Source organism: Bradyrhizobium sp. AUGA SZCCT0222 (assembly GCF_018130205.1).
GTDB lineage: Bacteria > Pseudomonadota > Alphaproteobacteria > Rhizobiales > Xanthobacteraceae > Bradyrhizobium.
In genome coordinates, this window is record NZ_JAFCLX010000001.1 from 224,848 (window position 1) to 282,518 (window position 57,671).

Below are 57,671 nucleotides of genomic sequence, written 5' to 3' on the forward strand. Positions count from 1 at the left end.
TATCCCACCAATGCGGTGGCCGGCGACAGCGGCTACTATGTCAACGCCGAACTGCACTACAACTGGTCGGCCATTCTCAAGGGCCTGGACACGTATGTGTTCACCGATTGGGGCGCAGTGTTCTCCACGTTCCCCGGCATCGTGGAATTGAGTTCGATCGGGGTGGGTTTCTCGTGGACGATGGCGCCGTCGCTGACCTTCGAGGGCAGTTATGCAACGCCGCTGAAACTGGCGATTTCCACCCAGCGGCACTACGAATACTATGGCCGGTTCATCTTCCGGCCCTTGCTGATGTTCCCAAAGCAAAATACGCCCGGATAGACCGGCGATCGGGATTCCAGCCGCGCCGCTCCGGGCCAGTGTTCCATCATCTGAGGTGACCGCGTTGCCATTCTCGACGCGCGTCCCGGAAATGCTATGCAGGGCACGTGAGCAATTTCTGCGGAGTTCGTAAGATGCCCAACCCATCACGGCGCGTCGCCGTCGTCGGCCTTGGTCCGATCGGGCGGAAGGTCGTGGAAGCCCTGGATCAAGGCATCGACGGCCTGGTCCTCGCGGCGGTATCGGTACAGGACCCGGCCAAGCATGGCGATTTTCTCGCCAAATTGAAGCGTTCGCCCGCCGTCCTGCCAATCGACGATCTCTGCGCGGCGGCCGATATCGTGATCGAGTGCGCACCCAGCAAGCTCGTTCGATCGATTGTCATCCCGTTCGTGAGCCGCGGTAAAACTGCGATCGTCCTGAGCGTGGGCGCGCTTCTCGAGAACGAGGATCTCATTGCGCTGGCCAGGCAAAACGGCGGCCAGATCGTCGTGCCGACCGGTGCGCTGATAGGTCTCGACGCGGTCACCGCCGCGGCGGAAGGCAATATCCAGTCGGTCAGAATGGTAACGCGAAAGCCGCTCAATGGCCTCGCCGGGGCTCCCTATCTGGTCGAAAACAACATCGACATTGCCGGCATCACCGAGCCCTTGAAGATTTTCGAGGGCACCGCCCGTGATGCAGCCAAGGGCTTTCCGGCGAATCTCAATGTGGCCGTGGCGCTTTCGCTGGCGGGCCTTGGGCCCGACCGGACCACGCTGCAGATCTGGGCCGATCCAACGGTGACCCGCAACGTGCACCGCGTCGAAGTGGAATCGGATTCCGCGCGCTTTTCGATGACGATAGAGAACATTCCCTCGGAAAACCCCAAGACCGGCCGCATCACGGCACTTTCGGTCATTGCATACTTGCGCAAGCAAGGTTCAGCCTTGCGCGTCGGAACCTGAGGATCAGGCGGTGAGGGGAGGCCTCACTTCATCAACGACATCCAGCGCTCCGTGGCGCCGATCGCCGCCGACCAAAGCTGGTCCGCAGGCTGACCGCGGTGCAGCGCTTTGCCGACCTCGCAGATCGCCATAAATGCACTGGAGCGCGCCTCTTCGACCTCCAGCGGCTGCTCGCCGCTTCCCTGAACCAGGCCGACCAGTCCGTTCAGTATCGGCAAGGCTAACTGCGCCGGCTGATCTTCGGCGGCTTTCAAGGCGTCCAGCACGCGCGTCGCTTTCTCGAAATCACGCATCGCGACCACTTGCCAAAGCCCGAGGGATGAAAAGCCCAGGATAACAGGGTGGGCTGGATAATCGCCTAATTTTGGCGGAAGGGGTGTCCTGTCAACCGCCTTGAAATTGCTTATCTTTTTCTGGTCGTCCGATCAAGACCCACGGTCTAGATTACGGACGGAGGAGGCAGGGGCTCAGGTCAACTTCGATCGCCACTTCTCGCGGCGGCCCTTTTATATTGCGCGACGTTCGTCGCATTGTTCAGCATGAGCTTCATCTTTGCAGGGTCGTTGACATCACCCGAGGGCGTGTTTCTCAAAACCCTAAGAATCATCCTGTCACTGACGCAGGGCATTGAATCGATCCTTGGCCTCCTGAATGCCACCGGCGCGCGCCTTCGCATAAAATTCGCGAGCCTTCGTCACTTCGCCGCGCGTTCCGTACGTCCCCCATCCGGATAGGATGGCGGGATCATATGTCTCCGCGAGCATGAAGCTTGCCTGCGCGCTCCCTGTTTCGGCAGCGCGCTCTAGCACAACACGGGCAGCACCGATGTCGCCCTGACCGAGCAACGCCTTGGCGAGCGCGATCAACCTGATCGGATCCGGACTACCTTGCGCTTGCGTCTCTACGGCCGCCGGCCGTGCTATCGAAGCCGTTTCCTCCGCTTGCGCGGCCTCGGGCGTCTGGCTGATCGCCGCAGGCTCAGGCTTAACGCGCACGTTGCTCGTACGCCGCGCGGACTCCAGATCCCGTGCCATTGCCGCCGCTCTTTCGCGTTCTTGCTGCAGAGATTGTCGCAGTTCCGCCATTGCGTGTTCCGCCGTCCGTTTGACCTGCGCCGCTTCGTCGCCCGCTTTACGCAATTGCGCCGCCTGGGTCTCAATTTCCCGCTGCGCCGTCGCTAGTTCGCTCGCGAGTGCGGCACCGCGCGCGCGTTCTTCATCGAGCGTTTGACGATATTGCACCGAGCTTGCGGTTAGCTCCCGTCGCACGGTGTCGACCTGCTGCGCGAGGGCGGCCGCTTTCCCACGCTCCTCTCCGAGCGCTTGAGCGGAATTCGCGATCTCCGCCCGCAACTGCAGAGTGAGCCGGTCGACAGTGCGGCGGGTCTCGGCAAGCTCATTCGTCAAGCTGTCAGTAGGTTGTTCCTGCTCCAGAGATTGTCTCGCTTCCGGCGCGAACGCCTTCCCAGCCTGCTTGACCTGCGCGCCGGCAGAGGCTCTGGCCTGATCGGCTTCGGCCTGTTCCTGAACCGCCAGTAAATCGGCCGGCGACTTGGTGTCTCGCTCGACCTGCAGGCGATTGATGCCGAAGACACCCTGGCGACCGGCGTCTTGGGTAACATAACCCGCGACTTCGGAGCGGAAATAAACGCCGACAATCGCCATCGCGATGAGAGACGCTATGATCGACCCAGCTACAAACCGCCTCGGCGATCTGTCATCCTCTCGCAGCAGATATTTGTCGCGCGGTCTTGGATACCAATGTGTCGGTGTAATCTTGCTCGGCTCGCCGTTTTCAGCCACCCATTGATACGTCTTGCGCGACCAGTGAGCAGTGTCATAGCTGCCGCTCGCGTCATCCTCGAGAATGACGACTTTCCCGTCTCTTGGCGCGGTCTCGATAGCTTGGCGCATGCAAAGAGACTTCCTCTGCGCTATCGAGCTCCGTGCTCAAAGTTATTGGTAACACAATGTGATGCCAAAATATGCCTCACGCTGGATCGAACCTACTTAACGCTGTCATTTGACGGTTTTCTGAAGGGCGTCCGTAAGAGTACAAGGTCCTGAAATGGATGCGACCAAGGTCCCGAAACTCGCCAAGCCGCGCGATGTCCGTTGATCGGCTACTCCATGGCCGCCGTCGGCCCTACCAACCGGCATGGTGCGTGCGAGAGTAGGTAGGAGGTGTTGTGAGGAATGGCATTCACCTGCGCCCCTCAACGGCTCTCCAGGTTTTCGTGCCGTTATCCGTAAGTTTACGGAGACGCCTTGTGTTCAATATTGTACATTGAGACTGGAACGAATGTCCGGTTTCTTTAGCAGGTCACCGGTAATTTGTGAGGGCGACCATCGTGCTCGGCAGAGATTATTTCACGCGTCAGGCGGAGACGCTTCTTCAACTCGCCAAGTCAACAACCGATCCCCAGGCTGCGGCCTCCCTGATCGAGAGGGCCGCCGAGCTTCACACCCTCGTTGAAGAGTTGGGTTCGGCCCCAGACCCAAGCCCTCCAGAGTTGAATCGCCCGTAAGGTCACCTCACGAGGCGTAAAGCGGCGCCAGGGCGGTTTCCCCTCAAGAGAGCTGACGCGTTTGCGAACTTGCATTTCCGAATGAGCCGTCCACCTCACGATCGCTCAGCGCTTGTGCAGCAATGACAACTTCGAGGCGGTTACGGGCGTTGAGTTTTTGCATCAGGATCGTCATGTAATTTTTGACGGTCTTCTCGCTGATTTTTAGCGAGGTGGCGATCGCTTTGTTGGTAAAGCCCCGCAACAATAGTCGAACGATCTGGTCCTCGCGAATGCTGAATCTGACGGCTTCGGCCGCCACTCGTCGCAGCGATGCGTTTCGCAATCCTGCGATGACCTGGCTTGCAAAGCTTTGTGTAATGTACGTTTCGCCATGCCGAACCGCTTCAACAGCCTGAATGAGCTCCTTCGCGCTGCTGCCTTTCAGAACATATCCGTTTGCACCAGCATCCAGTGCGCGTATCGCGGAGTCGACGCCGGTCGCAGCAGTGAACGCGACTATCTTTGTGTTTGGAGAGACCTTGATGGACGTCGCGATTGCCTCGTAGACGTCGCCCGCCATGCTTAAATCGACGATGATGACGTCTGGATGGAACCGCAAGGAAATGTCGATGATGTCTCTTGCCGTCGAACCCGTCGACAAAATTTCGAGACCCTGAGCCCGCGACAACAGCGCAACGATGCCTTCAATCATCAATGGGTGGTCGTCTACCAAACCAATGGAAACCGTACTCATAATGTCCCCTGCAATTCGACGCGTTGAAAATATAACGCAATCAAGATGTTCATACATCATTTACTTAAGGACTACCTCGAATGATCCTGTATCCTCACAGTTGTGCGTTAGAGGGAACTGATGTGAATGGAGATCGCGCGCCGATCATCGCAATTCTAATTTTCTGTTCGCGCGACGGGCAGCTTTGCTCGAATTTGCGTCCCGATGCCGCGCTGCGATATCACCTCAAACGTGCCCTTAAGGGCCTCGACACGGTTACGCAAACCCGCAATGCCAAGGCCAATCCTGCTGCGCCGGTTCGCATGATTGTTGTCGACCAGCCCCGGGCCACTATCGCTCACCGCAACGACGATCGATTGCGCATCCGCCCAAACCTCGACGCGCTGTTCCATTGCTTTCCCGTGATGAAAGGCGTTGTTCAATCCTTCCTGCACGATCCTGTACAGGCATATTGTCACCGGTAGCGTGAGATCTGCGGGCAAGTCACCAATCTGACGGCCGACCTTCGTTCCTGTCGCATCCTCGTGGTTCTGTACAGCAAGCCGGAGTATTTCATTAGGCGTCAGCCCCTCCAATTGGGGGAGCACAAGTCCGGTCGAGATATCGCGGAGTTCCCTGAGTATCCGCGCCGTCAGGGCTTCGGTGCCGGCATTGTCGGGACCGCCACAGCCGACCTCGGCTCTATTCGTGCCACTCGGTTCGGTCAGCTTGAGCATTAAAAGGCTCACGAGTTGGATCGGCCCGTCATGCAGATCCTGTCCAATCCGCGCAAGGAGATTTTCGTTGGAGTTCGCGGCCTCCAGACGCGCATTATCTGCCGCTCGACGCAACTTGTGATTCTGCGCGGCGAGCTTCTTAGCCTCCACCACATTCTTCATGAGAGTTGACTGGTAGTCGGTGACCAGGTTTGCAGCGCGGCGAACCATCAGGAACAGAATCAACATCATCGGAGCGGTGGCCGCACCAACGATCCCCATTGATATGAGACGGATCGAAACAAGATCGTCCGCAAGTCGTCTGCCATCAGCATAGACCTCGCCGATGGCGATGATCGTCTTTGTCCCTTTGCGGAATAGCGGGGCATAGATTTCGACGAGCGGAACATGCAGGCTTCTCCCGGTGGCATTCTCCACGGCGTCCAGATAATCGAACTCGCTGTTTACCTTGCCTGCGGCGGCTGCGGTGATGTGATGCGAAGGAAATTTCTCCCCGACTGATTCCTTATTGGTCGAGTACACCAGCGTCGCATCCGGCAACCAGATCTTGATCAGTTTTACGCGCTCGCCCAGTTTTCCATCAAGCAAGTCATCGAGCTTTTTCACACTTTCTGGAGACAGGTTGCGGGAAGTGGCGAGGTCTTGCGCTAATGGACCGAGGAAAAGTTCGGTGAAGAGGGCGCCTTCTTCGGCGGCCGTTTGCATCATGCTTGCTTCAATGCGGTGCGAGATGACGAACGCGAGCAGTGCCATCGAGACCGCGATCGTTATGGCGGCAGCTATGACAAACTGATGAGCAAATCCGAGTGAAGGAGTCTTGAAGCCGGTCTTAACAGACGACCGAGTCATCGCCGTGGGTCCTTGCCTAAAGCGAGGAGCAGCTTTTTAAATTTCCGCGCCGCGTGACAAGCGCTCCTCGTCTAAATTCATCGTCCGGCAATCGTAGCACATCCAGGGGCATGAAATACATCCGACTGATCTATAGAGCCGTTAACGCTAATGAGGCCGATCATAATCGGTCAAAGGAAGCACCTCAGCCGGACGATGTCTCGGGACTTTAGTCCCCGGCTTTTGTGGGACCTTGTTCCCCGTTCAACAGGGGACCTTGTGCCTCGTACGTCTCGGGACCTTGTCCCCTTATCCGCGCGCTTCGAAAAATCTCAGAATGGCATCGTCGAGGTCTGAGCCAGTGTTGGCATCACATCATGAGCGACATTGGTTTCAACGACCCGGCCGCGGCTGCGGTCTGTTCCAACAACAGGTGAGGGTGTCATGGTTGCCTATATCAAAAGCGATCTGGAATTCATTCTCGAGCAGATCAAGATTGCTGAGGCCCATGCGGCCGGTCAGCCCCTGTATGGGGTCGGCGGCCTGATTCCGGCCTACAATCTCTCGATGGGCCTGCGCACCGTCGACGGCAGCTACAACCACTTGCTGCCGGGACAGGAGCAGTGGGGCGCGGCCGGCAACCAGTTTCCGACCCTGCTGGATCCGACCTACAGGCCCTCGACCGGCCAGGTCGACATGGATGGCCCCGGCCCGGCGCCCGCGATGGGGCAGTTGAACTACAACCCCTCGAACAATCCCGGCTCGCTCGTCTTCGATTCGAGCCTGCGCACCATTTCCAACCTGCTGGTCGACCAGACCCTGGCCAATCCCGCCGCGATCCTGACCGCGCTGCAGCGCGCCGGTTCCGCCGATGCGATGGCCGATCTTCCGGCGGTGACCGCGATCTACCAGACCTTCAAGCCGGCCTTCGACGCCGAGTACCAGGCGCGGGTGGTGATGCAGAACGCGAAGGCCGCTGCGGAGGCGCTCGGCGATGGCGATCCATTGACGATTCCAGAAGCGGCTGAGCAAACCGCAATCGACGCATGGACCGCGGCGACCGCGACCCACGCGGCCACCGTGGTGGACCTGGAAGCGGCGCGCGTCGTGCGCGACGTGGCCCTTGAGCCCTACGGCATCGAAATGCAGGGCGACAACGTCTACCTGCCCGCAGTAGCGCCGGACGAAGGCCTATCGGCGCCGTTCAATTCCATGTTCACCCTGTTCGGCCAGTTCTTCGATCACGGTCTCGACCTCGTCAACAAGGGCGGCAGCGGCACCGTGTTCGTCCCGCTGGCGACGGACGATCCGCTCTACGTCCCCGGCAGCCACACCAACTTCATGGTCCTGACGCGCGCCACGGTATTGCCGGGTCAGGACGGCCTCATGAACACCGCCGACGACATCAGGCCGGTGAACACCACGACCGCCTACGTCGACCAGAACCAGACCTACACCTCGCATTCCTCGCATCAGGTGTTCCTGCGCGAATACGAGCTCAACGGTGGTGTTCCGGCCGCCACCGGCAAGCTGATCGAAGGCGCCAATGGCGGCATGGCGACCTGGGGCGAGGTCAAGGAGCAGGCCAGGACCATTCTCGGCATCAACCTGACCGACTTCGACGTCGGCAGCGTTCCGCTGCTGCGCACCGACGCCTACGGCAACTTCATTCCGGGAGCGAACGGCTTCCCGCAGCTGATCACCGGCGTCGGCCTTGACGGCATTCCCAACACCTCCGACGACGTCGTCGTACAGGGCAATCCTGCCGCCCTGGATCCCATCACGGGCCTCCCGGCAGGCATCTCGACGGCCGGTGCGCTACGCACCCAAAGCGCCTTCCTCGCCGACATCGCGCACGACGCCGTGCCGGTCGGCAAGATCGCCGACGGCGACATCACGATCGGCCTGGCGAATCCCGGCAACGGCGACACCGAATACGACAACGAACTGCTCGACGCGCACTTCATCGCCGGCGACGGCCGCGTCAACGAGAACATCGGACTCACCGCGGTCCATCACGTGTTCCATGCCGAGCACAACCGGCTCGTCGGGCACACGAAGGAGCAGGTGCTCGCGACCAACGACCTGGCCTTCATCAACCAGTGGCTCGAGACCGACATTGCCGCCCTGCCTGCGACCCCCGCGGAGGTGGCCGCCCTGGTGTGGGACGGCGAACGCCTGTTCCAGGCCGCCAAGTTCGGCACCGAGATGCAGTATCAGCATCTGGTCTTCGAGGAATTCGCCCGCAAGGTCCAGCCCAACATCAACGTCTTCCTGGTGCCGGACGGCTTCGACACCTCGATCAATCCCTCGATCGTCGCGGAATTCGCCCATGTGGTGTACCGCTTCGGCCACTCGATGCTGACCGAGTCCATTGACCGCTTCGACAGTTCCTTCGCCGCGAACCACATCGGGCTGATCGAGGGCTTCCTCAACCCGCTCTCCTACGATGGCGGCGGCACCAGCACCGCCCACACCCTGACCGACGAGATCGCGGCGGGCGACATCATCCGCGGCATGACCCGCCAAGTCGGCAACGAGATCGACGAATTCGTCACCACTGCGCTGCGCAACAACCTGCTCGGCCTGCCGCTCGATCTCGCGACCATCAACCTGGCGCGCGGACGCGACACCGGCGTGCCGTCCCTGAATGCCGCCCGTCGTGATTTCTACGAGGCGACCAACCAGGAGGAACTCCTCAAGCCGTACGACAGCTGGACCGATTTCGCCGGCCATCTCAAGCACGAGGCGTCGATCATCAACTTCGTCGCCGCCTACGGCACCCATACGCTGATCACCGGCCAGACCACCCTGCAGGGCAAGCGCGACGCCGCGCTCACCATCATCACCGGGGTCTCGGTCGGCGGCATGGAGGTTCCGGCCGACCGCCTGGACTTCCTGAACGGCCTCAACGCCTATTCCGGCGGCGATCTCGGCGGCCTCGAGAACGTCGACCTCTGGATCGGCGGTCTCGCCGAGGAGATCATGCCGTTCGGCGGCATGCTCGGCTCGACCTTCAACTTCGTGTTCGAAGTGCAGATGGAGCAGCTGCAGAGCGGCGACCGCTTCTACTACCTGCAGCGGCTCGACGGCCTGCATCTGTTCAGCGAGATGGAGAACAACTCCTTCGCCGCCATGATCATGCGCAACACCAACACGACGCATCTGCCGTCGGACGTGTTCTCGACCCCGGGCCTGATCCTCGAGGTCGACCGCGTGACCAGGCAGTTCAACGACCTGGACGGCGACGGAACCCTCGAGAACGACGATCCGACGGGCACGAGCCTCCTCACCCCGCTCGTTCTGCGCGACAATCCGGCCACTCCGGGCGCGGAGGCCAACTACCTGCGCTACACTGGCGACGAACACGTCGTCCTCGGCGGCACCGACCAGGCCGATACTTTGATCGCCAGCATCGGCGACGACACCCTGTTCGGCGACGCCGGAAACGACCGGCTCGAAGGCGGCTTCGGCAACGACATCATCAACGCCGGCGACGGCGACGACATCATCAAGGATATCGGCGGCGACGACAACATCAAGGCCGGCGCCGGACATGACGTGGTGCACGCCGGCCCGGGCCTCGACCTGGTCATGGGCAATTCCGGCCAGGACTTCATCTTCCTCGGCACGGACATGGGCTCGGAGGTCTTCGCCGGCGAGGGCAACGACTTCATCTACGGCAACAGGAACGCCGAACGGATCCTCGGTAACGAAGGAAACGACTGGATCGAAACCGGCACTTTCGACGGCGCTCCGGGCGACAACTTTGACGAAATTTTCGCGCGCGACTCGATCGACGGCCACGACGTGTTCCTCGGCGACGGCGGCTTCGACGAGTTCATCGCCGAGGGCGGCGACGACATCATGGTCGGCAGCCTAGGCCGCGGCAAGATGGCCGGTATGTCCGGCTTCGACTGGGCGACCTACAAAGACAGCAACATGAAGGTGGACGCGGACTTCACCCGCGGCATCGTGTTCGACGAGAACCCGAACCCCCCAGGGTTCGGGACGCTCGATGCCTACGAGTCGGTGGAAGGCCTCTCGGGTTCCAAGTTCGACGACGTGCTGACCGGCGCCGACACTCTTGCGGAGGAACGCGGGCCCGCTTCTGCCGGTGGCTCGGAAGGATTCCGCGGCAGTGCCCTGACCAAGGAAGGCATCGAGCGCATCGCCGGGCTGCAGGCCGTCCTCGGCCTCACCAACGCCCAGATGGCGGCCCTGACGACCAACGCCATCGCCTACAATGCCGGCGAGATCATCCTCGGCGGCGCCGGCAGCGACACCATCATGGGCCGCGCCGGCGACGACATCATCGACGGCGACAGCTGGCTCAACGTCCGGATCGCCGTTCATGCGGAGGCTGGTCCCGACGGCGGCATCGGCCCGATCCTGACCTACCACAGCAGCATGACCACGCTGGCCGCCAGCATGTTCTCCGGCGCGATCAATCCGGGTCAGCTCGCGATCGTCCGCGAGATCACCACCGACGGCGTGAATGCGGCGGACGTCGATACCGCCAGGTATCAGGGCAACCGTTCGGAATACGCCTTCTCGGCTACGGCGGCCGGCGAACTCATCGTGTCGCATGCTGTCGAGGACTCGCTCGACGGCACCGATCGGCTGCGCAACATCGAAAGGCTGCAGTTCGCCGACGGCAACCCGCTCAACATCATTGTCGGGACGGCGGGCAACGATACGCTCACCGGCACCGCGCTGGACGACCTGATGCTTGGCCTGGCCGGCAATGACGTGCTCAACGGCGGCGCGGGCAACGACATCCTCGTCGGCGGCCCGGGTGGCACGACGACGACGACGACGTCGGCGACGTATGCCGACAACTTCAACACCAACAACTTTGGCAATTCCACCGGCTCAGCCACGTGGGGGCCGGATTGGGCGGAGACGGGCGACAACAACAGCCCAAGCAATGGTCAGATCCAGATCGACGACGACGTCGCCAATGTCCTTGCCTTCGTCACTGGCGACGGTGCGCAAATCCAACGCACCGTCAATCTCGCGGGGGCGGCGACCGCCAGCCTGAGCTATTCGATTGTCGAAAACGGCCTGGATGCGAGCGACGACTCGATCGCGGTGTCCTTCTCGCGTGATGGGGTGAACTTCGTTCAGGTCGATCTGATCGACTCTGCGACGAACAACGTCCCCACCCGGACGATCGACCTGTCCCTGTTCGGTACCGGTCCGTTCACGGCAAACGCGGCCATTCGCTTCGTGGCTTCCAGCTTTGAAGCTGGGGACAGTGTCAACATCGACAATCTTGTCGTCAACTTCACCTCCGTCAGCGTCGCCACCGGCGTGGATACCCTCAACGGCGGACTCGGCGACGACACCTACTCGTTCAGCCTCGGCGACGGCAACGACGTCATCAACGAAGGCGTCTCCGCCACCAGCGGCGGAGCCGCCGATCGGATCTCGATCCTCGCACCGAGCACCGGCATCGACCCGGTGACCGGCCTGCCGATCCTGACGATCACCTCGCTCAATGCCAGCGACAACAACGGCGGCACCCAGACCGGCGACCTGGTGATCGACTACACCCTGCCCACCGGCACCCAGCAGACCATCACGGTGGCCGGGCACTTCACGGGCGGCAATGCCCAGACTGGCGTCGAGCGCATCAACTTCAACGGCGCCAATTTCGCCGGCTACGCGCTCGGAGCCGACGACTACCTCGTCAGCCGCTCCGATCCGGGCAACCGCGACAGTGGCGGCGTCAATCTAGCGGCCTCGACCGCCAACAACTTCATCGTCGGTGAGACCGGAACCTCCGACGAAATCGTCGGCGGCAGCGGCAACGACCTGATCTTCGGAGGCGCCGGTGCGGGCTCCAACGACCTGGTCGGCGGGCTCGGTGACGACCTCCTGGTCGGCGGCACGGGCAACGACGATCTCGACGCCCGGGACAATGACGATGACGACAATCTGGATCTGGTAGGAGCACTCGGCGCCGACACGATGGTCGGCGGCGCGGGCAACGACACCTACGGCGTTGATGACCTGCTGGACGTCGTGGTGGAAGCCGCGAACGAGGGAACAGACACGGTCGAGACCTTCATGGCCGAACTCTCCATCGCGAACATGGCCAACGTCGAGAACCTGGTCTACAGGGGCGCCGATGCCGACCCGTTCGTCGGCACGGGTAACGACGGAAACAACATCATTTCCGGCGGCGACCTCGCTGACACCCTCAACGGCGGACTCGGCGACGACACCCTGAACGGCGGACTCGGCAACGATACGCTGATCGGCGGCGACGGCATCGATACGCTCAACGGCGGCGACGACGTTGACACGCTGAACGGCGGTATCGGCAACGACAACCTGAACGGCGGCGCCGGAGCCGACGTCATGGCGGGCGGCGCCGACAACGACACCTACGTCGTCGACGACGCCGGAGACGTGGTGACCGAACTTGCTGCCGGCGGCACGGACACGGTCCAGTCCTCGATCTCCTACACCCTCGGTGCGGAGCTCGAGAACCTGACGCTGACCGGCGGCGACGACATCAACGGCACAGGCAACGCGCTCGCCAACACCATCAACGGCAATGGCGACAACAACCAGATCTTCGGCGGTGGCGGCAACGACATCATCGATGCCGGCAACGGCACCGACCTGGTCGACGGCGGCACCGGCGACGACACGCTGAGCGGCGGCACAGGAAACGACACCGACACCATCATCGGCGGAGCCGGCAACGACACCATCAACCTGCTTCCGACCGACGGGGGCAACGACGTCCTCATCTACAACAGCGCCGGCTTCGGCAACGACATCGTCAACAACTTCGATGCGAACGCAACTGGCGGCCAGGACCTGATCAACCTCAGCGCCCTGGGCATCACCGCCGCCAACCTGGCCACCCGGGTCATCGCCACTCAGGTGGGCGCCAACGTGGTGCTCAACGTCCGGGACGCGTCCCTGGCGACGATCGGCACCATCCAGGTCAACAACACGACGGTCGCCGCCATCGACGCGACCGACTACATCCTGTCGGCGGCGCCGACGGGCACGACGATCAACGGCAACGACACCGGTCAGACCCACACCGGGACCGCAAATGGCGAGACGATCAACGCCGCGGGCGGCAACGACATCGTCAACGCCTTGGGCGGAAACGACGTGGTCAACGGCGGCGAGGGCGCGGACACCCTCAACGGCGGCGACGGCAACGACACGCTGAGCGGCGGTACCGGCAGCAACAGCGGAACCTACGTCGATGCCTTCGGAACGGCGTCGTATTCGAACAGCAACGGCACGGTCGCCCTGGCTACGTCCTGGATCGAGGGCGGCGGCGAGACCACCAGCCCGACGGCAGGCGACATCACCATCTCCGGCGGACGCCTTCAGTTCAACCAGAACGTCGATGGCGGCGAGACGATCGAACGTGCCGTCAACCTGACGGGAGCGACGGCGGCGTCGGTGACGTTCGCCTACGAGGACGACAATCTCGGAGCGGGCCAAAGCGTCATCGTGCAGGCCCGGAACGTCAACACCAATGCCTGGGAGACGCTGACGGGTGGTACGCTCGGAAGCACCACGGGCAACGGCAACGGCACTTTCAATGCGACTTTGACTGCCAATCAGATCGGCTCCAACTCGGCCATCCGCTTCCTGACCGCCGGAGACGGCAACAACTGGGACAATAGCGACAACTTCTACATCGACAACTTCACGGTCAACCTGACCGCGCCAGGCCTCAACGCCGGGGCGGACACGGCCAGCGGCGGAACCGGCGACGACACCATCGTCTGGAACGCCAATGCGGTGGCTCCGACCGATGGCCGCGACATCGTCGACGGCGGCACCGAGGGCGCCGCAGGTGACACCTTCGTCATCAACGGCAACACCTCCAGCGAGGTCTTCAACATCTACACGCTGGCCGCCTGGGATGCCGTGGTCGGCAACGACCTCGCCAGCTTCGCCGGACGGACTCCCGAGATCGTCATCACCCGCAACGGCACGGGCTTCGCCAATGTCATCGCGGAACTGAGCGAAATCGAGGAAATCCGCATCAACAGCGTCGAGCCGACCGGAACGAACGGCGGCGCGGGAGCCGGCGATACGTTCAACGTCATCGGCGACTTCGCTCCGACCAGCCTGCGCCTCAACACCATCACGATCGATGGCGACGACGGCGACGACATGATCGACATCTCGGCCCTGACTTCGGCTCATCGCATCGTGTTCAAGTCCAACGGCGGCAACGACACCATCATCGGCGCCCTGCAGGCCGAGGATGTGATCGAGCTTCCGGCGGATGCGGATCCCGCGACCTACCACCTGGTCGAAAACCAGGACGGCACCAAGACCGTCTCGAACGGGACCCATTCGGTCACCTTCAGTGGCGTCGTGCCCTCCCAGTTCCAGACCGACGAACCGGACGAGGACGAAGACGAGAACGAGACGCCGCATGACGACGACGAGGAAACGCCGACCGCAGGCGGCGACGACGAGGAAACCACGGCAACTGGCGTGGTCCGGACCGGAACCGCGCAGACCGACACGCTGGTCGGCACTGCGGGCGACGACCACATCGTCGCCTTCGCCGGAGACGACATCGCTATCGGCGATGCCGGGGAAGACGCGATCGTGGCCGGCGAGGGTGCCGACTTCGTCAGCGGCGGCAGCGGCCGGGACGTGATCTCCGCAGGAGCCGGCGATGACCACGTGTTCGCCGGGGCCGACGCCGACATGGTCTACGGCGATGCGGGAGCGGATCGCATCTTCGGCGAGCAGGGCAACGACCTGATCAATGCCGGGGCCGGCGACGACACGGTGTTCGGCGGTGCCGGCAACGACCTGATCGTGGCCGAGGCCGGCGACGGCAACGACGCCTACTTCGGCGACGAAGGTACCGGAGGTTCCGGCATCGATACGCTCGACATGTCGGCCACGGGTGCGGCCGCCACCGTCAACCTGGGCTCCGGCCCGCTGATGAACGGTAGCGCGTCGAGTTCCCTGACCGGCAACGACACCCTCTGGGGCATCGAGAACGTCAACACAGGCTCCGGCAACGACGTCATCGTCGCCGGCACCGCGGCCAACGTGATGAATGGAGGGCTCGGCGGCGACACCTTCGTGTTCAGCTCGGTGGAGGCGGCGAAGGGCGACACGATCGTCGGCTTCGAGCCCGGCGACCGGATCGACCTCAGCGGCATCGACGCCAACTACGCCACCGACGGCAACCAGAGCTTCACGCTGGTTTCCGACGCGGCCTTCACCGCCGCGGGCCAGCTTGCGGTGACCTATGAGACCCGCAACGGCGAGGACTTCACCGTCGTCCAGGGCAACGTCGATGGCAACGCCGCCGCCGACTTCAAGATCGAGATCGCGGGCCACCAGAACCTCGGCTCCAACGTCACGCTTTAAATCGCGACCTCAGCCGGAACGGGAGAACTCCTCCCGTTCCGGTGCCTTCCGTTTTCCTCGCACCAGACGGCACCCTGAAAAATGGCCAAACCGAAAGAACTCACCCCCGCGAAGCGCCAGCGCCTCGCCGAACTGACCCAGGGCTTCCGCGGCATCGTCGTGTTTCTCTTCGTGATCTCCGGCATGATCAACGTGCTGGCGCTCACCGGCTCCGTCTACATGATGCAGATCTACGACCGCGCCTTGACCAGCGGCAGCATCCCGACGCTGGTGGTGCTGTCGGCGCTCGCGATCGGGCTCTATCTGTTCCAGGGCGCCTTCGACGTCGTCCGCTCCCAGGTGCTGGTGCGGGTCGGCGCCCGCATCGACCGCAAGATCGCTCCCCTGGCGCATCGCGTCGCCATCGACATGCCCCGCTTCGGTTTCTCCACCTCCGAGGCGCTTGAGCGCGGTCGCGACGTCGACACGGTACGCGGCTTCCTCGGAAGCCAGGGCCCTTCGGCGCTGTTCGACCTGCCCTGGATGCCGATCTATCTTGCTTTCATTTACTTCCTCCACCCGATGCTCGGCGCGCTGACCTTCGCCGGCGCCCTGGTCCTCGTCGTGCTCACCGTCGTCAGCGAGTTCATGACCCGGCGCCTGACCGTCTCCACGCGCAAGGCCGCGATGGAACGCAACGGCATCGCCGACTGCAACGCCCGCAACGCCGAGGTCCTCAAGGCGATGGGCTTCGCCGGCCGCGCCGTCGGCCGCTTCAACGAGGCCAATGCCGAACATCTCGACCTGCAGACCAGGGCCAACGACATCACCGGAAGCTTCGCCGCGGTCTCGCGCGTGCTCCGCATGGTGCTGCAATCGGCCCTGCTGGGACTTGGCGCCTACCTCGCCATCAAGGGCGAGCTTTCGGCCGGCGCCATCATCGCGGTCTCGGTCGCCTCGGCGCGGGCGCTGGCTCCCGTCGATCTCGCGATCGGCAACTGGAAGGCCTTTATCGCCGCACGCATGGCCTACCAGCGGCTACGCGACACCGTGATAGCGCTCGCCGGCGCGGACGAGCCGATGCGGCTGCCGGATCCGGTAGCGCGCCTTTCGGTGGAGAAGATCACCATCGCGGTGCCGGGATCCGGCCAGGTGGTGCTGAGCGAAGTCGCCTTCGAGCTCGAGGCCGGCCAGGCGCTCGGCATCATCGGTCCCTCCGCCGGCGGCAAGACCACGCTGGTGCGGGCGCTGACCGGCATCTGGCCGGCGTTGCGCGGCAGCGTCCGGCTCGACGACGCCGACCTGACGCAATGGCGCGAGGAGGACCTCGGCAGGCACATCGGCTATCTCCCCCAGGAGGTCGCGCTGATGGACGCCACCATCGAGGACAACATCTGCCGCCTCGAGCCCGAGCCCGACTACCGCAAGGTGATCGGGGCCGCCAAGGCCGCCGGCGTCCACGAGATGATCGTCAAGTTGCCGGACGGCTACCGGACCAGGCTGGGCCCGCAGGGCTGCGCGCTCTCCGCCGGGCAGCGGCAGCGCATCGCGCTGGCGCGTGCGCTCTACGGCAACCCGTTCGTGGTGGTGATGGATGAGCCGAACTCCAACCTCGACGGCGAGGGCGAGGCGGCGCTCACTGCGGCCATCGAGGGCATCCGCGCCCGCGGCGGCATCGCCATCGTGATCGCGCATCGGCCGAGCGCGCTGGTGGCGGTCGATCTCGTCGCCATCGTCCAGGCCGGCCGCATGGTCGCCTTCGGCAAGAAGCAGGACATCATGACTCCGGTCCGGCAGCCTGCCGCGGCCGCACCGGCCGACACCATTGTCGAGACCCAGCTGCGGAGGCCCGCATGACGATCAATGTCCAGGCCACCCGCCAGTCTACCGCCGAGACCGCTCCGGGCCGCAAGGACTACGAGGAGAAGGACGATCGTCGCCGCCGCATCGTGCCGCTGTTCTTCCTGCTCTTCGTGGGATCGTGCTCGGCCTATCTCAAGAGCTTCCTGCCCGTGAAGCTGGAGGCCAGCGAGGACCGCGGCCAGGCCCGTACCTCGGGCAACGAGGAGGAGACCGTCAAGGAGGACGCGCTCGCTGCGGCCGACGAAACTGACCCCGAGGAGCCGGCGGCAAAATCGTCCGGCCGGACCGAGGAAGTCAGGATTTCGGCGCATCGCGACGAAGAGCGCGCTCCGGGCGGATCGACGGATTTCAGCGCCCGGGCGCGCACCGACAAGCCCAAGGTGGACACCGGATCGGGCGAAAGCCCGAAGGTCGCCAACGACAACCGTCCGTCGCCGCGCCATGAGGCCCCCGGTGGTGGCGGAGGGGGAGGAGGAGGCGGCGGCGGCGGTGGCGACGACAGGCTCCCCACACCGCGCGATCCGCGCGACCCCCCGGCACCCGATCACCGCAACCGCGCCCCCCGCGTCTCGGGGGCCGTGCATCTTCCCGACGTCGTCGCCTGCCACGGGCTGGCGATATCGATGGCGGCGCTGCTGGCCGGCGCCACCGATCCCGACGGCGACCGCCTGACCGTGGTCGGCATCTACTCGTCCTCGGGCACGCTGACCCGGACCGCGGACGGCGGCTGGGAGTTCGACCGCGCCCCGGACATGCTCGGCGAGGTCAAGCTGACCTACGCGATCAGCGACGGCCGCCACATCGTGATGCAGACGGCCTACTTCAATGTGGTCGAGGCGCCGCCAATCATCGGAACCGAAGGCGACGACACCCTGCTCGGCACCCAATGCGCCGAGACCATCGTGGGGCTCGGCGGCGACGACAACATCGACGCCCGCAGCGGCGACGACCGGATCTCGGGCGGCGAAGGCAACGACCACATCCTGGCGGGCGCGGGCAACGACGTGGTCTATGCGGGCGCCGGCAATGACATCGTGTTCGCGGGCGCGGGCAACGACGTGGTGTTCGGCGGAGCCGGCGACGACCGCCTGTTCGGCGAGGACGGCGACGATACGCTGCAGGGCGAGGACGGCAACGACCGTCTCGACGGCGGTGCGGGCCGCGACGTCCTGCTGGCGGGCGCGGGCGACGACACTGTCGACGGCGGTACCGGCAACGACACGCTCGACGGCGGCGACGGTGCGGACCGGATGGCCGGCGGTGACGGCAACGACATCCTTTCGGACGGCGGCGGATCCGACGTCGTGACCGGCGGCACGGGCAACGACCATCTGGTGGTGGCCGCCGATGCCGCCGACGACAGCTTCGCGGGCGGCGCCGGCAACGACACGCTGGACTACTCCTCGGCGGCGCGTGCCGTCGACGTGAATCTGGCCACGGGCCAGGCTTCCGGCACCGACATCGGCAATGACGCCATCGCCGGGATCGAGACTGTGATCGGCGGCGCGGGCGACGACACCCTGGCGGCTGGTCCGACTCCAGCCTCGATCGACGGCGGCGCCGGCCACGACGCCGTGACCGGCGGCGCGGGTGACGATGTCCTGGCGGGCAATTCCGGCAACGACACCCTTGCCGACGGCGGCGGATCCGACGTCGTGACCGGCGGCACGGGCAACGACCTTGTCATGGCTTCGGCCGATGCCGCGGCCGACAGCTTCAACGGCGGCGCCGGAACGGACACCATCGACTACTCCTCGGCCGACCAGAACCTCGCCATCGATTTCGCAACTGGCCATGCCTCCGGCGTGGACATCGGTAACGATGCAATTGCGGAGTTCGAGAATGTCATCGGCGGCGCGGGCGACGACACGATCGCCGCCGGCGCATCCTCGGCCTCGATCGCGGGCGGCTGCGGCGACGACGCCTTGACGGGCGGAGCCGGCGACGACGTGCTGGCGGGCGACGCCGGCAACGACACCATCGCCGACGGCGGCGGATCGGACACGGTCGACGGCGGCTGCGGCGACGACGTCGTGCTGGCGGCGGCCGACGGGACCAACGACAACTATGATGGCAATTCGGGCCACGACACGCTGGACTATTCGGCGACCACCATCACCGTCACTATCGACCTGCGCAACGGCACCGCCCGCGGCGTCGAGATCGGTGAGGACCTGATCGAGGACTTCGAGGAGATCATCGCGGGCTCGGGCGACGACGTGATCCGCGTCGACGGCGGATCGGTGGTACTGACCGGCGGCGCCGGCAACGACACCTTCGAGTTCCAGCCGCCGTGCGACGACGGCGGCGGTTCGGAGCAGGACACCGTGAAGAAGATCACCGACTTCACGGTCGGCGACCGGATCGTGGCCGCTACCTACCAGATCACCATCAAGGACGGCGAGGACGCCGTGGAACAGGTCGCCGACCTGTTCCAGCAGCTCTATCTCGACGAGGACGGCGACCATGGCCGGCCCGTTCGCTTCCGCTTCGAGGAACTTGCCGACGGCAAGTACACCGCAATCGACGTTTCCCACGGCTCCCATGCCGAGGACGTCATGACGATCGAGGTCGCCGGCCACCATTATCTGCAATTCGCCGCGATCCACTCCTGAGGGGAGAGAAGCCATGAAGCATGTCGACGCATCCGAATTCGTACCGCAGCCGGTACGGGCCCGGGGCGCGCCCCGCGAACGGGCGCTGCGCCTGTGGCCCCGCATCCTGGCCGGCCTGGTGCTGAGCGCGCTGCTGGTGGCCGGGTGCGGCGGCTGGGCGGCCTGGGCGATGCTGGAGGGCGCGGTGGTCGCAGCCGGCACGGTCAAGGTCGACCAGAACCTCAAGGAGGTGCAGCACCGCGACGGCGGCATCGTCAAGACGCTGGCGGTGCGCCAAGGCGACCAGGTCAAGGAAGGCCAGGTGCTGGCGACGCTCGACGACGTCCAGATCAAGGCCGAGCATCTGATCGTACGCGCCCAGATGGTCGAGGCGCTCGGGCGTCGCGCCCGCTTGTTGGCCGAACGCGACAATCTGCCGTCCGCCGATTTTCCCGCCGAGATGCACACGCTGTTTCCCTCGACCGCCGGCGCCGTGATCCACGGCGAGAGCCGGCTGTTCACGGGCAACAAGACCGCGCGGGACAGCCAGAAGGAGCAGCTCGAGCTCAGCATCGGCCAGACCGGCGAGGAGATCAGGGGCATGGAGGCCCGCCTTGCCGCTAAGGTGGAGGAGATCGGGCTCGTCGGCGCCGAACGCGAAAAGCTGCAGTCGCTATTCGACCGCAAGATCGTCGAGTACCAGCGCGTTTACTCCGCCCAGCGCGACTACGCGCGCATCATGGGCGAACGGGGCGAGATCCAGGCGAGCATCGCCCGCGCCAAGGTGAGGACCAGCGAGATCCGCGTTCAGATCATCGCCGTGGACCAGAACGCCTCGACCGAGGCTCAGAAGGAGCTGCGCACGGTGGAGGCGCGCATCGCCGAACTCCAGGAACGCAAGCTGGCCGTCGAGGATCGGCTGTCGCGCACCGAGATCCGCTCCCCGGCCTCAGGCTACATCAACGAACTGTTCGCCTACACGGTGGGCGGGGTCATCACTCCTGCGGCCAAGATCGCCACCGTGGTGCCGCAGAACGCTGACCTCAAGTTCGAGATCCGGATTTCGCCGGCCGACATCGACCAGGTGAGGGTCGGACAGCCAGCGCGCATCCGCCTCACCGCCTTCAACCGCACCACCACGCCGGAGCTGAAGGGCCAGGTCGCGATGGTGTCGCCAGCCTCGGCCCGCGACCCCTCCAACGGGCAGGAGCATTACATCGCCTACGTGCACCTGCTGCCGGCTGAGGAGGAGTTCGTCCAGCAGAAGGGGCTGAGGCTCGTTCCTGGCATGCCCGCGGAGGTCTTCGTCTCGACCCAGGAGCGCACCGCAGCGTCCTATCTGGCCAAGCCTTTCACCGATCAGATGAATCGTGCATTCCGCGAACGCTGAGGCCGTTCTGGCCGCGGCCAGAGGAGCGAGATTGTGTCATGTCTAACGGAGGAGCAGCTCCAACGAATAGTGCGAATGCATGTTATGTCCAGCTTAGGGTGTCCGATCTCGACTTGGGTGACGACTGGGACAAGATGCTCCAGTTCTATCTGGAACGTGACGAGGCATTGCTCGTCGGGTGTTCAGAAGCGCAAGCCGATCACGGGGGTTGGATGATTTTCAACTTCCACAACCTGAAGAATGCGGAAGACTTCGCCAAACGATTTGGTGGAGAAGTGATTGAATTTTAGAGGTGCAGGTCTTGAACCCGAACAAAAAGAATCGCCGTGTTGGAAAGACTGACAGCGTTGGCCAGCGGTAGTTTGACGTACCGCCGTGTAGCCCACTTCCTGTATCGTCTCGCTTTCACGATTGGCGTCTCTATCATTGGTTATGGATCGCTCCCATCGGTCGCCGTGTCGGAGGAGCAGGTGCGGTTGGGCCTGCCGGTTAACTGCAAAATGGGCCTAGACTGTTTTGTCCAGCAAATGCCAGACATTGATCCTGGCCAAGCTACGCTCGATCCCTTGTGCGGTCAGGCGACTTACCAGGGACATACCGGGTGGGATATCCGGTTGCGGGCGCTAAGCGATATAGCCCGGGATATTCCAGTAATTTCCGTCGCCGACGGAACCGTATCCCGAGTCAGGGACGGCATCCCTGATCAGATTTTTGATGCTGCGAATGATCGCCACGATCTGCACGATATGGCATGCGGCAATGGGATCATTATCGATCATCAAGGCGGACTTTCCTCGCAATACTGCCATCTCAAGACCGGCAGCTTGGCCGTTCGTTCGGGCATGTTCGTTCGAAAAGGCGAACGTATCGGGTCTATCGGTTCTTCCGGCGTCGCGGAGTTTCCGCACGTTCATCTGTCGGTGCGTCAGGATGGCAAGCTGGTTGAGCCACTCACCGGGAAGGCGTTGCGAAGTGAATCCCCAGTTTGTGGCGACCTGTCCGGAAGTCTGTTTGATGCGGCGTCCAGGCGGGCGTTGGTTCAAGCTCCAGTTACGATCCTTGATGTTGGGCTGGCTAATGCTCCGCCCGAGTTGGGTAACCTTGTCCGATCGGGTGGGCCCCCTCTCGCGACGGGCGGGGGCAATTCGACCATCGCATGGGTGTGGGCAATCAATGTAGATCAAGGGTCACGATTCAGAATCAAGCTGGTGGGGCCAGGCGAAACTACCTTGATTGATCACGCAACCACGGAGTTACCGCGCCGCAAGGCGAACTATCTGGCTTACGCGGGTCGGAAAGTGGGCGTTAAAGCAGGGACATATCTGTTGAGTGTAGAAATTACCGACGGCGAGAAACGGATTACATCGAACATTCGCTCGTTCACTGTTTCGGAATAGTATGCGTGCGTCGGTATTCAGAACATCAAAGATTCAGTTCGCTAGCACTCTTCCCAAGGCTAACGCCCATTTCGTCGGCATTTGTACGGACGTGTCCGGCGCGCTCAGCGGAGAACCCATTTCCTAGTGTGTATTCCTCCCGCCGTGGCTTTCAACCGTAGCTTCGGTGCTGCATTCTGCCGTTTCCGAAATGTGAACGATTCCAATTCGTTTTTCAGGTGAGTAGGGAGGATGGACGTTCCGGCGCAAGCCTCTGCTTTTGTTGGGGATTCCGAACAATGGCGAACAAGGAAGAACAGTGTAATGGCGGAAGGGGTGGGATTCGAACCCACGGTACCCTTGCAGGCACGCCGGTTTTCAAGACCGGTGCCTTAAACCACTCGGCCACCCTTCCGTTGCAGCGGTATCAAGCACTTAGGGGGCAGGAGATCAAGAACGGTCTGTGAACAAGTCTTTTTGGGCCAATTTGGGGGCCAATCTCAGCGCCGATCGAGGAAGCCGGCCGCAAACTTCCCGATGGCATCCGCCGGATTGGCGTCGGCCGCCTTGGTCCGTTTGCGCTTGGCGTAGTTCCGGAGGACAACCGCCGGATCGTCGCCGATGCGCAGCGCCACGGTGTGGACCGGGATGCCAGCGTCGAGGAGGGCGGTGGTATCGATGCCCGAAAGTCGTGGGAGCGGGTGCTAGCGAAACCGATTACCCCCGGTGCGGCGGGCAACCTTTGACCGAACAGGTCGACCGGTTGTCGCGCCTGACCTCGGCCGACTGGCAACCCCTCAAGGTCGAACCGACGTCACGGCACGTGCGCGTTATGGCGCTCAACCTGCCGACGTCATGGACGATGGCGACGACGAGCGCCGACGAATTCACCAGCCGCATGTTCGAGGCCGTCAATATTCTCCACGCGGATGGTGTCGACACTTCCGTCGTGCATTTCCATACCAGAAAGCCAATAGACAACGACGCTGTTGTCGAGCATGCCGCCTCGTTGTGACCATCGAGGAGGGAATTGCGATCGGAGGGTTTGGAAGCGCGGTTACCGATATTCTCGTCGATGAACTCGGCCCCAACATGCCCTGGATGAAGCGGATAGCTCTGCCTGATCGTTTCTGTAAGAACTATGGTGTTCAGAACGATCTCTTTGAAGTTTACGGATTGAGCCCTAAGCAGATAGCCCGCACTGTCATCGACAAAGTTGGCCTTTTGGGCGCCTAGGGCCGCATTCGGTTCGCACGGCTGGCGGCGTTTTGATTCTGAAAAGCTGGAGCCGTGATGGCATCGCCGGGTGTTCGTCTAACGTCATCGTCACAGGTAAACTATGTTCCTCGTCGTAGGCGCGAACTCTGAGATCGGATCAGCCGCAGCTCGCCTTATGCAGGCTCGGGGCGAAAAGGTTTTGACCACCACGAGACGGCCTGTGACTTCGTCTCATCAGGTGCAGCTCGATTTCGACTCCCCAATTGAGAGTTTCGCGACGCTCGACAGCTCCTTAATCACAAAGCGATATGGTATTATTGTTCCTGATGCGCTCGATATGATCGACAAACTCTGATGATGTCTCTCGTCTATGGAATCCGTAGTTGCCTGCCTCTCAATTTTGATCCCCAGAAAGCAAAGCCGGCAGCACCCTTGCGGCCGAGACGATGAAAGAATGTTCTGAAGGACGAAACATGGAATTCGTAGCTGAGCTTTGGCGATTTATGCGGTTCCGAAAAAAGTTTTGGCTGTTGCCGATCCTGATCATGATGGTCGTGCTTGGCGGACTTGTGGTGCTGACGAAAGGCTCCGCGATCGCGCCTTTTATTTATACTCTCTTCTAGATGGCGCATCTGTATCCTTGGGATTTTCACAAGCGGCCTTAGACAAGTTTTTCATTGGACTCTGCGGCCCGCTAGAGGCTGAGGGCAGGGTAGGATTCCCAAATCGGGGCGGTAGACGCCCAGGCTGCGCGCCTGGGTGCTGCGGCTCTGGGTACGATCAAAGCGGCTATTGGACTCGTCAATGAATACGTGACGAGTACCGCGGCTGCCGTAAACGAGCAGAGCGCGGTGACAGGCGACATGCCGGCCAATATGCAGCGCGCGGCAGCGGCGTTGGCTTGAACGAAAGGATCGGCCATCGATTCCTGGTTTCCGATGATCGACCGGGAGAGAGTTGCTGCCAACGCCGCTCGCTCGCCGTCTCAATACTTGGCGACGACCGGACCGCTGCCGAACTTGTAGTTTACACCGACGCGTCCGACGTGATCGCGCAAGTCTGTGACCAGCGTGAGCGGTCCGAATCCAGGTTGGGTTACCGCGTAGGTGGCGCTGCCGAGATCGACGTAGAGATACTCGGCCTTGGCACTCCAGTTGCCGCCGAGCGCGGCCTCAATGCCGCCGCCGATGGTCCAGCCGGTTTTGCTGTCGCTGAAGTGCGTGGTCTGGTTCAGGGGCGGAACCTGCTGATTGATGGTGGTCTTGATCTCACCGAACGCAGCACCGCCTGTGACGTAGAACAGCGCGGGTCCGGCGGCATAGCCCAGCCGTCCGCGCGCCGTTGCGAGCCACGACAGCTCCTGGGTGAAATTCTGCGTCAGGGTGCCCAGCGTCGGCTGGCATAGTCTGCAGATCGTGTCCCTCTGGCCGCTCCACTGAAAGTCGCCTTCCAGACCCAGCACGACATTGCTGACCTGCCAATTGTAGCCAACCTGCGCGCCACCGACCACGCCGTCGGGCGCGATGGTGAGCTGATCATTGGGCAGTACAAAGGTCTGGACCGCTGCATTGCGGGCGACGCCATAGCCGACGTTGCAGCCGACGTAAGCGCCGGTCCAATTGTAGGCGAGCAGAGCGGGAGCTTTGGCGAACATAGGCGCAGCTGCCGGGGCGCCGAATCTATAGTTCACGCCGACGCGTCCGACATGGTTGCGCACGTCGCTGGTGGCGACTTGCGTACCACCGCCGAAGGCGAGAGCGATGATCTGCGTGTTCGAAACACTGCCGAGATCGACGTAGAGATATTCGACCTTGGCAGTCCAGTTGCCGGCCAGCACGGCCTCGATGCCGCCGCCGGCGGTCCATCCCGTCTTGCTATTGGTTGCGGTCGCCTTCACTCTATCAAGTCGCCTGGGCGCGTGTGTGATTGCGCCGCAACACCTGACCGGGTATCGTTCGCATCTGGATGATCGGTAGGTTGCTCGTCGGTGTGAAGGCGGGGACGGGCTGCTAAGCCGAGAGGCGCCTTGGGGGGCACGTCATATTGAGCAGGTGCTACTAGCTAGCGGCTCGTCGCCCAAGTCGTTGGATTCGGCGGCTCGTTCTCAGCGTCACGTCCACCATATTGAGGCCGCCGGTCGCTATCCGCCGGTCTAGCCGAGCGCAAAAGCCAGCAAGCTCGAGCACAGCAGCACCATGCTGGCCGTGGTCAGAGCAAGGAATCCGTTAGAGACCAAATCGTGGTTGCGCATGATACACCTGCCACTCTGGATACTCGTCCGAATTTATTAAATCTTTCCGAATCTCCCGCCTCGAAAGAGGTGATGCATCTTTCCGCTTGGGGCTCAGCCTCAAGCAAGGCCTGAAACTCAGGCCCGGGATCGATAGCCTTCGAATGCATGAGCCAGGAAAATCGCCGCGCTCACCAGGCCCATAATCGCTGTAACCGTCTCAATCATCGCACAAATCCTTTGCGCCCCTGCACGCACAGAACGACTGCGCCGTTGCACAGTCAAAAAGATTCCGTGGCCAAAACGAAAGTCCAGGCCGAGTGATGATTTGCTGCAACAGATTGTCTGAAAGCGGGACAGGGCAGGGATGGTCTATGGGCGATCGTCACAATGAAGCCCGTAAATCGCCGGGGGACCGAGGCAAACCCAAGGCGACCCAAGGCGACCATGGATAGCAACCATTGATTCACCACGGCGGCGCGCACCCCATTTCCGCCGTGTTCGGGTTGCGATATCTTTACGTCTTGGTGCGGAGGTGGGCCGTATCAACGAATCAGGCCATGCAGCCTCGCGTAGGCATACGGCCGTGTGAATGGTATTGGGGCGAATGGGGATTCGACGGTCGAAATCGATGGTCCGGGTGGCGCGTGGCGCTGCTGCCGTGGCCGCCTGTCTCCTGCTTGCCAATTGCGCCTCGTCGGGCAAGTTCGCGAGCCGCGTCGATCCCAAATACGGCGTTTCCTCAAGCCCCCGGGTGGTGGCGATGGGCGAACCCGTGCCGAAGGGCGGCGGCACCTACCGGATCGGCAAGCCCTACACCGTGGCCGGCCGGGTCTACGTGCCCGAGGAAGACCCCGACTATCGCGCGGAAGGCATGGCCTCTTGGTACGGCGACGATTTCCATGGCCGGCTGACCGCCAATGGCGAAGTATTCGACATGCTCTCGCTGACCGCAGCCCATCCAACGCTGCCGATCCCCAGCTACGCCCGCGTCACCAATTTGCGTAACGGCAAATCGTTGGTGGTTCGCGTCAACGACCGCGGCCCATACCATGGAAATCGCCTCATCGACGTCTCGAACAAGGCGGCCGAACTCCTTGATTTCAAAAGCAATGGTGTCGCCAAGGTACGTGTTGAATATGTCGGGCGGGCCCCCTTGGAGGGTTCCGACGATCGCCAGCTGATGGCGACCTTGCGGACCGGCGTTCCGGCGCCGTCACCGTCCACGGTGCGGGTGGCTTCCGCCCGGCCGTTCGTTCCCGAGATGCCGTCCTCCGCGGGCCGGATCCGGGGCGAGGTTCCGATGCCGGAAGGGCGGCCTTATAGCCTCGGCAACAGCTCAACTGCCACCTCGGAAATATCGGCCTCCAACCGCTCGCGCGGCCGGGCGTTGGAAAATCCACGCGCGGTGTCTTACGAAAACGAGGCGGGCTATGCGGCCACGCCGCGCTCGGCCTATCTGCCGATCGATCCGCGGGGCCCGAGCGAGGTTCTGAGCGGGCGCGGGCTCTACTGATTCTTCAGGAAGGCTATCAAAGCGGCGTTGACCTCGTCGGGACGCTCCTGCTGAATCCAGTGACCGGCGCCGTCGATGATCAGCTTTTGCCGCAGGTTGGGCAGCACCCGCTCCAGTTCCGTGACGCGCTTGGCGCCGATCAGACCGGTGATGACGGAATCTTTCGATCCCGCGACGAACAATGACGGCTGATGGATCTGCGCGCCTTGCCAGGGGGCGGTCAGTTCCCAGTTGCGGTCGAGATTGCGGTACCAGTTCAGTCCGCCGCGGAAGCCGGATTCCCGATAGACCTTGGCAAAATAGGCGATGTCGGCCTCATCAAGCCAATCCGGCAGCTTCACGACTGGGCTGATGTTGCCGAGAAAGCCCTTACCCTCGGTGATGTAGAGCGCGGCCGGGTCGGACACCCCGCGCCCGAGCACGAGGCGCATGGTCAAGGCGACATCCCGCTCGAACTCGGCCTCGGCAACGCCGGGGGTCTGAAAGTATTGCCAATAGAAATTGGTGATTCCACCGTCGCGCAGGCTGTCCAGCGGCCGGCTGCGGCCGCGGAATGGGGGCGGTACGCTGAGGCCCGCGACTTTCGTAAAGACGTCCGGGCGGAACATCGCCGCGTGCCATGCAACCGGCGCGCCCCAATCATGGCCGACAATGACGGCCTGCTTTTCGCCCAGCGCCGACACCAGCGCGACCATGTCGCCGACATTGTCGAAGATGCTGTAAGCCCCGATTTCGGCGGGTGCGCTGCTGCGGCCAAAGCCGCGCATGTCCGGCGCCACGACATGGAAACCGGCTGCCGCGATCGCAGGGATCTGGTGCCGCCACGAATAGGACAATTCCGGCCAGCCGTGACAGAGCAGCACCAGCGGACCCTGACCTTGCTCGAGCACAAACAACTCGATCCCGCCTGCGGAAATGGTGCGTGAGGATGGCATCGTGTTTCCGCCCTGTTTTTCGTATCTTGTCGGGAAATTGCTGCGCTTGGGAAGGATACGGTCGTTCGGTCGGCGCCGCAATTGGATCGGCTGATCCACAAGTCCAAAAACCTGTGTTGTTTGCGATACTTCCAACTGTTAGAACGCCGGGATTCAGGACATCGCCAATGGCTGCCGACAGACCCGTTTCCCGCAAATCTGACGCCGCGGCCGCACGTCCGTGGCGGGGCCTAATCGCGGTCACGCTGGCACTGGCCGTCGGATGGGGCGGGATCGTCTACGCCGCCAACAACAGCGTGCAGGGCGCCAAGAAGGAAGCGGAGGGTGGCTTTGACGGCGACGCGCCGACCGCGATCCTGATCGAAGGCACCAGCGGCAGCGTGCTGTTCGAGAAGAATGCCGACGAGTTGCGGGCGCCGTCGAGCATGATGAAGCTGATGACGGCCGAGGTGGTGTTCAACGCCGTCAAGACCGGAAAGGTCAAACTGACCGACGAATACCGCATCAGCGAAAACGCCTGGCGCAAAGGCGGCGCGCCGGCGGGCGGCTCGACCATGTTTGCCATCCTCAACAGCAAGGTTTCGGTCGACGATCTCCTGAAGGGCGCGATCATCCAGAGCGGCAACGACTCCTGCATCGCGCTCGCCGAGGGGATGGCCGGAAACGAGAAGATCTTTGCCGCCGAATTCTTGACCAAGCGGGCACGCGAGCTCGGCATGACCAGGTCGACCTTCGGCAATTCAAACGGGCTGCCCGATCCCGCCAACAAGATGACGGTGCGGGAACTGGCCAACCTCTCGCGTCATATCATCCTGACCTATCCGGACATGTACAAGCTGTTCGCGGAGAGGGAATTCATCTGGAACAAGATCCGGCAACAGAACCGCAATCCGCTGTTGAACTCGCTTAACGGTGCCGACGGGCTGAAGACCGGTTACACCAAGGATGGCGGCTACGGGATGGTCGGCTCCGCCGTCCAAAACGACATCCGGCTGATCGTCGTGATCAACGGGCTTGAAGACCCCGACGATCGCGCGTCGGAAGCCAAGAAAATGCTGGAATGGGGGTTCCGCAATTTCGAGGCGCGGACGCTGTTCGCGGCCAATCAACAGGTCGGATATGCCAAGGTGTTCGGCGGTGAAAGCCGGTCGGTCAAGCTGGCGAGCCGCGAGCCGATCAAGGTGATGGTGCCGAAGAACGGCAGCGAAAAGCTGATCGCGCGCCTGGTCTATAACGGCCCGGTGCGGGCGCCGGTCGCCGAAGGCCAGCCGGTCGGCGTGGTGCGGGTCTGGCGCGGCGCCAATGTCGCGATGGAGGCGCCGGTCTATGCTGCGGAGGCGGTCGCGACCGGTTCGACGATGCGCCGCGCGGTCGATGGCGTCAGCGAACTCGTCATCGGCATGTTCCGCGCGAGCGCAGAGAAGCTCTGAATATGGCCGAAGCAACGGTTAGCCGGCCTTCGGGACGCGGAAAGTTCATTTCGTTCGAAGGCGGCGAGGGCTCCGGAAAGTCCACGCAGATCAAGAAACTTGCCGACCGCCTTGCAACCGCAAAACTGCGCGCGATCGTCACCCGCGAGCCCGGCGGCTCGCCGGGCGCCGAAATCATCCGTCATCTCGTGCTGTCGGGCATGGGCAAATTGCTTGGGCCGGAGGCGGAAACGCTGCTGTTTGCCGCCGCCCGCGACGACCATGTGCGCACGGTGATTCAGCCGGCGCTCAGCCAGGGGATCTGGGTGCTGTGCGACCGATTTTCGGATTCGACGCGTGCCTATCAGGGGCGGCTGGGACAGGTCTCGCCCGCCGTGCTCAACGCCATGCAGCGGGTCACCATCGGCGACCTCAAGCCGGACCTGACCATCATCCTCGATATCCCCGTTGAAGTCGGACTGAAGCGCGCCGCCGTCCGCCGCGGCACCGGCGCGCCCGACCGTTTCGAGGCGGAGGACGTCAAGTTCCATCAGGATCTGCGCGACGCCTACCAGCAGATCGCCGTGGAAGATCCGCAGCGCTGCGTGCTGATCGATGCCAATGCCGATACGGACGTCGTCGCCGCCCACGTCTGGAAGGCCTTGCGCGATCACCTGTTCGCTATTTCCGCGACGGCGAGTTCCGCATGAGTGCCCGCAAGGTCGAGCAGGACACAGCAGTCCGACATCCCCGCGAAATGCCAGATCTGTTCGGGCACCGCGAGGCAGAGACCGCGCTGCTCAACGCCTACCGCAGCGGCCGCATTCCGCATGCCTGGCTGATCGGCGGCGCGCAGGGCATCGGCAAGGCGACGCTGGCCTATCGCATGGCGCGGTTCGTGCTGACGCATCCCGACCCGCTGTCGCCTTCGGTGCAACGCGCGGAGACGCTGGCGGTCGATCCCGCCGATCCCGTTGCGCGGCAGGTTACCAACGGCGCCCATGGCGGGCTGTTGGTGCTGGAGCGCAGCCTCAACGACCGCGGCGTGATGCGCACCGTCATTACCGTCGACGAGACGCGCGAGACGATCTCGTTCTTCGGCTCGACCGCGGCGGTCGACGGCTGGCGGGTCTGCATCGTCGATACCGTCGACGAGCTCAATCCTAATGCGGCGAACGCGCTGCTCAAGATTCTCGAGGAGCCGCCGCAGCGATCGCTGTTTCTGCTCGTCAGTCATTCGCCGGCGCGGGCGCTGCCGACCATCCTGTCCCGTTGCCGCAAATTGCCGCTGCGACCGCTGGCGACCGAAGACGTTATCCGCGCCGCCGCACTGGCTGCGAACATGATGGCCGACGATCCCGCGCTTGCGGAAGCGGCAGAGGCGGCGGAGGGGAGCGTCTCGCGCGCAGTCACGCTGCTCGGCGGCGATGCGCTCAAGCTGCAGCAACGGACCGCGGCGCTGCTGGCGACCCTGCCGCATGTTGACCCCCGCGAATTGCATGCGCTGGGTGACGCTCTGGGCGGCAGCGACCGCGTGGCCCTTGCGGCCTTCGTCGACGGCATCGATCGCTGGATCGGCGAAAAGCTGCGCGCTGGTGACGCCAACGCCAACCTGCCGCGCCTTGCACGACTGGCGGAGGTATGGGAAAAGATCATCCGCGCCGCGCGCGATACGGAATCGTACAATCTGGAACGAAAACCGCTGGTTTTCTCGGTGTTCGGGATGCTCGCGGAAGCCACGCGGTGACGCTCCGTTCGATATTAATCCGGACAATCTGATTTGAACGCTTAAAGGAAATTCGTGGTGGCGAAGGCTAACAAGAAGACCTCCAAAAAGAAAAAGGCCAAGGCCCGCAAGTCTTCGCCTGCGCGCGCCACCAAAAAGACCGGCGCCAAAAAACGCGTCGTGAAAAAAACGCGCAAGGCGCCGAAGAAGGCTGCCAAGAAGGCCGTGAAGAAGACGGTGAAGAAAGCCGTAAAGAAGTCGGTTGCGAAGAAGACCGCCAAGAAGTCTTCGAAGACACTTTCGAAGAAATCAGCGAAGAAACCGGCGGCGAAGAAATCCGTCGCGGCCCCCAAAACGCCGAGTGCCGTCGGCAGGACCTCGTCAGCCGAAAAGAAGCCATCCGCACCGAAGCGCCCGAAGGCTGCCACGCCGCGCCCGAAGGCACCCGTTGCCGCAACGCCAGCGGTGGCGACGCCACGCAACAGTTACTTCGTCACGACGCCGATCTTCTATCCGAACGGCATACCGCACATCGGCCATGCCTACACCGCGATGGTCACCGACGCGATTGCCCGCTTTCAGCGGCTCGACGGCTTCGATGTCCGCTTTCTGACGGGGACCGACGAGCACGGCCTCAAGATGCAGCAAACCGCGGTTGCGGAGGGCCTCACGCCGCTCGCTCTTGCGGATCGCAACTCCGCGCGCTTCCGCGACATGATGACCGCGCTCAACATCTCATATGACGACTACATCCGCACCACCGAGCCGCGCCACAGGCGGGCATGCCAGGCACTCTGGAGTGCGATCGAGAAGAACGGAGATATCTATCTCGACAAGTACGCCGGCTGGTATTCGGTCCGTCAAGAGGCTTATTTTGACGAAGCGGAAACCACCGTCGGGGACGATGGCATTCGCCGCGAGCCGCTGGGCTCGCCGGTCGAGTGGACCGAGGAAGAGACCTATTTCTTCCGCCTGTCGGCCTATCAGGACAAGTTGCTCGCCCTCTATGCTGACGTGCCCGACTTCGTGCTGCCGCGCGAGCGGCTCAATGAAGTTGCGAGCTTTGTCAAAGGCGGCCTGAAGGATCTATCGGTCTCGCGAACGACGTTCGACTGGGGCATCGAGGTGCCGGGCGCTCCGTCCCATGTGATGTATGTCTGGATGGACGCGCTCACGAATTACATTACGGCCGCCGGCTATCCCGACGTCGAGAGCGCCGAATTCCAGCGTTACTGGCCGGCCAATCTGCACGTCACCGGCAAGGATATCGTGCGTTTCCACGCCGTCTACTGGCCCGCCTTCCTGATGTCGGCCGGCGTCGAGGTCCCCCATCGTGTCTTCAGCCACGGCTTCCTGCTCAACCGCGGTGAGAAGATGTCGAAGTCTGTCGGCAACGTCGTCGATCCCTTCGCCATGGCGGCGCAATACGGCGTCGATCAGATACGCTATTTCTTCATGCGCGAAGTGTCGTTCGGCCAGGACGGCAGCTACAACCACGAGGCCATCGTCGCGCGTATCAATGCCGATCTCGCCAACGATCTCGGCAATCTGGCGCAGCGCTCGCTTTCCATGATCGCAAAGCAACTCGGCGGTATCCTGCCGGAGCCCGGCGAGTTCAGCGACAATGACAAGGCGATCCTGGCGCAAGCCGATGCCATGCTCGAAGCGTCGCGCACGGCGATGGCGACGCAGCAGATCCATCAATGGCTGAGCGCCGTGTGGGCGGTGGTGGCGGAAGCCAACCGCTATTTCGCGGGCGAGGCGCCGTGGGCGCTGGCGAAGACCGATCCGGCGCGGCAGAAGACCGTCTTGTACGTGACCGCGGAAGTCGTGCGCCAGATCGCGATCCTGGCGCAGCCGGTGATGCCGGAATCCTGCGGCAAGCTGCTGGACAGTCTCGGTATCCCCCAAGATATCATGTCGCGTAATTTTGCAGCACTGCCCACGCGCATCGCCGCAGGTACAGCCTTGCCGGCGCCGGTCGGAGTGTTCCCGCGCTACGTCGAACCAAAGGCAGATTGATCGGTTCGAACGCCATGCTCGTCGACAGCCACTGTCATCTCGACTTTCCCGATTTCGCCGAGGATCTCGACGGCATCGTTGCGCGCGCCGAGAGATCAGGCGTCGGCCGCATCGTCACCATTTCGACGCGGGTGAGGCGGCTTGGCGGCTTGCTGCAAATCGCCGAGCGGTTTCCGAACGTCTATTGCTCGGTCGGCACCCATCCGCACCACGCCGACGAGGAAGACGGCATTCCCGCGAGCGAGTTGATCGAACTGACGAAGCATCCGAAGGTCGTGGCGCTGGGCGAGGCGGGGCTGGATAATTTCTACGACGACGGCTCACCTGAAGCGCAGGAGCGCGGCTTTCGCGCCCACATTGCCGCCGCGCGCTTAACCGGCCTGCCGCTGGTCATTCACACCCGCGACGCCGATGAAGGTTGCGGTCGTATCCTCGAGGAGGAAATGGCCAAGGGACCGTTTCGTGCCGTGCTGCATTGCTACACTGGCGGACGCGAACTGGCGATGAAGGCGATCTCGCTGGGACTATCGATCTCGTTCACGGGCATCCTGACGTTCAAGAAATCAGAAGCCTTGCGCGAACTCGCTGCCGAACTGCCGGCCGATCGCATCATGGTCGAAACCGACGCGCCGTATCTGGCGCCCGGCAAATTCCGTGGCAAGCGTAACGAGCCATCCTACGTGGTCGAGGTGGCCAAGGTGCTGGCGGAGGCGCGCGGGGTTTCGCTTGAGGAGATTTCGCGGCAGACAACCGAAAACTTCTTTCGGCTGTTTTCCAAGGTACCCGCGCCGAAAGCGGCCGCATGACGCTGACGCTGACGATCCTCGGCTGTGGTTCCTCCGCCGGCGTGCCGCGTCCGGCGCTCGGTTGGGGCGCCTGCGATCCCAACAATCCAAGGAATCGGCGCCGCCGTTGTTCGCTGCTGGTCGAGCGGGTATCGCAAAAGGGCACCACGCGGATCGTGATCGACACTTCGCCCGACCTCCGCGAACAGCTGATCGATGCCGATGTCGACCACATCGATGCGGTGTTCCTGACCCACGAGCATGCCGACCAGACCCACGGCATCGACGATCTGCGTTCGGTCGTGCTGCATCAGCGGCGGCGGATTCCGCTCTATCTCAATCAATCGACCGCCAACCACATCATGTTGCGGTTTTCCTATTGCTTCGTGTCGCCCGAAGGCAGCGACTATCCGCCGATCCTCGACGGGCATTTGATGGAAGCGGGCGAAAGCCGGACCATCGAGGGGAAGGGCGGCGCGGTGACGCTGTCGGCGTTCATCATGCAGCATGGCTTGATCCCCGCGCTCGGGTATCGCATCGGCGATGCCGCCTATACGCCTGATGTCAGCGACATCCCGGCCGAGAGCTGGCATGCCCTGGAAAACCTCGAACTCTGGATCATCGACGGGCTGCGCTATGCCGGGCATCCCAGCCATTTCAGCATCAACGACGCGCTGTCCTGGATCGGGCGCTTCAAGCCGCGCCGCGCCGTCATCACCAACATGCATTCCGACCTCGATTACGAGGTGCTGCGCCAGAGCCTGCCGGCTGACGTGATCCCGGCTTTTGACGGCATGCGGCTGGTGCTGGAGCGGACGGACTGAGGCTCAGGCGACGTGGCGGAACTTCGTCGGCACGAACTGATTATCACCGGAGTTCCGCTTCCAGGAGAGAGCCGAGATGATCCGCCGCTTGTTGGCCGCACCGGTCCTGTGGGTCTGGCTGATATTGCCGGCGGCCGGCCTGGACGCCGCATCGATCAACAATGCAGAATTTGAATCTGCCAAACCTCCGGCAGAAAGGAAAGTCGATCCTCTCGTCATCAAGGTCCAGGTCCTGCTGGATCGCGCGCGGTTTTCTCCGGGAGAAATCGACGGCAAGCTCGGCGAAAACGCGCAGAAGGCGTTAAAGGCCTTCGCCGAGGCGAAAGGCTTGAAGCCTGCTCAAGCGCTGACGCCGGAGGTATGGAAAGCGCTTGCGGGGACGAGCTCGGACGCTGTCGTCATCGAGTACAAGATTTCCAGCGGCGACATCAAGGGACCCTTCCTGGAAAAGCTGCCCGCCAGGATGGAAGATATGCGGCACCTCAAAGCTCTCGGCTACACCAGCTCGCGCGAAGCCATCGCCGAGAAATTTCACATGAGTGAGGGGCTGCTGGAAGCTCTCAATCCCAAGAAGAAGTTCGATCAGGCAGGTGAAACCGTTTTGGTCGCCGCCGTGCCCAGAGATGACGCCAGGTTGAAGGTTGAACGGATCGAGGTGGACAAATCACGCCAGGCCGTAAAGGCCTTCGCCTCGTCCGGCGAGCTTGTCGCGTTCTTTCCAGCGACTGTCGGGAGCAAGGAAAAGCCTACCCCCAGCGGCACGCTCAAGGTCGTGTCCACCGATGCCAACCCGAATTATCGCTATAATCCCGACTACAAATTCAAGGGTGTCAAATCAAAAGAGGTGTTCACCATCAAACCCGGCCCGAATAATCCGGCGGGATCCTATTGGATCGGGTTATCGGCCGAAGGATACGGCATCCACGGCACGTCCAACCCTTCGACGGTCAGCAAGTCTGAATCCAACGGTTGCGTTCGGCTGACCAATTGGGATGCCGGCTTGTTGGGCAGGAGCATCAAAAAGGGAACGCCGGTCGTGTTCGTCGAGCAGCCGCCGGCGAGCGGAAAGAGCTAGATCGTCCGAGCGCGCTTCAAGCCGCGCCACTTCTTGTCATCTCCAACAGGATTATGACGTGCTGCGCCAGACTCTGCAGGCTGGCTGATCCCGGCCCATGACGGTTGATGCTGGAGCGGGTGGAGCAAACGGACTACGTTGGGAGAAAAGCAGGGTAGTTTAATGATCGGCCTGTTCTTCGAAGTTCAGACAAGGCCCGGGCGCCGGGACCAGTATCTCAATCTCGCCGCTTCACTGAAGCCCGAGCTTGAGGCCATGGGTGGCTGCGTTTTCATCGATCGATTCAGGAGTTTGACGCAAGAACATCTGCTGCTGTCCTACCAGATATGGCAGGACGAGGGCGCCCTGACGGCCTGGCGGGCCCATGGCCACCATCACGAGGTCCAGACGGCCGGCCGCGAGAAGGTCTTTTCGGACTACCGAATTCGCGTCGCTCAGGTCATTCACGAAGAACGGCCGGGACAACCTGTCTGGCAGCCGAAGAAACGGACACCCTACAATGATCCTTCGCGCCGTCCGCCGACCTATGTGCTGGCGGCGGAATCGCGAAGCGCCGAACTTCCAGTCGCAACCGATTGGCGCCGTGACGCGTTCACGAGCGTCTATCGCGAAGGACAGTACGCCCACCTGATCGACGTGCCGGACGAAGCGGGCGGTGCCGCATTCGGTGCGCGGCTATTTACTGATCCCACGACGGAGTATTTCCGCGTCTTCGAGGTCATGCGCGACTACGGCATGTACGAACGGGCTGAGGCGCCGCAGTATTATCCGCCGGTCAGGCGAGAGCAGGGGTAGCAGTGATTGACGTTAGATGGACCTTGGAGCCAGCGCCCTCTCAACGCGTCGTCCCGGCGAACGCCGGGACCCATAACCACAGGGTGAAGTTTTGCGAAAGGTATCTGCTACCAAGGCTTGATCGAGAGATCACGCGGTATGGGTCCCGGCGTTCGCCGGGACGACGAATCTAAGCCGAAATCGCCTTCGCCGAATCCACCTGGTTACGCAGCAGGAATTTTTGAATTTTCCCGGTCGACGTCTTCGGAATGACGCCGAACACCACGGCCTTCGGAGTCTTGAAGCCGGACATGTGGCCGCGGCAGAACGCGATGATGTCGGCTTCGGTCGCTTTCGCGCCTTCCTTCAGCTCGACGAAGGCGCAGGGCACTTCGCCCCATTTCGGATCGGGCTTGGCGACCACAGCCGCGAACAGCACGGCCGGGTGTTTGTAGAGGATGTCCTCGACCTCGACGGAAGAGATGTTCTCGCCCCCGGAAATGATGATGTCCTTGGAGCGGTCCTTGATGATGACGTAGCCGCTTTCATCGAGCACGCCGAGATCGCCGGTGTGAAACCAGCCGCCGGCAAAGGCCTCGCTCGTCGCCTTCTCGTTCTTCAGATAGCCCTTCATCACGATATTGCCGCGGAACATCACCTCGCCGATGGTCTCGCCGTCGCGCGGCACTTCGCGCATGGTTTCGGGATCGAGCACCGTGACGCCTTCCTGCAGCGGGTAGGGCACGCCCTGCCGGCGCTTGAGCTGGGCGCGTTGATCGGCCGGCAATTCATCCCAGCCCGGCTGTTCGGCGCAGACCGAAGCAGGACCATAGACCTCGGTCAGGCCGTAGACATGCGTCAGCTTGATGCCGATGCTCTCGGCGCCTTCGAGCACGGCAACGGGAGGCGCTGCGCCCGCAATCAACCCGACCACGGGCCGCGCCTTGGCGCCCTTCGGCGCGTCCGGCGCGTTGATCAGCGTGTTGTAGACGATCGGCGCGCCGCACATGTGGGTGACGCCGTGTTTGGGGATCAGTTCGAAAATCTTCAACGGGTCCACCTTGCGCAGGCAGACATTGATGCCGGCGGCGGCCGCGACCGTCCACGGAAAACACCAGCCGTTGCAATGAAACATCGGCAGCGTCCAGAGATAGACCGGATGCTGGCCGAGATTGCCCGCCAGGATGTTGCTGACGGCGTTGAGGTAGGCGCCGCGGTGATGGGTGACGACGCCTTTCGGGTTGCCCGTGGTGCCCGACGTATAGCTCAGCGCGATCGCGTCCCATTCATCGCCGGGCAGGCGAGCCACGAAACCAGCATCGCCCTGCGCCACCGCCGCTTCATATTCGAGTTCGCCGATCCGCTTGCCGCCGGCAAATGCCGCATCGTCGACGTCGATGACATAAGGTTTGGGTCCATTCATCAGCGTCAGCGCTTCCGCGATGAGGCCGGAAAATTCCGGGTCGACCATGATGATTTTGGCGCCGCCATGATCGAGCTGAAACGCAATCGAGGGCGCGTCGAGCCGGATGTTGAGCGCATTCAGCACCGCACCCGCCATCGGCACCGCGAAGTGCAATTCGTTCATCGCGGGAATATTCGGCAGCATCGCCGCAACCGTATCGCCATGGCCGATGCCGCGGCCGGCAAGGTATGAGGCAAAGCGCCGGCAGCGCTCATAGGTCTGCGACCAGGTGAAGACGCGGCCTTCGTAGACGGTGCTAACGGCATCGGGGTAAACAGCCGCGCTGCGTGCGAGGAAGCTCAGCGGCGTCAGCGGCACGTAATTCGCCGGCGTCTTGTCCAATCCGATGCTGTATTGACCTTGGTCTGGAGTTTGGGCTGCGCTCATCGGCTTTGTCCCATCAGTAAAATTGAACCTACAAGAACCCGATCGAAATCCACGGAAAGATCGCCACAATAATGAGTCCGACCATCAGCGCCAGCAGATAGCCCCAGATCGGCCTGATCCCTTCGGCGGGATCGACGCGTCCGATGGCGCAGGCGGCATAATAGCCCACTCCGAACGGCGGCGCGAATAGCCCGATACCCATCGCCAGAATAACGATCATGGCGTAGTGAACCTCGTGCACCCCGACCGCACGCGCGATCGGAAACAACAGCGGCCCGAACAGCACGATCGCCGGAATGCCCTCGAGCACGCTGCCGAGGATCACGAAGGCCACGATCGACACCGCGATGAAGGTCGCCGAACCGCCGGGCAGGCCGGTCATGGCCGCCGCCAGCGTCCGCGAGAAGCCGGACTGGGTCAGGCCCCAGGCCATCCCGGTGGCGCAGCCGATGATCAGCAGGATGGCCCCCGACAAGCACGCGGTCTCGACCAGCATCGGCATGATGCGCCGCCAGTCGAAATTGCGGTAGATCAACAGCCCGTAGATCAGGTAGCCGACGACGAAGGCATAGACGATGCCGATGGTGGACACCTCGGTCGCGGTCGCGATGCCCTCGACGACGGCGTAGCGGATCACGAAGGGCAGCGCCACGGCGGGCAGGGCGATGATGAACGCACGGACGATCTCGCCGCCGCTGGCCCTGGCGACATGTGTCAGGTCCTCGTCGCGGTAGCGCCACCACACCAGCGCCGACAGCGTGATCGCCAGCACCACACCCGGCAGCAGGCCGCCAGTGAACAGGGCCGCAATCGATACGCCGGTTACCGAGCCGATCGTGATGAGCACCAGACTCGGAGGGATGGTTTCGGTCTGGGCGCCGGTGGCCGAGAGCAGGGCGACCAGATCGCCCGGCTTGGCGCCCCGCGCCTTCATTTCCGGAAACAGCACGGGCGCCACGGCAGCCATGTCGGCGGCCTTGGAGCCCGAGATGCCCGAAACCAGATACATCGCGCCGACCAGCACGTAATGCAGCCCGCCCCGGACATGGCCCAGCAGGCTCGCCAGGAACGCCACCATGGCGCGCGCCATGCCGGTCATCTCGATCAGCAACCCCAGGAACACGAACAGCGGCACCGACAGCAGGATGAGGTGGCTCATGCCCTCGTCCATGCGGCCGACCAGCACCATCAGCGGCGTATTGGTCGTCAGCGCCAGATAGCCATAGGTCGCCAGGCCAAAGCCGAACGCAATGGGAACGCCGGCGAACACGCAGAAACCGGCTACGCCAACGAAGAAGATGATCAGGTTGAGATTGCCGAGCGGCCGCAGCGAGCCCTTCAGCAGCCAGAACACCGCAATGACCAGTGCTACCGACAGGATGGCCGCGAAAACGGTACGGACGTTGCCCGCCCGTATCAGCCGCAGGAACGCAAACAGCGCCATCAGAGCGATGCCGACCGGCAGCGCCGCCGCCCGCCAGATATTGGTGACCTGCAGCGCCGGCGTGGTGATGTAGCTTTCCTCATAGGCGTATTCAAAGGCCGGCCAGGCGATCATCAAGAGAAACGCCAGCGCGGCGCAGGTCGCGACCAGGTCGAGATAGGCGCGCAGCGCAGGCTTGGCGCTCGCGACCACGGCCGTCATCCGCATGTGCTCGGCTCGCCGGAACGCCACGGCAGCCCCCAGCATCGCCAGCCACAGGAACAGCATCGAGGCCAGTTCGTCCGACCAGATCAACGGCCGGTGCATCCCGTAGCGCGCCACCACGCCCGCGAACAGAATGACGATCTCGGCGACGACCAGGAGCGCTGCCGGGATCTCAACCAGCATTCCAAGGAAGTTTTCAATGGACGCGAGCAGAGAGCGGCGGCGAGGGGGCTCTGCCACCTCGCCGGTCACGTTCTCGGTCAGTTCGGCATGAGCCATCGCAGCGCCCTGCACCAAGGCATGATCCGGGACGATCATGCTCAACCAAAGACAGGATAGGGGTCTGAGACCCCTATCCGGCTACGACAGCTTGCCGACGGACTTCTCCAGCAGCTCCCAAGCCTGTTCGCCGTATTTGCCCTTCCATTCCGCATAGAAGCCGGCTGAGCGCAGTTTGTCGCGGAACGGGGTCACATTGGGCTGGTTGAAGACAAGGCCTTTGCCGGCCAATTCCTGCTGCAGGCCGGCATTGAGCGTGGCGACGTCTTCGCGTTCCTTCACGCCCGCCGCGTTGATGTTTTTGGCGACGACGGTCCGGACATCCTCCGGGAGTTTTTCCCACGCGCGGCGGTTGGCCAGGAACCAGAAGCCGTCCCACATGTGGTTAGTCAGCGAACAGAACTTCTGCACTTCGTAGAGCTTGGCGGTCGAGATGATCGCCAGCGGATTTTCCTGGCCCTCGACGATCTTGGTCTGCAGCGCAGAATAGACTTCGCTGAAATTGATCGAAGCGGGCGCCGCATCGAACGCCTTGAACATCGAGGTCCAGAGCGGCGAGACCGGAACGCGAATCTTGAAGCCCTTGAGGTCCTCAGGCCCGTTGATCGGCTTGGTCGAGGACGTGGTCTGTCGGAAGCCATTGTCCCAAATCTTGTCCATGACCACCAGATTGGCCTTGGTGATCTCGCCGCGGACGTGAGCGCCCAGCCCGCCATCCATGGCCTTCCAGACCGTGTCGTAATCCGGGAAAGCGAAGCCGATGCCGCTGATCGATGCCGCAGGCACCAGCGTCGCCAGGATCAGGCCTGACAGCGTGAAAAACTCGACGCCGCCGGACCTGATCTGGCTCAGCATGTCGGTGTCGGACCCGAGTTGGTTGTTCGGGAAAATCTGCAGGTCGAACCGGCCATTGGTCTCGGCCTTGATCGCCGCCGCCATCTCCTTGGCGCGGGTGTTCAACGGATGGCCGTCAGGCAGATTGTTGGCGTATTTGTAGGTGAATTCGGCGGTCTGGGCACGCGCCACCAACGGGGCGCCGATGCCACCCAAAACCGCTGACGCAGCGGATGCCTTGAGAAGCGTGCGTCGTGAAAAGCTCATCTGGTTTCTCCCTTGAGGGTTGTTGTTCTTGAGACCCAATCCGTGCGGACCGGATGCTGCGAGCGATCTCGCCGGGCGGCTTATTGCAGCGTCCGCGGGCCGCGGCAATATCGGTTTTCGGGACGCAGCCGCCAGCAGTCATGCGTTTGTTTTTGCGAGCTGTCTGGGGCCGCGTTCTGGATCGAAGAAACCGGGTCAATCTGACCTGGCTTAGAAGGACTTCACGCTAAATATCTGATCTAATTGTAGATATAAATATTCCATAATATACCTTATGCGAATTACGGATTTGGCGTCTGGCACAAGGCGGCACGGCGACGCCCGCTCGAAGCCCGTTCCTACCGCCCCCTGAACTTCGGTTTCCGCCGCTCCAGGAACGCCGCGACGCCTTCCTTGTGATCCTCGCTGAGGCTCGCCAGCGCGAACTGGTCGACGTCCATATGGCTGGTGAGATCGTCGAGCGCGTGGGTGAGCCGGTTGACGGTCAGCTTGGTCATGGCGACCGACAGTGGCGGCTGGGCGGCGACCTTGGCGGCCAGCGCCATCGCGGCGTCGAACGCCTGGCCGGGTTCGGCGACCTCCTCGACCAGCCGCCATTCGTAGGCCTCGGCTGCCGTGATGCGGTGGTCGGCCAGGATCACGGCCTGCTTGGTCCGCGCCGGTCCCATCAGGTGCAGCATGCGCGGCACGCTCTGCCAGCTCATGTTCATGCCGAGCCCGATCTCGGGCACGCGCATATGGGCGTCGCGGGCCATGACGCGGAAATCCAGCGCCACCGCCAGCGCGACGCCGCCGCCGACGCAGAAGCCCTCGATGGCGCCGATCGTGATCTGTTCCATGTCCTGCCAGGCCCGCGTCAGGCGCGGCCCGAGCTTCAGGTGGCGCCGCAGGGTGCCGAGGTCCATGGTTTTCCGCGCCCGGCCCTCGGGGTCCTTGAGATCGAAGCCGGCCGTGAACGCTTTGGAAGCGCCTGTCAGCACCACGACCGAGGTCTCGCCGTCATCCTCAAAGCTGCGGGCGGCATCGGTAAGCTGGCGCATCGCCTCCGGCGACATCGCGTTGATGCCATCGCCGCGGTCGAAGCGGACGACGGCGATACGGCCATCGGGCCCAAGGCCTCTTTCAATGGTGACAAAGTTGGTCAAGCGGCGTCTCCCTGCCCGTTATTTTTGAGAACCTTAACGCACAAAAGCACGCTCGGCCCGCGCGCTGTCTGCATGGCGGTCCCTCCTGCCCGGCGGTGCAGCCCGGCAGGGTGAGAGCTCACAAATGGCCGGTCCGTTGATGGTCGGGTTTGCTACCCGGCACCGGAAAGCGGATCGTGGTGCCTAGCGTGATCCAATTGGCGTTTTCGCCCGATATATTGTGGCCGTAGATCAGGTCGACCGAGAAGATGTCGTTGGGCCGGTAGCGAATGCCGGTCTGGAATCGCGGCCGGATCGTGCTCGGCTCGTCCGACTGGCCGGCCTGGCCGAACGCTTCGATGGTCCACTGCAACGTGTCCGAGAGCTTCCAGTCAAAGCCGGCGCCATAGACCAGGTAATGCCGGTCGGCCATGCGGTCCCACATCCAGCCGCCGTTGAGGTTGATCCGCATCGTCTCGGACAGTCTGTACGTCACCGGCACCACCGCAAACGTGGTGAGATTATCTCCGGTCAACGCGTCGAATGATCCGCCGGCATAGAACGACAGGCCGAACCTTCCCACTCCGGTCGGAATGAAGTTCCACTTGGCCTTGGGAGCGAGGCTGTTGCTCCAGTCGCCGTCGCTGCGCGACCGGACGGTCTGCATGCTCAATTCCACCGGCCTGAAAATATTCACCGCGCAGGATGGATTGGCCACGGCCGTAAAATCTGTGTTGGTCGCCCCCTGCAGCCAGCTCTCGACCTTGCAGGATCCGACCTCGGCGATGTCGGCGGCGTCGACCGCGTAGGCGCCGTTGGCGGCGCGCGCATCGCCAGCCGGAAGCCAAATCGGAAGCCAGGCCGAAATGGCCGCTGCCGCCGCGATTGCGATGCGCCCTGCCCCAATCCCCATGGCCAAATGCTAGCAGAGTCTTCGCCTCGACATAGCCCGGATTTTGCGACTATCTTGGCCGCATGACAGGCCATGACCACGATCACCACGACCATCACCACCACCACGATCACGACCATTCGGAATTGTCGGAGACCGAGCTGCGGGTGCGGGCGCTGGAATCGATCCTGACGGAAAAGGGCTATGTCGATCCGGCCTCGCTCGATCTGCTGATCGACCTGTATGAAAAGAAGATCGGCCCGCGCAACGGCATCCGCGTCGTCGCAAAAGCCTGGAGCGATCCGGCCTATCACGCGCGGCTGATGAAGGATGCGACGGCGGCAATCGCCGAGCTCGACTATAGCGGGCGGCAAGGCGAGCACATGGTGGTGGTCGAGAACACACCCGAACAGCACAACATGGTCGTCTGCACGCTCTGCTCCTGCTATCCGCATCCGGTGCTCGGGCTGCCGCCGGTGTGGTACAAATCCGCGCCCTACCGCTCCCGCGCCGTCTCCGATCCCCGCGGCGTGTTGCAGGATTTTGGCGTCGCCCTGCCCGAGACGACAAGGATCCGCGTCTGGGATTCCACCGCCGAAATCCGCTACCTCGTGCTGCCGATGCGGCCCGAAGGCACTGAAGGCTGGAGCGCCGAGCAGCTCGCCGAACTCGTCACCCGCGACAGCATGATCGGCACCGGATTGCCGAAACAACCCGGCGAGACCGCCTGATGGACGGCGCGCACGATATGGGCGGCGCCAAAGGCTTTGGCCCCGTCGTGCCCGAGCCGAACGAGCCGGTGTTTCATGGCGAATGGGAGCGCCGCGCCTTTGCGCTGACGGTCGCGATGTCACGTCCCGGCGGCTGGAACATCGACATGTCGCGCTTTGCGCGCGAGAACCGTCCGCCTGAGGACTACCTCAGCAAGAGCTATTTCCAGATCTGGCTCGCCGGTCTCGAAACGTTGATGATCGAACGCGGACTGGTGACATCAGAGGAAATCGAGGCCGGCAAGGTGCTCTCGCCGCCGAAGCCCGACGTAAAGACCCTGCCCCCGCAGGATGTCGTTCCGACGATCCGGCGTGGCGCCTCGACCGAACGCACGCCAACGTCGCCTGCCCTGTTCGCGGTCGGCGAAACGGTGCGGATGAAGGAGATTCATCCGCAGACACATACGCGGCTGCCGCAATATGTCCGCGGGCATCTCGGCACGATCGAGCTCAATCACGGGTGCCACGTGTTCGCCGATCTCAATTCGCTCGGCGTCGGCGAGAACCCGCAATGGCTCTACACGGTGCGGTTCGACGGACCTGAATTGTGGGGCAAGGACACCGACCCGACGCTCAGCATTTCGGTCGACGCCTGGGAATCCTATCTGGAGCGCGCGTGATGAATTTGACCCCGCAACAGGCGATGCGGGCGGCGGTTGCCGTCCCCGGCGTGCCGCGCGACGAGGACGGCCCGGTGTTCCGGGAGCCTTGGGAAGCCCGCGCCTTTGCGATGGCGCTGGCACTGCACGAGGCCGGGGTTTTCACCTGGAAGGAATGGGCGGAGACCCTTGGCGCAGAGATCAAGCGCGCCCAGGCCGCCGGCGATCCCGATACGGGCGAGACCTATTACCAGCACTGGCTGGCGACGCTGGAGACGCTCGTCGCCGCCAAGGGTGTCACGACGTCGGATGTCCTGCACCGCTATCGCGACGCCTGGGATCACGCCGCCGACCGCACCCCGCACGGTGCGCCGATCGAGCTGACGCCGGGTGATTTCGGCTAGGCTCATATATTCGCCCTTCGAGGCCCGTTATTTCCAACGTGTCGATCGCCCGCGATTGGCCGACGGTGCCTGAACCATCCAATCAATGGATCATTCGATCCAATAATTAATCTGTCGCGGCATCGGTCCCTGTTTACTTCGCCAATCCGGACTGCATAGTCTGTTCACGAAAATAACGCTGTCGGCCAACGATGCCGGCAGCGACAAATAAAACATCGAGGGAGGACAATCATGAAGCGAAGAGATTTTCTCGGAGCTGGCGCCGCGACGTTTGCTTTGGCTGCGACGGGCGGCATCGGCGGTCCGGGACGCGCGTTCGCCCAGACCAAGATGGTCATCAGAGCATCGGACGTTCATCCGCTCGGCTATCCGACGGTCGAGGCCGTGGTGCGCATGGGCAAGAAGCTGGAAACCGCCACCGACGGCCGCCTTACCATTCAGATGTTCCCGTCGATGCAGCTTGGTGGCGAAAAGGAGATGATCGAGCAGGCCCAGCTCGGCGCGCTGCAGATGGCCCGGATTTCCGTCGGCGCCGTCGGCCCTGTCGTGGACGACGTCAACGTCTTCAACATGCCGTTCGTCTTCCGCGATTCCAAGCATATGGAAGCGGTGATCGATGGCGAGATCGGCGACGAGCTGCTGGCGAAGATTTCGGCGAATGAGAAGACCAATCTGGTTGCACTGTGCTGGATGAATGCGGGCTCGCGCAACATCTACAACAGCAAGCGACCGATCAAGACGATGGCGGATTTGAAGGGCCTCAAGGTCCGCATGATGGGCAACCCGTTGTTCGTCGATACGATGAACGCGCTTGGCGGCAACGGCGTCGCCCTGGGCTTCGACCAGGTCTTCAGTTCGATGCAGACCGGCGTCATCGACGGCGCGGAGAACAACCCGCCCTCCTTCATCGCCCAGAACCACAATCAGGTCGCAAAATACTTCACGATGACCGAGCATCTGATCATTCCCGAACTGCTCGTCTTCTCGAAGATCTCCTGGCAGAAACTGACGCCGGCGGATCAGGCGCTGATCAAGAAACTGTCGAAGGAATGCCAGGCCGAACAGCGCGTGCTGTGGCACGAGGCGGAGAAAGTCGCGATCGACAAGATGAAGGCCGCCGGCACCGAGATGATCATGGACGTCGACAAGAAGCCGTGGCGCGATGCGGTCAAGCCGGTCTGGGACAAATACGGCGCCAAATACGCCGAGATGGTCAAGCGCATCGACGCCGTGAAGTAGGCCCAGCGGATGAATACGCAGACTGGAGTGGCCGGCGATCCCGGAGCCGGACTGTTCCGCAGTGCCATGAACGCAGTTTACTGGACCGGCGCCGTGATCGCGTGTGCGGCGCTCGTCCTGGTCTCGGCGATCATTCCCTGGGCGGTCTACACCCGCTATATCCTGAACAGCGCCTCGTCCTGGCCCGAGCCGCTGGCCGTCTTGCTGACGGTCGGCATCACCTTCATCGGCGCCGCGAATTGCTATCGCCAGCGCATCCATATGAACATGACGGTGGGCACCGATCTGCTGCCCCCTCGACTGCGCCCGGCGGCCGCCGTGATCAGCGAGCTGTTGATGGGTGCCGTGGCGGTTTTCATGCTGGTGTGGGGCATGAAGCTCGCTCTGGCGACCTGGGGCAATTCGGTCGATGAGTTTCCCTGGCTTTCCGTCGGCGTCACCTACCTGCCGATCCCGATCAGCGGCGCCATGATGCTGCTGTTCGTGATCGAACGGCTGACCATCGGGCCTCCGCCATCGAGCGGCGGCGATCCCCACGTCCCTATCGAATAGCGTTTCCCCTTCCAGCACGGACGTCCGATGGATATCGCAGTTCTCCTTCTCAGCATGGTCGTCTTCTTCGCCATCGGCATGCCGATTGCCTATGCCATGGCGTTGTCCGCGCTGGTCGGCGCGCTGTGGATCGACCTTCCGGTCGCCGCGATCATGCAGCAACTGTCCAGCGGTGTCGGCAAGGTGTCGATGCTGACCATTCCATTTTTTGTCCTGGCCGGCGCGATCATGGCCGAGGGCGGCATGGCGCGACGTTTGGTGGACTTTGCCGCCGTCATCGTCGGCTTCACCCGCATTCGCGGCGGGCTGTCGCAAGTCAACATCCTTGCAACGACGATCATGAGCGGCATCTCCGGCTCGTCCGTCGCCGATACCTCCGCGATCGGCTCGGTGATGATTCCGCAGATGGCCAAAAAGGGCTACCCGCGCGTCTTCGCGACTAATGTCACCATCAGCGCCTCGCTGCAGGCCATCGTCGTTCCGCCGAGCCACAACGCCGTGATCTATTCGCTGGCGACCGGCGGGGTCGTCTCGATCACGAGCCTGTTCCTGGCGGGAATCCTGCCCGGCTTGCTGCTGGGCTTTTCGCTGATGCTGTTGTGCTTGTTCTACGCCTATCGCGACAAGCATCCGAAGGGCGAGCCGGTGCCGATCCGGCAGGCCGCCAAAATGCTGGTCGAAGCCCTCTGGGGCATCGTGACGCTTGTGATCGTGCTCGGCGGCATCCTAACGGGCGTCTTTACGCCGATCGAGGCCGGCGCCGTGGCCTGCGTCTGGGCGTTCTTCGTCACCATGTTCATCTACCGCGACTACAAATGGTCGGAACTCCCGCAGCTCGCCTACCGGACGCTGCAGACCGTGGCGATGGTGCTGACGCTGGTCGCCACCGCATCCTGCTTCGGCTACATCGCAGCCATCATGCAAATGCCCGCAAAGATGACGGAATTCTTCGTCGCGATTTCAGCCAACAAATACGTGCTGCTGATGTGGCTCAACATCATGCTGCTGGTGCTGGGCACCGCGCTCGATCTCGCGCCGCTGTTGCTGATCTGCACGCCGATCCTGCTGCCGGTGGTCAAGAGCTTCGGCATCGATCCCGTGCATTTCGGCATCGTCATGCTGCTCAATCTCGGCATCGGCCTCTTGACGCCGCCGGTCGGCACGACGCTGTTCGTCGGTTGCGCGATCGGCAAGGTTTCGGTCGACGACATCATGCGCGAGATCTGGCCGTTCTACTACGTGATGTTCGCGGTGCTGATGATCGTGACCTACATTCCCGCGATCTCGCTGTGGTTGCCGCACTCGTTCGGATTTCACTAGCCCTTACGTGCCGGCATATTCGCGCCAGCCCTTGGCGCGCAGCGCGCAGGCCGGGCATTCGCCGCAGCCATAGCCCCAATCGTGCTGGTCGCCCCGCTCGCCGAGATAACAGGTGTGGGAATGTTCGCGGATCAGGTCGACCAGCCCTGCCCCGCCGAGGTCATGTGCGAGCTTCCAGGTCGAGGCCTTGTTCAGCCACATCAGCGGTGTGTGCAGTTCGAATTGTCTGGCCATGCCGAGATTGAGCGCGGACTGCAGCGCCTTGATGGTCTCGTCACGGCAATCCGGATAGCCGGAATAATCCGTCTCGCACATGCCGCCGATGATGTGGCGGATGCCGCGCCGGTACGCCAGCGCCGCGGCAAACGTCAAAAACACCAGATTGCGGCCGGGCACGAACGTATTGGGCAGCCCGTCCTCGCCCATCGCGATCGCGACATCGCGCGTTAGTGCGGTGTCGGAAATCTCCGCCAGCGTCGGAATCTCCAGCGTATGGCTCTCCCCGAGCCTCGCTGCCCAATCCGGCCGCAATGATTTGATGCCCGATAGCAGGCGATCCCGGCACCCAAGCTCAATTACGTGACGCTGGCCGTAGCTGAATCCCAGCATTTCGACGCGCGCGAAGCGCTGCAGGGCCCAGGCCAGGCAGGTGGTGGAATCCTGTCCGCCGGAAAACAGCACCAGCGCGGTTTCGGATTGGAACGGATCGCTCATGGAGCCCCATTACCATCCCCGGGCGCGCAGGCCAATCGGTGGAAATCAATCCGGTTTCGGCGCGTTCCGCTGGGATCGGTTCGCCGCTTGCGGCATAAAGCCAAGGTCTGTCCTTTCCCCGGCGTCGGTAAACCCATGACCCCTTCCCGCGATATTTCCCGGCTGCTCGAAATCATGGCGGCGCTGCGCACGCCGGTCACCGGTTGCCCGTGGGATCTCGAACAGAATTTTGCGACGATTGCGCCCTACACCATCGAAGAGGCCCATGAGGTCGTCGACGCCATCACCCGCGGCGATCTCGACGATCTCCGCGAGGAGCTCGGCGATCTACTGCTGCAGGTCGTCTATCATGCGCGTATGGCCGAAGAACAGAACGCCTTTGCTTTCGGCGACGTAGTCGAGGCGATCACGAAAAAGATGATCCGGCGGCACCCGCACGTCTTCGCCGACAAGGACGGCAACATCCAGCCGGCCGGCGTCAAGAGCGCCTGGGAGCGCATCAAGGCCGAGGAGAAGGCCGAACGTGCCGCGCGCCGGCCGCCGGAGCCGGCCGGACCCAAATCGTTGCTATCGAGCGTCAAGGCCGGTCAGCCCGCGCTGACGCGCGCGATGGAATTGCAGCGCAAGGCCTCGACCGTCGGCTTCGACTGGAACGATCCCCGGGCCGTGCTGCACAAGATCCGCGAGGAGGCCGACGAGATCGAGGCCGCGCTCGACAAGGGCGATGCGGAAGAACTCGCCAGCGAGACCGGCGATCTCCTGTTCGCCCTGGTCAATCTGGCGCGGCATGTCGGCGCCGATCCGGAAACCGCACTGCGCGGCACCAACGCGAAATTCGAGCGCCGCTTTGCCTATATCGAGCGCGCGTTGGCGGCCAGGGGCCGCTCGCTCGAGGGCGCGTCGCTCACCGAGATGGACGCATTGTGGAATGAGGCCAAGGGCGATGAGCAACCGGCGGAGCCGACAACGGCAGCGAAGGCTTGAACCTGCATCAGCTGGCCGATACCGTCCCCCGATATTGTCTCAATTAAGGGGCCATGCCTTTGATCGGATTGGTGAGCCAACTGCTTCCTTTCATGGCGGCCGCCAGCCTTGGCCTTCTCGCTGGTGCGTTGCTGGCCGAAGACCGGCTGCTGCTGCCTTACTGGCGCACGCTGTCTGCGGACACGTTCTACGCGCTGCACCCAAGCTATGGGCCGCGCCTGTACCGCTTCTTTGCGCCGCTGACAACGGCTGCGCCAATGGCCGCTGTGCTGGCTGCGATACAGATCGTGCTGCAATCCGAGGGGGTTGGGCCGCGCACGACCGCGGCGATCACCGCAGCCGTTCTGGCGTGGTGTCTGGTCGCGATCTATTTGGTCTATTTCAGGTCGGCGAACGATGCCTTTGCACGGCACGCGGTGTCGCCCGAGGATTTGCCGGCCGTGCTGGCGCGTTGGGCCGGCTGGCATCGGGCGCGTGTGCTGATCTGCTTGGCAGCGTTCGCCCTGTCGCTTGTGACCCTCGCGGCCTAATCGAGAATAGGCAGCTTCCCGCCCAACCCAGCTAGGCCGCGTGCGGCACGGCTCCGAACCGCGACACCACGATGTCGTGTTTGGTCTCGTCGACCCGCACCGTCATGTCGAACCGCTCGCCGTGAAGCTCCTTGGTAAGCACTTCGGCGTTGCGATGCAGCCAGCTGATGCCGGCGCCATCGGAGGCGTCGATCGATAGATCGAGCGTCATCCGGAAGGCGGCGAGCCGATCCTCGATCGCGGTCAGCAGCGTCTCGATCCCCTCGCCGGTTTCGGCGGACACCAGGAAGCACGGCCGCTCTTCTGGTCGGCGCGCGGCGATGTTGCGCAGGTTGTCACGCTCCTCGGGATCGAAGCGATCGATCTTGTTCCAGACTTCGAGGATGCGCGCGCCTGCGTCCGGGTCGATCCCGAGCTGACGCAGCACCGCGTCGACGTCGCGCTCCTGCGCTTCGGCGTCTTCATGCGAGATGTCGCGGACGTGCAGGATGATGTCCGCTTCCAGCACCTCTTCCAGCGTGGCGCGAAACGCGGCCACCAGTTGCGTCGGCAAATTGGAAATGAATCCGACCGTGTCCGACAGCATCGCCTTGCCGCCATGCGGCAGGGTCAGCGCGCGCAATGTAGGATCCAATGTAGCAAAGAGCATGTCTGCAGCCTGGACGTCGGCGCGCGTCAGGCGGTTGAACAGCGTCGATTTGCCGGCGTTGGTGTAGCCGACCAGCGCGACCACACGATACGGCACCCGCTGCCGGCCGGCACGATGCAGTCGCCGCGTCGCCTGCACCTTCTTGATTTCGTTCTCAAGCCGCGTGATGCGGTCGCCGATCAGGCGACGGTCGGCCTCGATCTGGGTCTCGCCGGGGCCGCCCATGAAGCCGAAGCCGCCGCGCTGGCGCTCCAGATGGGTCCATGATCGCACCAGCCGGCTGCGCTGATAATTCAGATGCGCGAGCTCGACCTGCAGCGAGCCTTCCTTGGTCTTGGCACGACGGCCGAAGATTTCCAGGATCAGCCCGGTACGGTCGAGCACCTTGGTGTCCCAGGCCTTCTCGAGATTGCGCTGCTGGATCGGCGACAACGCGCAATCCATCACCACGAGTTCGATGTCATGGCCTTTGATGAGGCCGAGGATCTCCTCGACCTTGCCCTTGCCGAGATAGGTCGCGGGCCTGATCTGGCTGATCGGAGCGATCAGGGAATCGGCGACCGTCAGGTCGATGGCACGCGCCAGACCTGCGGCCTCCTCCAGCCGCGCCTCGGAATCGCGCACAGCCTCGTTCGCCTGCGCATCGGCATCGCCGCGGCGCATACGCAAATAAGGACCGATGACGATCACCCGTCCGGTCTGTCTGCCCCCCGCCGACCGCGGACGGTCGGCGCCCCCTTCACGATTGAGGGGTTCCAATCAGGTCACTCTCAAGCCGGAGCATCCTCACCGCCTTCGAACAACTGGATCGGCGCGCCCGGCATGATGGTCGAGATCGCGTGCTTGTATACAAGCTGCGAGTGACCGTCGCGCCGAAGCAGCAGGCAGAAATTGTCGAACCAGGTGACAATCCCCTGCAGCTTTACTCCGTTGACCAGAAAGATCGTTAGTGGCGTTTTGGTTTTGCGAACGTGATTTAGGAAGGTGTCTTGTAGGTTTTGTGCGCGGTCTGCCGCCATTGTTTTTGTCCCGCCGTCTTGTGCTTCTTTTTGTTAACCGGTTGTTGCTCTCTCACGGAGCCTGCCCCGGTTGCCGGCTTCCCCTGAGATCCCCCTCCGGTCGGCTCGGCAGTTCGATTAGAGGGTACGCGCGGTTTTTAGGCAAGCCAGTTCGCGCGTCACCCACGCGGAACCTAGTGACCATTCTCCGTAGAACTCCGGAAAGAGATGAATATTCTCAAGCAACTGCATGGATCGGTGGCGCAGATTCGCTTGCGGCCGATGTCCGGCTCGCACGCGAATAAGCGATGCAAATACCTCTTCGCGCAACAAGCGCTCAACCAACTCCGAGCGCTTTGAGCTTGCGATGCAGGGCCGAGCGCTCCATGCCGACGAATTCCGCTGTGCGAGAGATGTTGCCCGAGAACCGGCTGATCTGGGCAATCAGATAATCGCGCTCGAACACTTCGCGCGCTTCGCGCAGCGGCAAGCCCATGATGTGCTCGCCATTGTTGCTGGTCGGCATGGCCGGCACCATCGAACCGACGTCCTGCGGCAGCATGTCGGCGGTGACGATCGCTTCCGGCCCGCCGCCGGCCAGAATCATCACCCGCTCGACGTTGTTGCGGAGCTGGCGGACGTTGCCGGGCCAGACATGCGACTGCAGTACCGCCATCGCATCCTGGCCAATTTGGCGTTTCGGCAAGCCGGTCGCGATCGAAATCTGATCCATGAAGTAGTCGATCAGTTCGGGAATATCTTCGCGGCGTTCCGACAGCGGGGGCACCCGGATCGGCACCACCGATAGCCGGTGATAAAGGTCCTCGCGGAATCGCCCTTCGGCGATCTCCTCTTCCAGATTGCGCGCGGTCGAGGAGACGATGCGGACGTCGACATGGACCTTGGCGGTGCCGCCCGAACGCTGGAAGGTCTGATCGACCAGCACGCGCAGGATCTTGTTCTGGGTTTCGCGCGGCATGTCGGCGATTTCGTCGATGAACAGCGTGCCGCCATGAGCCTCTTCGAGCGCGCCGGCCTTGCGCGCCTGTTCGCCATTGGTCTGCTCGACCCCGAACATTTCGACTTCCATCCGCTCCGGCGTGATCGCCGCTGCGTTGATGACGACGAACGGCCCTTCGGCGCGGCTCGAGGCTTGATGCAACGTCCGCGCCGCCAGCTCCTTGCCTGAACCAGGAGGGCCGACGATCAGGATGCGGCTGTTGGCCTTGGCGGCCCGGTCGACGGTCTGGCGCAGCTGGTTCATGCAGGCCGAGCGCCCGGTCAGAACGCTAGCAGCCGGAGCCAGTTGCTTGAGTTCTTTTACCTCGCGCTTGAGGCGCGAGGTTTCCAGCGCCCGCGTCGCCACCAGGATCAGGCGGTCCGATTTGAAGGGCTTTTCGATGAAGTCATAGGCGCCGCGCTTGATGGCGGCGACCGCGGTCTCGATGTTGCCGTGCCCGGAGATCATCACCACGGGCACGTCGGCGTGATCCTTCTTGATTTGCTCGAGCAATTGCAGGCCGTCGAGCTTGGAGCCCTGCAGCCAGATGTCGAGAAACACCAGATGGGGGCGGCGGTTGGCGATCTCGGCAAGCGCCGAATCGCTGTCACGCGCGGTCCGGGTGCTGAAACCCTCGTCGTCCAGAATGCCCGCAACAAGGTCCCGGATATCTGCTTCGTCGTCGACAATCAGAATGTCACTGGCCATGGGTTACACCTGTCTTGTCAGTTGCCTGTTGCGGCTTTGATTTTTGGTTCATCATTAGTCGCGTTTGCCGCCTCATTGGTTTCGGAAGCCGGCGCTTTTGTTTCGTCGCCCTGCTCTTTTACGGCCGCAGCCGGTTCTTTCGATTCGGCCTTCGGCGCCTGGCCGGAGACGGCAAAGCGCAACCGCATCCAGGCCCCGCGCTGCCCCGGCCGGAAGTCAGAGGCATCCTTGAGCTCGATGCGGCCGCCATGGTCTTCCAGCACCCGCCCGACGATCGCGAGCCCAAGCCCGGTGCCCTTCTGCCGCGTCGTCACGTAAGGCTCTAGCAGGCGCGAACGCGCGGTCTTCGGCAGGCCGATACCGTTGTCTATCACGTCGATCACGATGTCGTCGTTCTCTTGCGCGGCGACGACATCGATACGACCCTTGCCAAGCTCGTCCGGCGGAACCTGCTCGATTGCTTCGGTCGCGTTCTTGATGATGTTGGTCAAAGCCTGCGAAATCAGCCGGCGGTCGAACTGCGCCCGGATCGGGTCTTGCTTGATTTCGGTCTCGATATCGAGGTCGGGATGCCCGACCTTCATCAGGAATACCGCCTGCCGTACGGTATCGGCGACGTCCTCGCCTTCCATTACCGGCTTCGGCATCCGCGCAAAGCGGGAGAACTCGTCGACCATCCGCCTGATATCGTCGACCTGCCGCACGATGGTGTCGGTGCACTGCTCGAAGATACCCTTGTCCTCGATAATGACCTTGCCGAACTTGCGGCGGATACGCTCGGCCGAAAGCTGGATCGGCGTCAACGGGTTCTTGATTTCGTGGGCGATGCGGCGCGCCACGTCGCCCCAGGCCGAGGTGCGCTGCGCGGAAACCAGATCCGTGATGTCGTCGAGCGTGATGATGTAACTGTCGCGCGATTGCCCGGTCTGTTCGGCGCTGACGCGGACCGACAGATTGCTCTCATGGCCATCGCGGGTGATGGTGATCTGGCCCTGCACCAGCTTCTGCGTACCCTCGCGCGCGGTCTTCATCATGTCGTCGAGTTCGGGCAGCACATCCGACAACGGATGATCGAGCGTTTCTGATTCCACATGACCGATGAGTTTTTCCGCCGAACGGTTCAGGATACCGACGCTGCCGGAGGCATCGACGCCGATGATGCCCGCGCTGGCCGAGGACAGCACCGCTTCGATGAAACGGCGGCGGCTGTCGATCAGGTCGCTGGCGCTGACCAGTTCGTCGCGCTGGGTGCGCAGTTCCTGGGTCATCTTGTTGAAGGTCTCGCCCAATTGGGCCAGATCGCCTTCCGATTTATGGACGGGTACCTGGACATGCAGATCGCCGGTGGAGACGATGTTGGCGGCGCTCATCAAATTACGGATCGGCGCCACCAGCCAGTTGGCAAAGTTCAACCCGATCAGCACTGACGCCATCAGGATCGTAAGCGCGATCACTGCGAACATCAGCGCGAAGGCGACCTGAATGCCGAGCCGGCGTGCTTCGATCTGGGCATATTCGGCGACGCTGGCCTGGGTCTGCCGCAACTGGCCAACCACCCGTGGATCGAGCAGGCGCGCGACGTAGAGAAAGGTATCGTCGAAGGCCCGCAGGCGGACCACCGCTGCGACGTAATTCTCTTCCGGGAAAACCGAAATCTCGGGTTTGTCCTCGCCGACATTGTCGAGCAATTCCCTTGGCGGCGTCGCAAAGGCTTGCCTGATGCCGGTTTGCGCAGACACCACGACGTTGCCTTCCTTGTCGAGCAGCATGGTGCCCGGCAAGTTGCGCTTGGAGGCACTCGCCGTCAGCAATTCCAGAAACGTACGCCGGTCCTGGACGAACAACGGCCACGCGTTGGCGATATCATTGGCCATGCCCAGGATGTCGCCATTGATGAGCTGCGCGTGCTCGTACGTGTAGGCCCGCGCGATGATCAGCGAATTCTGGATCACCTCCCGCGTCGGGCCCGAAAATAGCCGGTCGAGGCCGCGATCGATGGTGACGTTGGCCACGATCGCCACCAGCACCGCCGGCAGCACGGCAATCACCGAGAACAGACCCACGATCTGGACGTGCAGCCTTGCCGCCGCCTTGCCACGGCGCCGCGCCTGCACCACCAGCCAGACTTCGCGGATGATGATGGCAACCAGCAGCAGGATGGTCGCGGCATTGATCAACAGGAAGGAGTAGACGACGTTGCGCGAAGGTTCGATCGGCGTCAGGCCGCTGAGCACGACAAAGGTCAGGAACGCCGACAGCAGCGCGATCCCGACCGCAAACGGCGCCACCCATTTCCGCAGGATTCCTCCTGGGGATTGGGCAAGCGACGGGTCAAATGTAGGCGCCGAGGTCTCTGCGGTGGTCATTCCGGCAATCGGTGATTTGAAAGGCTTTGTGTCCGCCTGCCGCGGACTGATGCATTCATATCACAATGTTGCCAAATTGCGACAATTCCGCGGCGCACCCCGCCGCGAAAGCGTTCGATACCAGGATTTCGACGAGATCTAACCGGCTAGCCCCCGCTGCGGTAGACCTGAATATCCAGATCCCTGATCTTCTTCCGCAACGTATTGCGGTTGAGGCCGAGCAAATCGGCGGCGCGGATTTGGTTGCCCCGTGTCGCCGCGAGCGCCGCCGTGAGCAGCGGCACCTCGATTTCCTTGAGGATGCGATGGTAGAGGCCCGGCGGCGGGACGCCGTTCGGGAAGCCCGAGAAGTGCGACGACAGGTAGGCCTCGACCGCGCCGCCGAGATTCTCGACACCGAGCGGCGCATTGCCCCCCGACGCCACGGCCGGCGGCGCCAACTCGCCGTCGATCACGGAGCCCGTGATGACGTCCTGCGGATAGAGCGCTGCGAGCCGGCGTGCGAGATTTTCAAGCTCGCGCACGTTGCCGGGCCAGCGGTGCTGCTTGAGCCGCTCCAGCGCCAGCGTATCCAGCTTCTTGGGCGGCAGCCCGTCTTTCTCGGCGAGCGAAAAGAAATGCCGGATCAGGTCGGGCAGATCCTCGATGCGCTCGCGCAGCGGCGGCAGCCGGAGCGGCACCACGTTGAGACGGAAAAACAGGTCTTCCCGGAACAGGCCCTGCTGAATCAGGATGCGCAAATCCTTGTTGCTCGCCGC

At 62.9% G+C, this 57,671-nt stretch carries 47 protein-coding genes and 1 tRNA gene (2 of these 48 only partly in view); 28 read left to right on the plus strand and 20 right to left on the minus strand.

Translation table 11 applies throughout. The annotated features are described in order from the left end of the window. On the plus strand, nucleotides 1–321 hold the 3' end of the coding sequence (locus tag JQ629_RS01010) for a ShlB/FhaC/HecB family hemolysin secretion/activation protein (protein WP_212410512.1). It extends 1,341 nt beyond the left edge of the window; 321 of the gene's 1,662 nt are visible here — the last part of the coding sequence; the start codon falls outside the window, past its left edge; the stop codon is at nucleotides 319–321. A gap of 134 nt (nucleotides 322–455) precedes the next feature. Further along, nucleotides 456–1,268: an aspartate dehydrogenase gene (locus JQ629_RS01015; protein ID WP_212410514.1), complete on the plus strand. Its 813-nt coding sequence runs from the start codon at nucleotides 456–458 to the stop codon at nucleotides 1,266–1,268. 23 nt (nucleotides 1,269–1,291) lie between these two features. On the opposite strand, the gene JQ629_RS01020 is transcribed toward JQ629_RS01015, so the two are convergent. The 4 genes from JQ629_RS01020 to JQ629_RS01035 all read right to left on the minus strand — a co-directional run bounded on the left by JQ629_RS01020 (nucleotide 1,292) and on the right by JQ629_RS01035 (nucleotide 6,096). Beyond that, on the minus strand, nucleotides 1,292–1,561 hold the full coding sequence (locus tag JQ629_RS01020; protein ID WP_212410516.1) for a hypothetical protein: 270 nt from the start codon (nucleotides 1,559–1,561) through the stop codon (nucleotides 1,292–1,294). Nucleotides 1,562–1,879: 318 nt separating this feature from the next. Further along, nucleotides 1,880–3,181 (minus strand): coiled-coil domain-containing protein, encoded by a 1,302-nt coding sequence (locus JQ629_RS01025; protein WP_212410518.1) that lies wholly within the window; start codon nucleotides 3,179–3,181, stop codon nucleotides 1,880–1,882. A gap of 657 nt (nucleotides 3,182–3,838) precedes the next feature. Further along, entirely contained in the window at nucleotides 3,839–4,531 is a 693-nt protein-coding gene (locus JQ629_RS01030; protein ID WP_212410521.1) for a LuxR C-terminal-related transcriptional regulator, read from the minus strand. A gap of 155 nt (nucleotides 4,532–4,686) precedes the next feature. Then, entirely contained in the window at nucleotides 4,687–6,096 is a 1,410-nt protein-coding gene (locus JQ629_RS01035; protein ID WP_212410523.1) for a sensor histidine kinase, read from the minus strand. 423 nt (nucleotides 6,097–6,519) lie between these two features. Here JQ629_RS01035 and JQ629_RS01040 point away from each other — a divergent pair, with 423 nt between their 5' ends. The 6 genes from JQ629_RS01040 (at nucleotide 6,520) to JQ629_RS01065 (ending at nucleotide 22,691) form a co-directional block, all read left to right on the plus strand. After that, on the plus strand, nucleotides 6,520–15,468 hold the full coding sequence (locus JQ629_RS01040) for a peroxidase family protein (RefSeq protein ID WP_212410525.1): 8,949 nt from the start codon (nucleotides 6,520–6,522) through the stop codon (nucleotides 15,466–15,468). 81 nt (nucleotides 15,469–15,549) lie between these two features. Then, nucleotides 15,550–17,304, plus strand: coding sequence for a type I secretion system permease/ATPase (locus tag JQ629_RS01045; RefSeq protein ID WP_212410528.1), 1,755 nt, complete (start codon nucleotides 15,550–15,552; stop codon nucleotides 17,302–17,304). Further along, nucleotides 17,301–19,925, plus strand: coding sequence for a calcium-binding protein (locus tag JQ629_RS01050; RefSeq protein WP_212410530.1), 2,625 nt, complete (start codon nucleotides 17,301–17,303; stop codon nucleotides 19,923–19,925). The genes JQ629_RS01045 and JQ629_RS01050 overlap by 4 nt, the downstream gene beginning before the upstream one ends. A 13-nt stretch (nucleotides 19,926–19,938) precedes the next feature. Then, complete coding sequence (locus JQ629_RS01055) at nucleotides 19,939–21,294, plus strand: HlyD family type I secretion periplasmic adaptor subunit (RefSeq protein ID WP_212410531.1); 1,356 nt, start codon at nucleotides 19,939–19,941, stop codon at nucleotides 21,292–21,294. A gap of 98 nt (nucleotides 21,295–21,392) precedes the next feature. Next, nucleotides 21,393–21,584 carry a hypothetical protein gene (locus tag JQ629_RS01060; RefSeq protein ID WP_212410532.1) on the plus strand — a complete coding sequence of 64 codons (192 nt, stop codon included), beginning with the start codon at nucleotides 21,393–21,395 and terminating at the stop codon, nucleotides 21,582–21,584. Nucleotides 21,585–21,620: 36 nt separating this feature from the next. Continuing rightward, complete coding sequence (locus JQ629_RS01065) at nucleotides 21,621–22,691, plus strand: M23 family metallopeptidase (RefSeq protein ID WP_212410533.1); 1,071 nt, start codon at nucleotides 21,621–21,623, stop codon at nucleotides 22,689–22,691. A 304-nt stretch (nucleotides 22,692–22,995) separates the two neighbouring features. Here the strand turns inward: JQ629_RS01065 and JQ629_RS01070 are convergent. Together JQ629_RS01070 and JQ629_RS37435 are read right to left on the minus strand one after the other, a co-directional pair. Next, a tRNA-Ser gene (locus JQ629_RS01070) sits at nucleotides 22,996–23,085 on the minus strand. 85 nt (nucleotides 23,086–23,170) lie between these two features. After that, complete coding sequence (locus JQ629_RS37435; protein ID WP_283815881.1) at nucleotides 23,171–23,305, minus strand: hypothetical protein; 135 nt, start codon at nucleotides 23,303–23,305, stop codon at nucleotides 23,171–23,173. Nucleotides 23,306–23,412: 107 nt separating this feature from the next. Here JQ629_RS37435 and JQ629_RS01075 point away from each other — a divergent pair, with 107 nt between their 5' ends. The 3 genes from JQ629_RS01075 to JQ629_RS01085 all read left to right on the plus strand — a co-directional run bounded on the left by JQ629_RS01075 (nucleotide 23,413) and on the right by JQ629_RS01085 (nucleotide 24,511). Continuing rightward, nucleotides 23,413–23,685, plus strand: coding sequence for a recombinase family protein (locus JQ629_RS01075; protein WP_212410534.1), 273 nt, complete (start codon nucleotides 23,413–23,415; stop codon nucleotides 23,683–23,685). Beyond that, nucleotides 23,682–23,906, plus strand: coding sequence for a hypothetical protein (locus JQ629_RS01080; protein WP_212410535.1), 225 nt, complete (start codon nucleotides 23,682–23,684; stop codon nucleotides 23,904–23,906). Before JQ629_RS01075 ends, JQ629_RS01080 begins: the two co-directional genes overlap by 4 nt. 455 nt (nucleotides 23,907–24,361) lie before the next feature. Beyond that, nucleotides 24,362–24,511: a DUF5989 family protein gene (locus JQ629_RS01085; RefSeq protein WP_212264617.1), complete on the plus strand. Its 150-nt coding sequence runs from the start codon at nucleotides 24,362–24,364 to the stop codon at nucleotides 24,509–24,511. Between the two features lie 362 nt (nucleotides 24,512–24,873). Here the strand turns inward: JQ629_RS01085 and JQ629_RS01090 are convergent, their stop codons facing one another. Then, on the minus strand, nucleotides 24,874–25,785 hold the full coding sequence (locus JQ629_RS01090) for an outer membrane protein (protein WP_212410536.1): 912 nt from the start codon (nucleotides 25,783–25,785) through the stop codon (nucleotides 24,874–24,876). Between the two features lie 940 nt (nucleotides 25,786–26,725). On the opposite strand from JQ629_RS01090, the gene JQ629_RS01095 reads away from it, so the two are divergent. Next, nucleotides 26,726–27,634, plus strand: coding sequence for a septal ring lytic transglycosylase RlpA family protein (locus JQ629_RS01095; protein WP_212410538.1), 909 nt, complete (start codon nucleotides 26,726–26,728; stop codon nucleotides 27,632–27,634). On the opposite strand, the gene JQ629_RS01100 is transcribed toward JQ629_RS01095, so the two are convergent. Beyond that, nucleotides 27,628–28,569 carry an alpha/beta fold hydrolase gene (locus JQ629_RS01100; protein ID WP_212410540.1) on the minus strand — a complete coding sequence of 314 codons (942 nt, stop codon included), beginning with the start codon at nucleotides 28,567–28,569 and terminating at the stop codon, nucleotides 27,628–27,630. The two genes, JQ629_RS01095 and JQ629_RS01100, sit on opposite strands and share 7 nt — an antisense overlap. 167 nt (nucleotides 28,570–28,736) lie before the next feature. On the opposite strand from JQ629_RS01100, the gene JQ629_RS01105 reads away from it, so the two are divergent. Genes JQ629_RS01105 through JQ629_RS01115 form a run of 3 tightly spaced genes read left to right on the plus strand, consistent with a single transcriptional unit; the run spans nucleotide 28,737 to nucleotide 31,725 of the window. Beyond that, a complete protein-coding gene (locus tag JQ629_RS01105) occupies nucleotides 28,737–29,999 on the plus strand; it encodes a D-alanyl-D-alanine carboxypeptidase family protein (RefSeq protein ID WP_212410543.1) in 1,263 nt (420 codons plus the stop codon). 2 nt (nucleotides 30,000–30,001) lie between these two features. Further along, nucleotides 30,002–30,688, plus strand: a complete 687-nt coding sequence (gene tmk, locus JQ629_RS01110; RefSeq protein ID WP_212410545.1) for a dTMP kinase — start codon at nucleotides 30,002–30,004, stop codon at nucleotides 30,686–30,688. Beyond that, complete coding sequence (locus tag JQ629_RS01115) at nucleotides 30,685–31,725, plus strand: DNA polymerase III subunit delta' (RefSeq protein ID WP_212410547.1); 1,041 nt, start codon at nucleotides 30,685–30,687, stop codon at nucleotides 31,723–31,725. The genes tmk and JQ629_RS01115 overlap by 4 nt, the downstream gene beginning before the upstream one ends. Nucleotides 31,726–31,766: 41 nt before the next feature. Here JQ629_RS01115 and JQ629_RS37665 read toward each other — a convergent pair whose 3' ends face one another. Beyond that, a complete protein-coding gene (locus tag JQ629_RS37665; RefSeq protein WP_349631193.1) occupies nucleotides 31,767–32,186 on the minus strand; it encodes a hypothetical protein in 420 nt (139 codons plus the stop codon). Between JQ629_RS37665 and metG the strand changes: the two genes are divergently transcribed. From metG to JQ629_RS01140, 5 genes are all read left to right on the plus strand, one after another. Continuing rightward, nucleotides 32,170–33,726 (plus strand): methionine--tRNA ligase, encoded by a 1,557-nt coding sequence (gene metG, locus JQ629_RS01120; RefSeq protein ID WP_349631194.1) that lies wholly within the window; start codon nucleotides 32,170–32,172, stop codon nucleotides 33,724–33,726. The two genes, JQ629_RS37665 and metG, sit on opposite strands and share 17 nt — an antisense overlap. A gap of 14 nt (nucleotides 33,727–33,740) precedes the next feature. Continuing rightward, nucleotides 33,741–34,532, plus strand: a complete 792-nt coding sequence (locus JQ629_RS01125; RefSeq protein ID WP_212410551.1) for a TatD family hydrolase — start codon at nucleotides 33,741–33,743, stop codon at nucleotides 34,530–34,532. Then, nucleotides 34,529–35,335, plus strand: a complete 807-nt coding sequence (locus tag JQ629_RS01130) for an MBL fold metallo-hydrolase (RefSeq protein ID WP_212410553.1) — start codon at nucleotides 34,529–34,531, stop codon at nucleotides 35,333–35,335. Before JQ629_RS01125 ends, JQ629_RS01130 begins: the two co-directional genes overlap by 4 nt. A gap of 76 nt (nucleotides 35,336–35,411) precedes the next feature. Further along, nucleotides 35,412–36,410 (plus strand): L,D-transpeptidase family protein, encoded by a 999-nt coding sequence (locus JQ629_RS01135; RefSeq protein WP_212410555.1) that lies wholly within the window; start codon nucleotides 35,412–35,414, stop codon nucleotides 36,408–36,410. A 162-nt stretch (nucleotides 36,411–36,572) separates the two neighbouring features. Continuing rightward, the gene (locus JQ629_RS01140; RefSeq protein WP_212410557.1) at nucleotides 36,573–37,205 is read left to right on the plus strand and encodes an antibiotic biosynthesis monooxygenase family protein; all 633 of its coding nucleotides are present in this window, start codon (nucleotides 36,573–36,575) and stop codon (nucleotides 37,203–37,205) included. Between the two features lie 169 nt (nucleotides 37,206–37,374). Here JQ629_RS01140 and JQ629_RS01145 read toward each other — a convergent pair whose 3' ends face one another. The 5 genes from JQ629_RS01145 to JQ629_RS01165 form a co-directional block, all read right to left on the minus strand. Next, a complete protein-coding gene (locus JQ629_RS01145) occupies nucleotides 37,375–39,036 on the minus strand; it encodes an acyl-CoA synthetase (RefSeq protein ID WP_212410559.1) in 1,662 nt (553 codons plus the stop codon). A 28-nt stretch (nucleotides 39,037–39,064) separates the two neighbouring features. Then, nucleotides 39,065–40,963: a TRAP transporter large permease gene (locus JQ629_RS01150; protein WP_212410641.1), complete on the minus strand. Its 1,899-nt coding sequence runs from the start codon at nucleotides 40,961–40,963 to the stop codon at nucleotides 39,065–39,067. An 81-nt stretch (nucleotides 40,964–41,044) separates the two neighbouring features. Continuing rightward, complete coding sequence (locus JQ629_RS01155; RefSeq protein WP_212410561.1) at nucleotides 41,045–42,064, minus strand: TRAP transporter substrate-binding protein; 1,020 nt, start codon at nucleotides 42,062–42,064, stop codon at nucleotides 41,045–41,047. 338 nt (nucleotides 42,065–42,402) lie between these two features. After that, nucleotides 42,403–43,209, minus strand: coding sequence for an enoyl-CoA hydratase/isomerase family protein (locus tag JQ629_RS01160; RefSeq protein WP_212410563.1), 807 nt, complete (start codon nucleotides 43,207–43,209; stop codon nucleotides 42,403–42,405). Nucleotides 43,210–43,327: 118 nt separating this feature from the next. After that, nucleotides 43,328–44,101, minus strand: a complete 774-nt coding sequence (locus tag JQ629_RS01165; protein WP_249134740.1) for a PA4824 family protein — start codon at nucleotides 44,099–44,101, stop codon at nucleotides 43,328–43,330. 62 nt (nucleotides 44,102–44,163) lie between these two features. Here JQ629_RS01165 and nthA point away from each other — a divergent pair, with 62 nt between their 5' ends. The 6 genes from nthA (at nucleotide 44,164) to JQ629_RS01195 (ending at nucleotide 48,964) form a co-directional block, all read left to right on the plus strand. Next, nucleotides 44,164–44,811 (plus strand): nitrile hydratase subunit alpha, encoded by a 648-nt coding sequence (gene nthA / locus JQ629_RS01170; protein ID WP_212410564.1) that lies wholly within the window; start codon nucleotides 44,164–44,166, stop codon nucleotides 44,809–44,811. Then, nucleotides 44,811–45,470: a nitrile hydratase subunit beta gene (nthB, locus tag JQ629_RS01175; RefSeq protein WP_212410565.1), complete on the plus strand. Its 660-nt coding sequence runs from the start codon at nucleotides 44,811–44,813 to the stop codon at nucleotides 45,468–45,470. Before nthA ends, nthB begins: the two co-directional genes overlap by 1 nt. Then, the gene (locus JQ629_RS01180; RefSeq protein ID WP_212264650.1) at nucleotides 45,470–45,853 is read left to right on the plus strand and encodes a nitrile hydratase accessory protein; all 384 of its coding nucleotides are present in this window, start codon (nucleotides 45,470–45,472) and stop codon (nucleotides 45,851–45,853) included. Before nthB ends, JQ629_RS01180 begins: the two co-directional genes overlap by 1 nt. A 231-nt stretch (nucleotides 45,854–46,084) precedes the next feature. Next, entirely contained in the window at nucleotides 46,085–47,092 is a 1,008-nt protein-coding gene (locus JQ629_RS01185; protein WP_212410566.1) for a TRAP transporter substrate-binding protein, read from the plus strand. Nucleotides 47,093–47,101: 9 nt separating this feature from the next. Then, the gene (locus tag JQ629_RS01190; protein ID WP_212410567.1) at nucleotides 47,102–47,644 is read left to right on the plus strand and encodes a TRAP transporter small permease; all 543 of its coding nucleotides are present in this window, start codon (nucleotides 47,102–47,104) and stop codon (nucleotides 47,642–47,644) included. Nucleotides 47,645–47,671: 27 nt separating this feature from the next. Continuing rightward, complete coding sequence (locus JQ629_RS01195) at nucleotides 47,672–48,964, plus strand: TRAP transporter large permease (protein WP_212410568.1); 1,293 nt, start codon at nucleotides 47,672–47,674, stop codon at nucleotides 48,962–48,964. Nucleotides 48,965–48,967: 3 nt separating this feature from the next. On the opposite strand, the gene queC is transcribed toward JQ629_RS01195, so the two are convergent. Further along, the gene (gene queC / locus JQ629_RS01200) at nucleotides 48,968–49,678 is read right to left on the minus strand and encodes a 7-cyano-7-deazaguanine synthase QueC (protein ID WP_212410569.1); all 711 of its coding nucleotides are present in this window, start codon (nucleotides 49,676–49,678) and stop codon (nucleotides 48,968–48,970) included. Nucleotides 49,679–49,813: 135 nt separating this feature from the next. Here queC and mazG point away from each other — a divergent pair, with 135 nt between their 5' ends. Further along, nucleotides 49,814–50,662 carry a nucleoside triphosphate pyrophosphohydrolase gene (gene mazG / locus JQ629_RS01205; RefSeq protein ID WP_212410570.1) on the plus strand — a complete coding sequence of 283 codons (849 nt, stop codon included), beginning with the start codon at nucleotides 49,814–49,816 and terminating at the stop codon, nucleotides 50,660–50,662. 71 nt (nucleotides 50,663–50,733) lie between these two features. Continuing rightward, nucleotides 50,734–51,192, plus strand: coding sequence for a hypothetical protein (locus JQ629_RS01210; RefSeq protein ID WP_212410571.1), 459 nt, complete (start codon nucleotides 50,734–50,736; stop codon nucleotides 51,190–51,192). A 31-nt stretch (nucleotides 51,193–51,223) separates the two neighbouring features. Here JQ629_RS01210 and hflX read toward each other — a convergent pair whose 3' ends face one another. From hflX to ntrC, 5 genes are all read right to left on the minus strand, one after another. After that, complete coding sequence (hflX, locus tag JQ629_RS01215; protein ID WP_212031420.1) at nucleotides 51,224–52,600, minus strand: GTPase HflX; 1,377 nt, start codon at nucleotides 52,598–52,600, stop codon at nucleotides 51,224–51,226. Nucleotides 52,601–52,611: 11 nt separating this feature from the next. Next, entirely contained in the window at nucleotides 52,612–52,860 is a 249-nt protein-coding gene (gene hfq / locus JQ629_RS01220) for an RNA chaperone Hfq (RefSeq protein ID WP_006020546.1), read from the minus strand. Nucleotides 52,861–53,176: 316 nt separating this feature from the next. After that, on the minus strand, nucleotides 53,177–54,547 hold the full coding sequence (gene ntrX / locus JQ629_RS01225; protein WP_212410572.1) for a nitrogen assimilation response regulator NtrX: 1,371 nt from the start codon (nucleotides 54,545–54,547) through the stop codon (nucleotides 53,177–53,179). Nucleotides 54,548–54,564: 17 nt separating this feature from the next. Further along, nucleotides 54,565–56,913 (minus strand): sensor histidine kinase NtrY-like, encoded by a 2,349-nt coding sequence (locus tag JQ629_RS01230; protein ID WP_212410573.1) that lies wholly within the window; start codon nucleotides 56,911–56,913, stop codon nucleotides 54,565–54,567. A 146-nt stretch (nucleotides 56,914–57,059) separates the two neighbouring features. Next, nucleotides 57,060–57,671, minus strand: the 3' end of a protein-coding gene (gene ntrC / locus JQ629_RS01235) for a nitrogen regulation protein NR(I) (protein ID WP_192735943.1). Its footprint extends 831 nt past the window's final position; only the last 612 of its 1,443 coding nucleotides appear in the window; its start codon lies off the right edge, out of view; it ends in the stop codon at nucleotides 57,060–57,062.

What these genes read in the sequence shown, in the direction of transcription:
- JQ629_RS01035 (WP_212410523.1), bottom strand. Translation starts at nt 6,096, where the DNA reads ATGACTCGGTCGTCTGTTAAGACCGGCTTCAAGACTCCTTCACTCGGA.
- JQ629_RS01135 (WP_212410555.1), top strand. Translation starts at nt 35,412, where the DNA reads ATGATCCGCCGCTTGTTGGCCGCACCGGTCCTGTGGGTCTGGCTGATA.
- JQ629_RS01165 (WP_249134740.1), bottom strand. Translation starts at nt 44,101, where the DNA reads ATGGGGATTGGGGCAGGGCGCATCGCAATCGCGGCGGCAGCGGCCATT.
- JQ629_RS01185 (WP_212410566.1), top strand. Translation starts at nt 46,085, where the DNA reads ATGAAGCGAAGAGATTTTCTCGGAGCTGGCGCCGCGACGTTTGCTTTG.
- JQ629_RS01190 (WP_212410567.1), top strand. Translation starts at nt 47,102, where the DNA reads ATGAATACGCAGACTGGAGTGGCCGGCGATCCCGGAGCCGGACTGTTC.
- mazG (WP_212410570.1), top strand. Translation starts at nt 49,814, where the DNA reads ATGACCCCTTCCCGCGATATTTCCCGGCTGCTCGAAATCATGGCGGCG.
- tmk (WP_212410545.1), top strand. Translation starts at nt 30,002, where the DNA reads ATGGCCGAAGCAACGGTTAGCCGGCCTTCGGGACGCGGAAAGTTCATT.
- JQ629_RS01020 (WP_212410516.1), bottom strand. Translation starts at nt 1,561, where the DNA reads ATGCGTGATTTCGAGAAAGCGACGCGCGTGCTGGACGCCTTGAAAGCC.
- JQ629_RS01095 (WP_212410538.1), top strand. Translation starts at nt 26,726, where the DNA reads ATGGGGATTCGACGGTCGAAATCGATGGTCCGGGTGGCGCGTGGCGCT.
- JQ629_RS01130 (WP_212410553.1), top strand. Translation starts at nt 34,529, where the DNA reads ATGACGCTGACGCTGACGATCCTCGGCTGTGGTTCCTCCGCCGGCGTG.
- JQ629_RS01105 (WP_212410543.1), top strand. Translation starts at nt 28,737, where the DNA reads ATGGCTGCCGACAGACCCGTTTCCCGCAAATCTGACGCCGCGGCCGCA.
- JQ629_RS01085 (WP_212264617.1), top strand. Translation starts at nt 24,362, where the DNA reads ATGGAATTCGTAGCTGAGCTTTGGCGATTTATGCGGTTCCGAAAAAAG.
- JQ629_RS01015 (WP_212410514.1), top strand. Translation starts at nt 456, where the DNA reads ATGCCCAACCCATCACGGCGCGTCGCCGTCGTCGGCCTTGGTCCGATC.
- JQ629_RS01230 (WP_212410573.1), bottom strand. Translation starts at nt 56,913, where the DNA reads ATGACCACCGCAGAGACCTCGGCGCCTACATTTGACCCGTCGCTTGCC.
- ntrX (WP_212410572.1), bottom strand. Translation starts at nt 54,547, where the DNA reads ATGGCCAGTGACATTCTGATTGTCGACGACGAAGCAGATATCCGGGAC.
- JQ629_RS01155 (WP_212410561.1), bottom strand. Translation starts at nt 42,064, where the DNA reads ATGAGCTTTTCACGACGCACGCTTCTCAAGGCATCCGCTGCGTCAGCG.
- JQ629_RS01195 (WP_212410568.1), top strand. Translation starts at nt 47,672, where the DNA reads ATGGATATCGCAGTTCTCCTTCTCAGCATGGTCGTCTTCTTCGCCATC.
- JQ629_RS01045 (WP_212410528.1), top strand. Translation starts at nt 15,550, where the DNA reads ATGGCCAAACCGAAAGAACTCACCCCCGCGAAGCGCCAGCGCCTCGCC.
- nthB (WP_212410565.1), top strand. Translation starts at nt 44,811, where the DNA reads ATGGACGGCGCGCACGATATGGGCGGCGCCAAAGGCTTTGGCCCCGTC.
- queC (WP_212410569.1), bottom strand. Translation starts at nt 49,678, where the DNA reads ATGAGCGATCCGTTCCAATCCGAAACCGCGCTGGTGCTGTTTTCCGGC.
- JQ629_RS01040 (WP_212410525.1), top strand. Translation starts at nt 6,520, where the DNA reads ATGGTTGCCTATATCAAAAGCGATCTGGAATTCATTCTCGAGCAGATC.
- JQ629_RS01055 (WP_212410531.1), top strand. Translation starts at nt 19,939, where the DNA reads ATGAAGCATGTCGACGCATCCGAATTCGTACCGCAGCCGGTACGGGCC.
- JQ629_RS01125 (WP_212410551.1), top strand. Translation starts at nt 33,741, where the DNA reads ATGCTCGTCGACAGCCACTGTCATCTCGACTTTCCCGATTTCGCCGAG.
- JQ629_RS01180 (WP_212264650.1), top strand. Translation starts at nt 45,470, where the DNA reads ATGAATTTGACCCCGCAACAGGCGATGCGGGCGGCGGTTGCCGTCCCC.
- nthA (WP_212410564.1), top strand. Translation starts at nt 44,164, where the DNA reads ATGACAGGCCATGACCACGATCACCACGACCATCACCACCACCACGAT.
- JQ629_RS01050 (WP_212410530.1), top strand. Translation starts at nt 17,301, where the DNA reads ATGACGATCAATGTCCAGGCCACCCGCCAGTCTACCGCCGAGACCGCT.
- JQ629_RS01030 (WP_212410521.1), bottom strand. Translation starts at nt 4,531, where the DNA reads ATGAGTACGGTTTCCATTGGTTTGGTAGACGACCACCCATTGATGATT.
- JQ629_RS01100 (WP_212410540.1), bottom strand. Translation starts at nt 28,569, where the DNA reads ATGCCATCCTCACGCACCATTTCCGCAGGCGGGATCGAGTTGTTTGTG.
- JQ629_RS01115 (WP_212410547.1), top strand. Translation starts at nt 30,685, where the DNA reads ATGAGTGCCCGCAAGGTCGAGCAGGACACAGCAGTCCGACATCCCCGC.
- JQ629_RS01150 (WP_212410641.1), bottom strand. Translation starts at nt 40,963, where the DNA reads ATGGCTCATGCCGAACTGACCGAGAACGTGACCGGCGAGGTGGCAGAG.
- JQ629_RS01025 (WP_212410518.1), bottom strand. Translation starts at nt 3,181, where the DNA reads ATGCGCCAAGCTATCGAGACCGCGCCAAGAGACGGGAAAGTCGTCATT.
- JQ629_RS01140 (WP_212410557.1), top strand. Translation starts at nt 36,573, where the DNA reads ATGATCGGCCTGTTCTTCGAAGTTCAGACAAGGCCCGGGCGCCGGGAC.
- JQ629_RS01145 (WP_212410559.1), bottom strand. Translation starts at nt 39,036, where the DNA reads ATGAGCGCAGCCCAAACTCCAGACCAAGGTCAATACAGCATCGGATTG.
- hfq (WP_006020546.1), bottom strand. Translation starts at nt 52,860, where the DNA reads ATGGCGGCAGACCGCGCACAAAACCTACAAGACACCTTCCTAAATCAC.